The sequence below is a fragment of the Rufibacter glacialis genome, assembly GCF_008271745.1.
Taxonomy (GTDB): Bacteria; Bacteroidota; Bacteroidia; order Cytophagales; family Hymenobacteraceae; genus Nibribacter; species Nibribacter glacialis.
The window spans coordinates 747,705-805,375 of record NZ_VKKZ01000010.1 but is presented as its reverse complement, the minus strand read 5'-3'; the positions used below and the strand labels follow the sequence as shown (position 1 = coordinate 805,375).

Here is a 57,671-nt window from a genome sequence, read left to right as displayed (position 1 = left end):
TGGAAACCTCTATTGTTTTTTGGTGTTGCACCCCAAGCGGCTTTGATAGGTAGGAAGAGTCACCAAAAGCAATAGAATAGAAGTTTGAGGAAAACAAATTCAATAACGAAGGGTAGCCATAGCTATCATGGGCCATGAAGGAAAGAGCCCCTTTATCTGGCGTCAAAAGCCAATCTTCCCCAAAAGACCTAGAATTGGTGAACGTGTTACCAGCGTTGCAACCATTCATTAAGATCATTGGGTACTTTCCCTGGTTGTTGTAGCCATTCACCACATCTGACACCCTCCCAATATCTAAATCAGAAACGGTAGAAGAACTATGCCCAAAAAATGTAATGAGCGATAACCCGGAATTTAGTTCCCGAGCAATGTTCAAGGTATCCAAACCACCCGTTGAGCTCCGGATTTTAGTTAAGACATTCGCCCCTAACCAAGGTCCTTCTGCAATACGTTCATAACTTCGCATATAGGAAAGAAGCATGCGTTGTTCCTGTCCGCTACTGCCTACCAGATGGAGCATATTCTTGCGCCAATCTAAACTGTAGGGCAGGCTCTCATGGGTTTTGAGTTTAGAGAAATAATCAAGGATTTCTTTAGGTGTGCTAGCCGGCAGACGGCCTGTGGCCACCTTAGGCACATAATCTCCGGTTTCCCAGTCGGCTGTAAAAAAAATATCTGATCCAGGCGTTCCACCAGTAGGTATTAAATCTTTGTAGGTTAGTGCCGCAGGATTCTTCCTGACATTAATATTGTCTGCCTCCAATCCTTTCCCAATCAAAAACAAGTACTGGGGCTTGCCGTTGGCTATCTTGTATTTCATGAAGCGCCTGATGGCGGCTGGTGATTTATCACCATAGAAGAATTGGTCATAAAGTTGCCCTACTTCCATGGTAAGGGTATCATATTTTCCTCCCGCCGCAGATGCCCTATAAGCCGCATAATCCCGAACCGGGTTGGTAGAGGAGCCGCTAGGAACCATTAAGCTTTGGTGAGAAATAATAAAATAGTTGGCTTGACTCGCAGCCACAGACCTGAATCTAACCTCTCTTGCCGCGAGCGGTACCAAAGGAGTAGCAGCCCATAAAATGCCCTTGTTGAAAGAGGCCGGAAACACAAAGCCTTTTTGCGCCCCTGATACTACTCCGGCAATTCGTTTGATACCTGCCAGATTTGTTAGATCATACCCGGTGGCGTTCAAGGCAGTACTTCCCTCAAAAACAAAGTAATTTGATCTATTGGCAGCAGAAGATGGCTTGATGGGTAAGCTTGCAGTATTCAGTACATTCCTTTGGGGATAAATCGTTTTGAAATAGAAAGTTCGAAATCTAGATACAGGATTTTTGGCAGCTGTTCGCACAATTAATCTTCCATCTGAATAGAAATCATTAGCTTCTATTCCAAATTGCTGCTTTATGACTTCGTCATTCTTAAATTTCACTGTACCAACAAAACGCTCAGGTCCGCTTGGGGGGGTAACAAAAACATCCACCTCATGATTGTTACTATTAGCCCCAACAAAAGCGATTTCCAACTTAGGAGTTACATCAGCACTGTGCACATTAAATCCCATACTGGGAAGTGTATAAGTCCATCCAGCTACAACCCCCCCGATAAACCCCTCACCAGCATCCATCCAAGACATGTTATTTTCTCCATACCTCTTGCCTCGAGAGTACTGTCCATTATCTAACCAAATAGCTTCCTGCATATGCCAAGGTTCTGCGGTAAGCCCCGCCGGGTCCTGGGTATAGGAGGTCATTCGCTTGCCTGGGGTAGTAGACCAAGTCAAAAAATAAGCCGCGGTATCTGTGTAAAGGCTATAATGGGGGTTGATATGATTGGCGGCAGGGTCTTTATACAGCTCCCTGTCCATGGCCCCATCATTCTGCTCTCCATAGAACTCAATAAAGTCATTGGCATCAAAAGAACCGTCTGCCTCGCCTTCCACGTGGATAGAGACTTCCTGGCCCCGGCGGTAAAGCTGGAAATTACGGGGATCAACCCCGCTGATGCCGGCAGCCTGCAGATACGCCGAGTTTAAACGGTAAATACCCGTGGTGGGCACTTTGATCTTGTAATACTTCTGGCTGTAGTTGATCCATTCGTTTCCATAGGTAACCTGTTGCGCAGAAGAAGGCTGAGAAGCCCCCAGTAGCCCAAGAGCACCCAATAGGGTCAAGTATAAAATTCTTAAGTAAGAAGGTGTTTTCATATAAATAGCACGCAATCAAAAATCAATCAAAACTATAGGCCAGGGAAACAATCACGGAGGAGACCTGGGAATTATCTGCCACTTTAGACAAAGCCAGGTCTAACTGCAGGCCGTGCGTGGCCACTCCTACTCCGAAGTTGGGCTGTACTTTCCAGCTACTCTTCCCGTTGAAATCCTCTACCTGTTGCACGTTATTCAAGCCTCCGCGCAGGAAAACGGCGTTAGCGTATCCTATCTCCATACCCACCCTTGGGTCTACAGACACCACGCCCGAGGAAAGAAGGGTATTTCGTTTCCCATCGGTTGTCACTTCCAAGTCAGTGCTTACTAGAGCCGAAAAGCGATTGGCAAACTGAAAGGACCGGCCTACCCCAAGAATCAGGCGCGGCAGGGTTACCTCAATGCTATTCGCGTTAAAAGACTCAGCGTCTTTGAGGTAAGTACTCTCCAATTCCTCAGGGTTTAGTTTCCAGGCGGTAAACGTGGTGGTGATGTCTTTGGCAACCAGCCCGAAGTTCCAGTTACCCCGGCGCAACTGCGCTCCGGCATCAATACCAAACCCCCAGGCATTGGCAAATTTACCCACGTTCCGGTAGATGATTTTCACGTTGGCCCCCAAAGTGAGGCCGCGGACAAGGTTGCTTTGCCGCGCATACGAAGCAAGGAATGCGTAATCAGCCACCGAGAAAAACTCAATGCTGTCATACTGGATAGCCCCATATTCATTTTGAAGGCGACGGGTATCGGCTATGTCATCTACGCCGGTCCTGATAATGGAAAAAGCGAGGGCGCTGGTAGAATCAAGGTTAGTGGCGTAGGCGCCATAGTCATTCTTCACGATGCCGGCAAAGAGCTCTGAGTGCATGTACACCGCATTGTGGCGCTTGGGCAAGCCAACCAAACCTGCCGGGTTCCAGAAACCGGCGGTGGCGTCGCGCACAATGGCAGATTGCACGCCCCCCATTCCCAACGCTCTTGCCCCTACGCCTATGTTGAGGAACTCATTGCTGTACTTGGGCGCAGAGATATCCTGCGCCTGACCCAAGCCCGGAAGAAGGAGAATAGCAAGAAAAGAAAGGATGGGTACTAGTTTTTTGACCATATGGAATAGTTATATGTCATATACGTAAAGAACAGGTAAAGATAGCATCCTCCCCCTATATTACAGCACGTTACTTTCGGGCTTACTACATTCTACAGCGCCTATCTGTTCCGTAATTAGTCATATTTCTTTCCCTGCTTCTCCTCGCCTGCCTTCTTACTACCTGAAGAACTTGCGATTGCCCTTTCTTTTTTGAAAACGCAACCAAAAATAAATTTCAACAGTACCTTGCTTTACATAGTACCTTCTAATATATTTGTATCAACAATTCAGACTCACAGGCCATGAAAGTAGAAAACACACAAGTGCAGATGCGGAAAGGGATTCTGGAGTACTGCATTCTGGAGATCATCTCCCGCGGTGAAGTCTACGCCTCCGACATGCTGGAGGAGTTGACTTCAGCTAAGATGATTGTAGTGGAGGGGACGCTCTACCCACTACTCACCAGATTGAAGAACGCCGGACTCTTAGATTACTCCTGGGTAGAATCTACCTCGGGGCCACCCCGCAAATATTACACCCTTACCGCCACCGGCACGGAGTTCCTTGACCAACTCCGCCACACCTGGCAAGAATTAGTAGACTCCACCACCTTCATCACCAACCGCAAGAAATCCAACTAGCCATGAAAAAGAACATAAGTGTCAACTTACAGGGCATGATCTTCCACGTGGAGGAAGACGGCTATGAGATGTTGAGCCAATACCTTGCCGCCATCAAAGCGTACTTCTCCTCTTATGAGGGGCATGAAGAAATAGTGGCAGATATTGAGTCGCGCATTGCAGAGATCTTCTTCTCCCGCCTTAACCCGGGCAAACAGGTCATCACCCGTGATGATGTGCAGGGCCTGATTGCCCAAATGGGAACCATAGCAGACTTTGAGACCGTAGAGGCAGACGAAACAGAGCATACCTCCGCCAGTGGCCCGAGCCAGACGACCACCCCTCCTTTGGCTGCGCCCACAGAGCAGAAAAGACTCTACCGTGACATCAACCGCAAGGTGTTGGCCGGGGTGGCAGCCGGAATAGCGAACTACCTGCAGGTAGACCCGCTGTGGATCAGGTTGGCGTTTGTCTTGTTGGTGCTGGGTGTTCCGTTTACCGGCGGCTTTACCTTACTAGGTGCCATTCTGTATGCTGTCTGCTGGATAGCGCTGCCTAAGAACGCCGCGCTGCCAGACATCCCGGTCCGGAAACTCTTTAGAGACCCCGTAGACAAGAAACTGGGTGGGGTTGCCAGCGGTATTGCCATCTATTTTGGCGCCGATGTGGCCATCGTCCGGTTGTTGTTCCTGGTGTTCTTCCTGCTGGGCGGCGTATCATTGATCCCCTACATCATTCTATGGATTGCGGTACCAGAGGCCAAAACCATCACGGAGCGGGTGCAAATGCAGGGAAACCCCGTCACGCTCTCCAGTATAGAAGAATCTGTTAAAAACAGCCTGAACATGCAAGACGCTAACGGCCAGGAGAGCACCTTAGCCAAAGTCTTATTGTTCCCGGTACGGTTGGTGTCTCAGGTGATCCAGGCTTTGTCTCGGGTGCTTCACCCCCTTCTGGGTTTCCTGGTGACGGCGGCCCGGGTGCTCACTGGGCTTTTGCTGATGACGGTGGCTGGGGCCTTTATGATTGCCCTGTTGGTCACCCTTATGACAGGCCTGGGTATTTTTGACCAGCCAGACTTCGTCCAAATCGGCTCTATTCCGGCCACGGCCCTTTTCAATGTGGTACCTTACTGGTTGGTATGGGCCGGATTCTTCGCTGGCATGATCCCAGCACTGCTTCTCTTCCTGGTGGGCGTTGGCATTTTAGCCAGACGCTTCCTGCTTCGCCCTACGGTGGGCTGGACTATGCTGGGCCTGTGGTTGATCTCGGTAGCCGCTTTGATCAGCGGTATTGGCCTTACCTCCCGCCATTTCCAGGAAACCGGTGAGTTTGTGGCAGAACAATCTTTTCCGGCCGCCGCCTACAACACCATCGTCTTCAACATCAGAGACACCAATCACCAATACGGCCATCGCATGAGCGTGAAAGTAGAAGGCCATGCCGGTTCTGAGGTGAAGGTGATCCAGACGTACCAGGCCCAGGGACTGAATGAGGAAGACGCTATCAAAAACGCCCAGATGATCTCCTACAAGATGGTGCAGCAAGACTCAGTGCTTCGCTTTGATGACGCCTTCACCTTCAAACCTAATGCCACGTTCCGGGACCAGGACCTGGACCTCAGAATCCTCATCCCCGAAGGAAAGCAAGTGCGGTTCTCTGAAGGCTTCGCCGATCATTTCTCACATGAGATCACTGATGGCGAATACTACGCAGATGATCTGGCTGGCAACACCTGGCAAATGAAAGAAGGCCGTCTGGTTTGCCTTACCTGCAGCGTGGTAGACACCACCGCCAGAGCAGCCAACAGACCAGCAGTAAGCCTAGATGATGACCTGGCCATTCTAGATGATGAGTACAAGGGCATTTCCAAGATCTACAACGTGCGTAATTTCACAGAGATTGAAGCCGGTGGCGCCTACCACGTAAGGGTGCGCCAGTCGTTCCGCCACCATGTGCGGGTAACGGGCCCGGCCAAGGAACTGGACAAACTGCAGTTACGGGTACAGGACGGCGTTCTGAAGATCAAACGCACCAATGATTTCTTCAAACTCTGGGAAGTAAGCAAGAGCCCTGTGCTCATAGAAGTGGAGACCCCGGATTTGTCCCTCATAGACCTCAGCGGCGCTGCCAAGGCAGAGGTGATCGGGTTTGCCCCGGAGAACTTCACCATCAAGCAGTCGGGGGCAAGTGAACTGGCTATCAACGTGAGCACCGGGCGCCTGAGCCTGGATCTTAGCGGAGCCGCCAAGGCCAACCTGAAAGGCCACGCCGATGACCTCTCTATCAACGGCAGCGGAGCCAGTGAGGTAGAAGCCGCCAAACTGATAGCGCAACGCGCCGATGTAGACGTGAGTGGTGCCAGTGAGGCCGTAGTGAACGTAAAGGAGCACCTGCGGGCAGATGCCAGCGGCGCCAGCACCGTCAACTACCTGGGCGAAGTACAGCAGGTGGAAAGAAATCAATCTGGGGGCTCCCACGTAAGCCGCCGCAGATAAAATCCTGTTTAGGGGCGGTTTTCTGTAAAACTACCCCTAAACAGAAAAATTCCGAGGCCTCTCTTCTCTGGATTTCTTCGGGAGGCCGGCACAAGGAGGACGCGCTTCTGGCAAAGTCCTCCTTTTTTATTCCTCCACCCCTTGCTTCCCTTACCTCATGAAGACTCCCATTACATGGCGTGCCTGATGCCCAACTAAGAATCTTACAGGAAAGAGTAGTGCCCACTGCTAAGTAGAATGGCAGCATTGCTTGGATAGGTTTCCTGTTTGGTTTTCCCTTCTATGGATTCAGAGAGTATTGTCTTTGATGATGGTATCCCCAATAAAGGCGGCACCTCCTCCTATTTTTTAAAGAGTTTGTATTAGTTGTTTGTAGAAAGAATCGGGTGCTTCCTTGGTTTCCATTCTAAGTGAAGGCCCGGTTTTTCTTTCACCACGCCTATCATTAAAACTCCCGTTTTCTGGCTCATTTCTAAATAAGAGCCAGAAAACGGGAGTTCCAGTTTAAATAGTGGCAGCTGGTTAGTAGGAGGTCACCGGGGTCAGCCCCAGTTTCTTGCCTTTTTCCAAAAGGAGGGCAAAAGCCTCCTCATATTCATTTCTGATCTCCCCTTCCAGAATGGCCTCGGTGATGGCGTTCTTCAAGACCCCCACTTCCTTGGAGGGTGAAATACCGAAGGTCTGCATGATCAGGTCACCGGTGATGACCGGCTGGAAGTTGCGGAGGCTGTCTTTCTCCTCTACTTCCTTCAGTTTGGCCTCCACGCGTTCAAAGTTCTGCAGGTAGCGCTTTACCTTGTCATGGTTTTTGGAGGTGATATCAGCCTTGCAAAGTTGCATGAGCAAGTCAATATCATCGCCAGCCTCAAAAAGCAATCTTCTGATAGCAGAGTCCGTCACGGTTTCCTTCACCAGCGCGATGGGCCTCAGATGGAGCCGCACCAGCTTCTGCACCTGCTTCATATGCTCATTCAACGGCAATTTAAGATCCCCGAAAATTTTGGGCACTTGGCGGGCGCCCCGGTCTTCGTGGCCGTGGAACGTCCAGCCCACTTTCTCGTTGTAGCGCTTGGTCTCGGGCTTGGCAATATCGTGCAAGATGGCGGCCCAGCGTAGCCAGAGGTCATCAGAGACTTCGGCCACGTTGTCCAGCACCTGCAGGGTATGGTAGAAATTGTCTTTGTGCGAGTTCTTGTTGATGGTCTCCACCCCGTGCAGCTTCACCATCTTGGGAAAAATGAGGTGCAAAAGGCCCGTCTGGAACAGGAGCTTGAACCCGTAGGAAGGCGTTTTGGAAAGAATGATCTTGTTCAGTTCATCGGTGATGCGCTCCTGCGAGACAATCTTTATGCGCTCCTTGTTCTCGCCAATGGCATCAAAGGTGTCTGGGTCAATGTCGAAATTCAACTGCGAGGCAAACCGGATGGCGCGCATCATGCGCAGCGGATCATCTGAGAAGGTGATGCCCGGCTCCAGCGGCGTTTTGAGGTTCTTTCGGCGCAGGTCTTTCATGCCCTCAAACCGGTCAATCAGTTCCCCAAAGCTGCCTTCGTTCAGGCTGATGCCCATGGCATTGATGGTGAAGTCGCGGCGGTTCAGATCATCCTCCAGCGTGCCCTGCTCCACCTCCGGTTTCCTGGATTCTGACCGGTACGACTCTTTGCGGGCTCCCACAAACTCCACTTCCCAGCCGTCATTGGTCTTGAGCATGGCCGTGCCGAAGTTCTTGAACACCGTCACCTTAGGTTTATTGAGCAATTGTGCGGCTACCTTTTCGGCCAGGGCAATTCCGCTGCCAATACAGACCACGTCAATGTCTTTGGAAGGTCGCTTCAATACCAGATCGCGCACAAAACCGCCAATCACATAGGCTTCGGTGTTCAGTTCACGGGCCGCCTGGGCTACAACGGCAAAAACCGGATGATCGGGAAGCGAGATGTCTGGGGTCATGGGCGAGAAATATGATAAGTCTAGAACGCGGTCAATAGGTTGATTGGCTGCCGCGTCATTAGAAAACAAAGGTAACGTAACCAAGGGCCTTAGGCAAATAAAGCACCTCTTCGGCCCCAATGGCGGAGCGAGGTAAATGGTGGCAGCGCGTTATCTGGCTGTTTTTGAGAAAAAGAGGATGAAAACGGATGGAATATCAGACCTCACAGGTTTTAAAAACCTGTGAGGTCTTCGGCCTGGCAGAGGTTGTCGGCGAAGACACTCGTAGGAGCTGCGCGCACTACGAGGTCTGGGAAACCTTCGCCTTTCACCAGCCATACCTCGCCATTCACTTCTTCTACACTAGGTATCTTCCAGGATAGCACCAGACAAAGCTCTCAGAAAGCAGGGTTCCTGCAACAGATAAGCACCACACCTGGGCCTGCAGCAGACCTTCAAAACAACCTCATCACGGACCCAAAAGACCTCGTAGTGTGCGCAGCTCCTACGAGTGTCACGGCCAATACCGTTTCTCAACCAAAAACTAAAAAGCAGCCTTAGACGCCCAAAAACCGCTATTCCTTGATTTCTTGGCACAGTTCCACCAGCACGCCGTTTGCTGATTTAGGGTGCACGAAGCACACCAGTTTGTTGTCGGCACCGCGTTTGGGAGCCTCGTTCAGGAGCTGGAAACCTTCGGCTTTCAGCCGCTCCATCTCCGCGTAAATGTCCTTTACCTCAAAGGCGATGTGGTGGATTCCCTCGCCTCTCTTCTCTATGAACTTGGCAATGGCGCTGTGCTCGGCGGTGGCTTCCAGGAGCTCAATCTTGGTGTTTCCCACCTGAAAAAAGGAGGTGTTAACGGCCTCGCTTTCAACTTTTTCAGCCTTATAAGGCTCTGAACCTAATAATTTGGCAAACAACTGATTGGCGTCTTGGCAATTTTTCACCGCAATACCTATATGTTCTACATGCATACTGTTTATTTAAACCTATTCTAAGTGCCGATTTTTATGTATTTTTGCGTGCAAATCAAACTAACTGGAGCAAAAAAGTGTTTTTTTGATAAGCCAACACAGGAAAACTATTGACGAAGATGCTGAAATTTCCGATTTATCTAGATAATAATGCCACCACGCCTATGGACCCGCGCGTGTTGGAGGCCATGTTGCCATACTTTACGAACCATTTCGGGAACGCTGCGTCCCGGAACCACCCGTTCGGTTGGGCCGCCGAAGAAGCGGTAGATTACGCCCGTGAGCAGATCGCGGCCTTGATCAACTGTAACCCTAAAGAGCTTATTTTCACTTCAGGGGCTACTGAGTCAGACAACCTTGCTATCAAGGGTGTGTTTGAGATGTACGCTTCTAAAGGAAACCATATCATCACCGCCACCACAGAGCACAAAGCCGTGTTGGATACGTGTAAGCACATTGAGAAACTAGGCGGACAGGTGACCTATCTGCAAGTGAACTCAGAAGGCTTGATCAATTTAGAAGAACTGGAAGCCGCCATCACAGACAAGACCATCCTGATCTCCATCATGTTTGGAAACAATGAGGTGGGCGTGGTACAGCCCATCAGAGAGATTGGTCGGATTGCCAAGAAACACGGCGTGCTCTTCTTCTCAGATGCTACCCAGGCCGTGGGTAAAATTCCGGTAGACGTAGAAGCCGACGGTATTGACCTGATGGCCTTCTCTGGCCACAAGATGTACGGCCCTAAAGGCGTTGGTGCTTTGTATGTGCGCCGGAAGAACCCACGGGTAAAAGTTACTGCCCAGATGGACGGCGGCGGACATGAGCGTGGCATGCGTTCCGGTACCTTGAACGTGCCAGGTATTGTGGGTCTAGGCAAAGCTGCTGAAATCTGCCGTACTGATATGGCCTCTGATACTGCCCGCATTGTGGCCATGCGTGATCGCTTGGAGCGCGAGTTGCTACAAATGGAAGAGTCTTACTTGAACGGAAACAAAGAGAGCCGTCTGCCACACGTGAGCAACATCTCTTTCAAATATGTAGAAGGCGAAGGCTTGATGATGGGCGTGAAAGACATTGCCGTATCTTCTGGTTCGGCCTGTACTTCTGCTTCTTTGGAGCCTTCTTACGTGCTAAAGGCCATGGGCATGAGCGATGACCTGGCGCACTCTTCCCTGCGTTTCGGCTTAAGCCGGTTCACCACTGATGAAGAGGTGGACTTCGCTATCAGCCACGTGAAAGAGGCTGTTACTAAACTCCGTGAACTAAGCCCGCTGTGGGAAATGTTCAAAGAGGGTATTGACCTTGACTCTGTAGAGTGGGCAGAACACTAATATTCAATTAGGAATGGGGAATTAAGAATTAGGAATCGATCAGAACTTGTTCTAAAATCGTATAACCTAGACACTTAATCCAAATTCCTAATTTCAAATTCTTAATTCGTAATTAAAAAGAGCCATGGCTTATTCAGATAAAGTAATCGATCATTACAGCAACCCACGTAACGTAGGCACGCTGGACAAATCAAAATCAAACGTGGGTACTGGTTTAGTAGGTGCTCCTGAGTGCGGTGACGTAATGCGTCTGCAGATTGAAGTAGATGAGAACCAGGTCATCACGGATGCCAAGTTCAAAACCTTCGGTTGTGGTTCTGCTATTGCTTCTTCTTCTCTGGCCACAGAGTGGTTGAAAGGCAAAACCGTTGATGAGGCGTTGGCCATTGACAACATGGAGATTGTGGAAGAACTGGCTTTGCCGCCGGTGAAAATCCACTGCTCTGTTTTAGCGGAAGACGCTATTAAATCTGCTATCAATGACTACCGCGTGAAAAACGGTCTGGAGCCATTGGTAGAAGCTAAATCGCACCACTAATCTGTCTGCGAGCGCAATGGAGGTAAACACCAATGTGCACGTAGAGAGCGCCCGGATTCAGAAGCAGATTGAGGAGCATTTAGGCATGGAGGGAAGTCAGCTGCTGTTTGACTTCCGCTCTATGGAAGACCGGATGCGCCTGGATCTGATCACGGTGAACCCGCGGCACCACCAGTCGTTCCTGTTCCACACGGTGACAGGCTATGACAAAGTGGATGCGCTCCGGAAGATGCTCGATTATGTGCGGCAGTCGCGCGACCAGGAAAGCTCCTTTACTATCCAATGGGTGGCACGGGGCGAGCGCGAGCTGAACACGTCCTACTTCCGGGCGACCAACATGTATGATGCGTTGGATAAACTATATTATGGCCGCGACATCAACACCATCACGGTTTTCAGTGTGGTGCTGAACCCGGTCTCTTAAAATAAAGAAAGGACACGCGTATGATTACCGTTTCTGATAAAGCAAAAGAGAAAGTACTCAAGCTGAAGCAAGACTCTAACATAGACGACAGCTTCCGTTTAAGAGCCTCTGTGGCCGGTGGCGGTTGCTCTGGCTTGTCGTACAAGCTTGACTTTGATGACGAAGTGAAGCCCATGGACCAGGAGTTCGAGGATAAAGGCGTAAAGGTAGTGGTAGACATGAAAAGCTTCCTGTACCTGGCCGGCACGGAGCTGGACTTCTCAGACGGGTTGAACGGAAAAGGTTTCTACTTCAACAACCCCAACGCCAGCCGTACCTGCGGCTGCGGCGACAGCTTCTCTGTATAAGCAAGTACATTTTATTAGTAAAGCAAAAGGCACCGCATGCGGTGCCTTTTGCTTTACTAGCATTTTCAAGAAAACAGGTTATAAAGACCCTCTCCTTGGCTTTAGCTTGCCCTACCTCCCATTAAGTACACTTTGGTTATGCGTAGTCTTTGACTGCGTTACTTCCGGGCTGCCAATCTCCTGATTGGCGAGAACAACATTTTGAAGATTGAGGCTCGTTTGGTGCCTGCTTTTATGATAACATGCTCAAAACACTGGGCTTTCCTGTAATGCCAATCTGAAGATTTGCGGTCCAGAGGTGCCGTAGTCAAAGACTACGCACGACAAGAGAGCCAGCAGGGCTCCTTTGGTCCGTCATTGCTGTTCGCTCCCAATGTCGTCCCAGGACGCCTAAGAGATAAATAGAGTAAAAAGCTCAAAGTCAGACATACACCTCCATAAGAAAGGCTTGGAGAAATCATCCCCAAGCCTCCTTGAATTAACGCTAAATTATAAAATGCTTATCTGGCCACCTGCACCGGATGGTCTTCCAACTGGGCATAGTGTAGTTTCCAGGCTCCCTTTTCGTTCTTTTTCCAAACCAGCATAAAGTTACCTTCTCCTTCTCCTTTGGGCAGCTGGCGGTCAGACGGGATCACATCCACGGTAAAGGTACCGCCTTCAAAAGCGATGTTCTCATCGGCGCCTGAGCTTACCGAGAAAGTTCTGAGGTTTTCGATGGTACCCATGGTTTCCCGCACCCATTTCTGCGAGACCTCAGACTTACCGTTGTAGTGTACCTCGCCCTGCACAAAATGCACATCGTCGGCTAGAAGCGTATCTAATTGGGCTGAATTCTTGCTGTTCCAGGCTCCTATAAACTGCTGGTTCAATTGCTGTACGTTTACCGGCTCCTTTTTCTCGTCCATTTTAGAGCAGGAAGAAAGCAAGGCAGCAAATACAAACATTAACAGGTACGGTTTCATAGTAATAAGTTTGGTGAATGACTAAACCACATACTCCAATAGAATATTAGGAGTTTCAAATATTTTAATATTGTTGTTAAAAAAAGCCCAAGCACTGGGCTTGGGCTTTCCTATAGGTGGGCTACTGCCTCATTACCAGCTTTTTCTTCTGTATTCAGAATCAGCATACGGTTTTGAATAGTCACCGTAGTGCTCGTTAGGTAAGAAAGACAAGTTAGACATAGTCATGATCTGTGGCTGACCGGCAGTGTAGCCAGTATAAGCCATAGCAGCGGCGGCTGGGGCAGCAACGGCTGCGGTTTTAGCGGCAGAAGAAGTGGATCTCTTAGCAGAAGAACCGGCAGATCTGTTAGAAGAGCTGTATGCATACGCTCTGTTGGCCGCTACACTTCTGTTGAACTCTGCTTCTCTTTCAGCTTCTCTCTTCTTTTTCTTGTTGTCTACGATTTTACCAACTCCGTACCCGGCGGCTCCACCTACAACACCTCCTACAACACCACCCACTACACGGTTACGTTTGTTGATGATGGCACCAGCTGCTGCACCAGTACCAGCTCCAATGACGGCACCTTTGGCTTGTGGGCTCCATTTTTTTCTTTCTTGCGCCTGGGCACTATTGAAAGCAACAGACACTAAGAACATCAGGCTGAATATCAAACTTAGCTTTTTCATAATAGTACTTTTTAGTATTCGTTAATTTTTTCCGCTCATGTACAGAACGATTTTCAACATCCGTGCCAACTTTTAAAACACTTTCCAGAAAACGGTCCCGGAGAGAAAAATTAGAAGTGACACTGCTTAAATCGGCGTCTCCGATTACTGAGGTTGAAATCTGCTGCTTCAACGTATTCTATACTATTTGGATACAAACTCTTTGCCAACTTTTCCTAAACCACTATCTATTCTTGGCCTATATTCATTGTTTACCCAAGCGCTAAGCCCATTTTTTCCTTTATCTTATTGTCTATCAAACCTTACCAAGAATAAAACTTTTCCAATGATTTTTGGGCCGGCCGAGGCCCTTATTCAAAAAATTATTCTCCCGTTTTTTTAAAACATCTACTTTACCCTATATTGTTTGGTTACCCCCCCTCTCAACTTAAAAAGGTAAGGACCCATTCATGGATATTTCTACTGCCCTGCAAGACCTAAACTGGTTGGCCGTTTTAGCCGCCGCCTTCTCTACCTTTCTTATTGGCGGGCTCTGGTACTCGCCTCTGCTGTTTGCCAAAGCCTGGATGCGCGCTAACAAGTTTACCGAACAGGAAATGGGCAACCCTAACATGGCGTTTATCTTCGGTCTGGCCTTTGTGCTTTCCTTCTTCATGGCGCTCAACCTGGCCTTGTTTATAGGAGCCGGTGATACCGCTTTCGGCGCAACGGCTGGGTTTATGGCCGGTCTTGGTTGGGTAGCCTTGGCTATGGGGGTCATTTCCCTGTTTGAAAGACGCCCCCTGTCCTACGTGCTCACCAATGGCGGGTATATGACCGTGGCCTTCACGGTAATGGGCGCCATATTAGGTGGTTGGAATTAGAAAGAAAAAAGAGTTTGCGTTTATGGCTTCGTTTTCAGAAAACAAACCTTAATCATATCTCACTCCTGAAGCAGCTTCTACTAATCAATCAACACCTAATGGAAAAGACAGGACTTCTATCTAAACCTTGGTTTAACAGACCTGCCTTAGGACTGCAATGCTGCCTAGTTATCTTTTGGCAGATAGAAGCGCTGGGGAGTTCCTTTATTATGTAACTCATTCGTAGAGGAACTCTTCCAGATATGCCAGCTCCTCATTTAGGGGCTGGCGTCTTTGTTTTTAGCCTGTTTTTCCTGAAATAAGCCCGAAACTGAACTCCTCCCCTTCCCCAAAACCTGTTATCTTTACTATCTCGCATAGTTCCCACTCCCGTGAAGATAACCTCTGTCCGTTTCCTTAACCTGAACTCGCTGCAGGGCGAGCACCACATCCGGTTCCATGAGCCGCCATTGAGTGAGTCTGGGCTGTTTGCCATCACCGGACCCACAGGCGCGGGCAAAACCACTATTCTGGACGCCATCACGGTGGCCCTGTACGGCGAGGTGCCCCGCCACGGCAGCGGCAAACCCATCCGGGAAATCATGACGCGCCATACCGGCGAGTGCAAGTCTGAGGTAGAATTTGAGGCTCACGGGAAACAGTACCGGTCTACGTGGTCGTTGCGCCGGAGCCGCGGCAAAGCCACCGGCGAGTTCCAGTCGGTGCACATGGAGCTGTGCCTGACAAGTGACGATGTACCGTTTGACCTCAAACCCAGCGAAGTTCCTAAAAAAGTAGCCGAGATAGTAGGCCTGGACTTCCAGCAGTTCCTGCGGTCGGTCATGCTCTCACAGGGAGACTTCACCCGGTTCCTGAAAGCCAGCGAAAGCGAACGCAGCGAACTGCTGGAGAAACTCACTGATACCCGCATCTACTCCCAGATTTCCATGGCCGCCTATGAGAAGGCCAAGGCCGAAAAGCAGAAACTGCAGGAGATAGAGCAGCGCCTGCACCTGGACCAGCTCCTGTCAGAAGAGAACCGCACCGCTTTGGAGCAGGAGGCTACCCAACTCAAAGCGGCTGCCCATCTGGCCCACCACCAGATAAAACAGCACCAGGAGCAGCAGGCCTGGCTTCTGCACCTTCAGAAACTACAGCAGAAAGAAACCCAAACAGTAGAACAGTTAGCCGGAGCCCATGCCGAAGAACAGGCCTGGCTACCGCAGCGGGAGCGGCTGCAGCGCCATGAGCAAACCCTTCCCTACCAAAGTGACCTGGCGCGGCTGGAAGAGGTAATGCACCAAGGGCATGTACTGGGCCAAGGCATTGCTACGCTTCAGCAGCAGATTCCCGCCCAGGAACAGGTTGTAAACCAGCAAACGCAACTTACCCAATCCGCCCGCACCGCCCAAGCCGGCGCGCAGCAAACCCTTGCCCAGGCAGAACCCCGGCTAGACCAGGTGCTACAGCAAGACACGCAGATTGCGGCGTACCAGGCACACTATACCCGGGAAGAGGAAGCTACTGCCCACCTCGCGCAACAGACCCAGCAACTCTCTGCCCTGCTGGCGCAACAGCAAAACCTGCTCCAGGTACTTCTTGCAGAGGGCAAGCAACTCAACGACTGGCTCAAAACCCATGAATTGGACAAGGAACTAACCCATACCCTGCACGACGGCAAATCTGAACTGAGAAACTTGCAGGAGGTACAGAAACAGCAAACCAAATTCAGGAAAGAACAAGCAGATTACAGGCTGCTATTAGAAAACGAGGCAAAAAACAGCGCCACCTGGCAAACCCAACTACAGGCGATTGAACAAAGCCTGGAAGAGCAGCAAACCACCTTGGCGCAGTTGCAGAAACAGTCCGCAGGGGTGCTGCAGGGCCAGCAACCAGAGGCCTTGGAGCAACTCTGCCATCGGCTACCGCAGGTGTGCAGCCAATTAGAGAAACAGCTGGACGTCAGCAAAAGCTTCCTTAAGCTGGAAGTCCGCCGGCAAGACCTGCAAAGCCAATTCACCAAGACCACCCAACACCTGCACCAGCAGCGCACCCACCATATTGAAACGGGCGCCCAGCGCCAACAGGCCCAGGACAAACTCAAAGACCTGCAGCAGATCGTAGACCTGCAACGGCAGATTCAAAAATATGAGGAAGCCCGTGCCCACCTGCAACCCCACCAGCCTTGTCCGCTCTGCGGTTCTACCCACCACCCTTTTGTGGAGGAACACCAACCCCAGACCCTGACTGAAGCCGAGCAGAACCTGCAACGCCAACAACAACACCTGCAGCGGCTAGACCAACAGGAGCGGGAACTGGCCGCCGCCGTGCACAAGGCGGAGGTGGCCGCGCAGCACCTTCAGGCGCAAGTACAGGACGCAGAGACCCAGGCCGCCAGTATGCAGGCCCAGTTCGCGGAACTGAACTCTGCTTTGGAACTGGCCCACGAGATTGCATTATCTGATTCCATAGACCATTACTGGACGGCCCGTAAAACCGAGCTTCAGCAAGCCACCGCCACCTTGGAGACCCTACGGGCTTTGCGCACCCGCACTGAGGCCGCCCACCAGGAAGAACGGAAGCTGCAAGCGGAACAGCAACGTTTACGGCACGAATTAGAGAAAACCGCTGAAAAACGTGGCCAGGCTCAAACCCAGCTCCAACGCCTGCAAGAAGAACTAGACGACCTAGCCGAGCAGGAGCAAGTAGTCTCGGACACCTTGAAGGGCTTCTTCAGCACCTACGGCCTCGCCTATGATGGCACCAACGGCCCAGACCTGCTTACTCAACTGGAGAAACGAAGAGCAGAATACGAGCAGAAAAACGCCCAACTGCCTGAAATGAGGCTGAAATACGCTGAGGCAAAATCAGAGGCAGACAACAGCCTGAAATCCCTGACCGAGAAGCAGGCCGAGCTCGCCCTACGCCAGGGGCAGCTGGAGCACACCCGTCAGCAGTTACAGGACCTGCAGAACCAGCGCCACCAACTCCTGCCCCAGGGCGTACAGCCCCAGGCCGAGAAACAGCGCCTGCAACAAACCCTGCAACAGGCTACCCAAGCGTTGCAAACTTCAGAAGCAGCGCTGCAGCGCGAACAGGAACAACTGAACCGCCTTACCCACCAGCTCACTGATAAACAAAAGGAACAACAAGCCAACAAACAAAACCAGGAGCGCCAGGAAGAGGCCCTCCTGCAGAAAATACAGCCCCTGCATTCTCTTGCCGAGCTGAAGTCTCGCCTCCTGCCAGAAGCAGAAGCACAGCAACTTCGGCAGGAACAGGAGCGGGTACAGAAAACGCTGACGGAGCTGAAGCACAGCCTCCAACAAACCCGCGCAGAGTATCAATCAGAAAAGGAACGGCACCTCACCGAGCTCACGCTGCCTGAGTTAGCGCCGCTCATCCAAGCGCTGGAAGAAGAACGGGAACAATGCCAGACCCAATGGGGGCAACTGGAACTGAAACTGCAGCAGGACACCCAGCTCCGCGAAAAACACCAGCAGCTCACCCAGCAGCTGGACGTGCAGAAAGGCGAAGCCGAACGCTGGGACCGCCTGGCGCGCCTCATCGGCTCTGCCGATGGCAAGAAGTTCAGCAAGTATGCGCAAAGCCTCACGTTGGCCCGGCTGGTAGAACTGGGCAACCGCCACCTGCACCGCCTCAACGACCGCTACCGCATCTTGAAAAGCAAAACCGAAGAACTGGAACTGCAGATCCAGGACACGTACCAGGGTGATGCCATCCGCTCGGTCAATTCCCTCTCCGGCGGCGAAAGCTTTCTGGTAAGCCTGGCCCTGGCCCTGGGTCTGTCAGACTTGGCCAGCCACAAAGCCCAGATCCATTCCCTGTTCATTGACGAAGGCTTTGGTACCCTGGATGCGGAAACCCTGGACATTGCCATGGATGCGCTGGAAAACCTGCAGGCCAGCGGCAAAATGATCGGCATCATCTCCCACGTAGAAGCCCTCAAAGAGCGCATAGGTACCCAGATTGTGGTGCAGAAACAAGCCGGCGGCCGCAGCGAGATCAGAGTGGTAAGCCCCGTTGGCATGGTAGTGTAACATAACAAGTCCGAATTAAGTCAACCGTTACCTTCTAAAAACAGGAGAGGCTCCCCAAACCGGGGAGCCTCTCCTGTTTTACGCTGTTACAGGTTCGTACTACCGCCTTACATTTTCTCATCATGCTGCGAGAGATCCAGCCCTAATTGCTCTTCCTCCACAGAAACCCGCAGGGGCGTGATCAGGTTGGTGAGTTTCAGCAGCACCCAGGAACCACCAAAGGCGAAGATAGAAACCCCAATCAAGGCGGTAAGCTGCACCAGAAACAGTCTGGTCTCGCCAAAGATCAACCCTTGATCGGCAATGGCGGGGTTCACGCCTTTGCTGGCGAATACACCCGTGAGCAGCATGCCCACCATGCCCCCTACCCCATGGCAAGGGAACACGTCCAGGGTATCATCTACGTTCGTGCGCGAGCGTAGGTCCACCAGCAGGTTACTTACCACTGCTGAGATCACGCCAATGGCAATAGAGTGTGGTAAGGTGACAAAACCAGCCCCGGGAGTAATGGCCACCAACCCAACCACGGCGCCAATACAGGTTCCCAAGGCACTGGGTTTTCGGCCTTTCACGCCATCAAAGAAAATCCAGGCTAGGGCGGCCGCGGCCGAAGCAGTCATAGTGGTAGCCAGCGCCGTAGCCGCCAGAGGGTTGGCGCCCATGGCAGAACCCGCGTTGAAGCCGAACCAGCCAAACCACAACAGGCCCGTGCCCAACAGCACAAAGGTGATATAGGCAGGCGAATGGCTTACTTCATGGCGTCTTTTCAAACAGATTGCCGAGGCCAGGGCTGCCCACCCCGCCGACATATGCACCACCGTTCCGCCCGCGAAATCCAGTACCCCCATTTGAAACAGGAGCCCCTGGGGGTGCCAGGTGGCGTGGGCCAGCGGGGCATAGATAAACACGAAGAACAACAGCACGAAGACGGTATAGGAAGTGAACCGGATGCGCTCCGCGAAGGCCCCGGTGATCAAGGCAGGGGTGATAATGGCGAATTTGAGCTGAAACATGGCAAACAAAGCCAACGGTATGGTGGGCGCCAGTTCCCAGGGAGCGCCATCCAGCACATTGCGCATCATGAAGAAGGTAGTAGGGTTCCCCACAAAGCCTCCCATTGATTCGCCAAAGGCCAGGCTGAACCCAAACACCACCCAAATCACAGAGATCATGGCCATGCAGATAAAACTTTGCAGCATAGTAGAGATCACGTTCCGGCGGTTCACCATGCCTCCATAGAAGAAAGCCAGACCGGGAGTCATGATGAGGACGAGAGCCGTGGCGGTGAGCATCCAGGCGGTGTCAGCGGGGCTAAGCCCTGCAGGGGTAGCACCACCCGGAACAGACGGAAACACAAAGGTGAGCAGGACCGTGATGGCCAACAAAATAAACGGGACCTTGGAAAGTTTAGGGCGCATACGGGCTGGATAGAATTATCTGAATAGTGGATAGAACAAGGGTAAGCGGCTTTAATTTGTTAAAAATATTTCAACATTTAAAACAGATAATTACCAACTATTCATCAATTCACACAATACTATAACAGTGTCTCAATGATTGTATTTTTAAAATAGCAAGGAGCTATTCCTTTATCACCACCTGGCTACCATTTCTCTAATCACTGTCCCAACTGCTTTTCATTTTCTTAAGAAACGACCCCCCATAAATTTTAATAGAATAAGGCAAGTTTTATAGGCTTTCCCCTTAATTCAATACCAACTGTTAACTTGGCACGTACATTAGCTTATCCAAAAGCAGAGTTGCCCATGTATTTCAGAAAAAACAAATATCCCTTTCACCTTTGGCTGGTGTGGCTGCTTCTTTGCCTGGGCTGCCAGCAAAGCCGCGATTACTCACAAGACCAGAAGCAAGAAGAGGCCACCACGGGCGAAAACCAGTATAAGGTCATTGCCATCAAAGACGGCGACACCATTGAATTGCTGAAAGATGGCAAACCGCTCCGGATCAGGTTGCAAGGCGTAGACTGTCCGGAAAAGAACCAGGATTTTGGCACCCGCGCCCGGCAATTCACCTCTGACTTGGTGTTTGGGAAGTCTGTGGGGCTGGTGGTGCATGACGTTGACCGGTACGGCCGCACCGTGGGCGAGATCATCTTGCCAGACGGCCGCAACCTGAATCAGGAACTAGTAAAAAACGGATTCGCCTGGCATTACACCGCCTACTCCAAAGACCAGGAACTGGCCCGCCTGGAGGCGGAGGCCCGCGCCGAGAAACGCGGCTTATGGGCTGATCCTTCGCCCAGGGCCCCCTGGGACTTCCGGAAAAAGAGAACCACTCCCGCTGCCACCGCAGAAGCTACCTCTTCTGTTTCTAAGAAAACCGGGACATCGTTGCCTAAAACCGCTACTTCCCCGTCGGCTACTATCTCGTCTAAGACCGGAAAGGTGTACATCTGTGAAAGCAAAGGCGCCAAAACCTATCACCTGGACAAGGCCTGTCATTTATTGGAACAATGTAAAAGTAGTACTGGTACCCTTCCCCTGGCCCAAGCCAAAAGCCAGAGCCGGAAACCCTGCAAGGTTTGCGCCCAGTAAAAAATACTTATTTGCTAGAAAATACCCTAAAAACGGCTCCTCTTAAAAATTGCTGGAAGTACAAGGTCATGCAGTACAACGGTAGCCTAAGGGCAGGTCCTGGAGCCAGGTGTAGTAAAGGCCCAGCAATTATAAATTTTCAACATTCTTTCTTTTTTCATATTACCTTCCTGCCATAAATACATAACCTGAGCGATTCACCCCCGTTTAATACCATACATCAACCAGAAGAAGATCATGAAAAATATGAAGATATCTTTGGTCATGCTGTGTTCTGTATTTGTACTAGGCGGCAGCGTGACGCACGAGGCACAGGCCCAGGAAGTAAAAAAAGAGAAGAAAGGCTGGAGTAAGAAAGCCAAAGGCGCCGTGATAGGCGGTGCTGGTGGGGCCGCTACTGGAGCCATTATTGGCAGTGGTAAAGGAGCCGTGATTGGAGCCGCAGCCGGTACAGTAGCCGGGGGCGCCATAGGCAGAAAGAAAGACCGAAAGAAAGACCCTAAACGCTACGATCAATACGCCAATAAAAAGAACAACTAACCCTTTTAGTTGACTTTGAGTCTGAAAAGGCCGGTTTCTTCCCAGAAGCCGGCCTTTTCTAATTTCAGGCATTCCTAGGCCAGGTTTGGCCCGTGCTTGTACTGCAATTCTGGTTTCAGGCAGGTTTTACCCAAAACAGCCAAAAACTAGTACAACCTACCACCAGCAGCATATCAGTACTGGCCGCCTTCGCGCTCTGGGCCTGCCGGTGTCTCATTCTCCTCGCGCTCGCGCTCGCGTTTCTGGGCCGTATTCCCGAAACGGTAGCTGAACCCTACGTACACAATCTGGCTCTGCGGCTTATACCGGCTTCGTTCCTCCAGTTCCCCGGCAATGTAGGTGTAAGAGTCAAAGCGCATGGTGTTAAACAAATCCTGCACCCGCAGAATGATGTTGCCTTTGCCGCCCAACACCTCTTTACGGGCACTCAGGCTGGCCATGAAGAATTCTGAGCGTTCGCCTTGCAGCGTAACCGTGGGCGATCTGTAGTTGGCTGAAAGCTGCACCTCGGTTTTGAAAGGCAGCGTGAAATTGGAGTTCAGCCGACCGGTCCAGCTGATTCTGCTGCTGTTGGCCAGGCCCTGCTCTTCGGCGTTCAGCCGGTAATTGAACCCTGAGGCATTGGCGTTGACGCGCCACCAAGGCGTAAGCGTAGCGGAGCCGGTCAACTCAATTCCATAAGACTCCCCGGAACCAATGTTGGCGAAGGTGGAAATAGTGGCATTCTGGCCTTGCTCATTCACAAACGGATCGCGGAAAGACTGCACCACATCGGTCATCCTGCGGTAGAAAACGCCTACGGTAGCGGTGGCGTGCTCCCAGAATTTAAGGTAGTTGACCTCATAGGAATCTATGAACTCAGGGTTCAGGTAAGGGTTCCCCTGCCTAAGGTTCAGGGAATCTGAGATGTCCAGGAAGGGGTTCAGTTGCCGGGTACCGGGCCGGTCAATGCGGCGGCTGTACGAGGTCTGTATTTTCTGTTCCTCAGAGAAGTCATAGGTCAGGAACAAGCTGGGGAACAGGTTGAGGTAATCCTGCTTGTTCCGATCTTTTTGGGTTACCTGATTTATGACCAGGTTGGTTTGCTCCAACCGCGCGCCCAACTGATAGCTGAACTTGTTGATTTTGTTGCCAAAATTGCCGTACACCGCGTGCACCCATTCATCATAGATGAAATGGTTCGTGCGCCCCACGCTGTTCACGAACTGGCCGGTTTCCTGGTTCAGGTCGGTGGCCAGTACGTTGGCGTCATTGCGCTCAAAGGTACTCCGGTAACCGGCTTCCCATTTCCCTTTCTCAGAGAAAGGGTGCACGTAATCTGCTTGCAAAGAGAACTCGCGCTCTTTTTCCAGCATGTTGTTTTTCTGCCAGGAATCTCTGCCCCCCAAAGCAACGCCTTGTCGGTCCAAGTAAAACTGCCGGAAATCATCTGCCCCGGTTTCCTCTTCCTGGTTGAACACCGCATCAGCAGTCAGCTCCTGGCCGGGGCGGGAAAAGGTCTTGCGGTAGCCCAGGGTGTACTCCATAAGGTTGCTGGTTTCTGAGCCCAGGGAGTTTCTGGTGGAGGTGCTGTTCAGGTTCCTGTCTTCCTCCAGAAAGCGGTATTGCACCGAGCCGGTGTTGTCCCGGTAGCCGTAGCGGTACAGCAGGGAGCCCGTCAGGCTCTGGTTATCGGTGAGCTGGTAATCTGCCCCGAAGCGCACGTTGTGGTTGCCCCTTTCATTGGTGTTGCGCGATTCCTGCTCCTGAAAAGAAGTCGTGTCCTGCCCGCCTACTGGTTTCGTTTTGAAATAACTGGTGCGGGACTGGCTGCCCGTGCCTTTGCGCACATCCTGCCTAAAGTCATAGTTACCGAAGAGGTTCAGCTTACCGAAGCGGTAGTTCAGGTTCAGCGACGTATTATAGCGATTGCCCAACCCTGCGTTCGCGGAGATTTGTCCGTTCAACCCTCTTTGCTTCTCTTTTTTCAAAATGATGTTCAAAACACCGCCCGTGCCGCTGGGGTCGAACTTAGAAGATGGATTGGTGATGACCTCCACCCGCTCAATGGTACTGGCCGGAATCTGGTCCAGCCCCAACCCACTCAGCGCCGAGGGTTTGCCGTCAATGAGGATGGTGATGTTAGAAGTGCCGCGCATGCTCACGGTACCTTCCTGGTCTACTGTCACTGAGGGCACGTTCTGCATCACATCTACGGCCGTACCGCCCACCGTGGAAAGGTCTTGGCTCACGTTGTACACCCGGCGATCCAGCGCGTACTCTACCTGCTCCCGCTGCCCCACTACTTCCACCGCCCGCAACTGCGTACTCGCCGACCGGAACGGAATCACTCCCAGGTTCACATTGGGGGCCGCAGCGGTCACCTGCACATTGGGCACCACCTTGGTGGCATAGCCCACAAAGGAAATCCGGAGGTGGTACCGGCCCGCAGAAACGGGCGCCACCACAAACGAACCGTCCGCGTTGACCAGGGCACTGCCCACAATGGAAGAATCTGCGCCGGCCAGCAGGGCGGCCGTGGCATAGCCCACGGGTTGCTTGGTGGCGGCGTCTTGTAACTTACCCGCAACGCTGCCTTGGCCATACAGGTGCCCGGCGTGGAAAAGGAGAAAGAAGGAGAAAATAAGGAGAGAAAGATAGTTCATGCAATCACAATAAAGACTTATAAGGCCGACCGCCCTTCTTAAGAAACGGCAAAAAAGGGTACTAATGACATAAATACGGAAGGGTATTCTCTTCCGCCCAGCAGTAACCTATTGTGCGACAGAGGTAAAACTTCATCAGGAACAGCCCAATCCGCTTTCTGTTTTACGTTTCCTTTGAAAAAACAGGGCAAAAACAAAAGGCCCGGGCAATGCCCAGGCCTTTCTTTCTATTGCTAACGATTAGCTTATAAGTGGATCACCTCGCCGTAGGCGGCGGCGGCGGCTTCCATTACGGCTTCAGACATGGTAGGGTGCGGGTGAACCGCTTTGATCATCTCATGGCCGGTGGTCTCCAGTTTACGGGCTACCACAATCTCCGCGATCATCTCTGTTACGTTGGCGCCAATCATGTGCGCTCCCAGGAACTCGCCGTATTTGGCATCAAAGATCACTTTCACAAAACCGTCTTTGGCTCCGGCGGCAGAGGCTTTTCCTGAGGCCGAGAACGGGAATTTGCCTACTTTGATCTCGCGGCCCAGTTCCTTGCACTCTTTCTCGGTGTAACCCACTGAGGCAATCTCCGGCACGCAGTATGTACAGCCCGGGATGTTTTTGTAGTCAAGCGGCTCTGGGTTGTGTCCGGCAATGGCTTCCACACAGATGATGCCTTCCGCGGAGGCCACATGTGCCAGGGCTGGGCCTTTCACAATGTCACCGATGGCGTACACGCCTTCCACGTTGGTGCGGTAGAAATCATCCGTCAGCACGCGGCCGCGCTCAACGTTGATGCCTAGTTCTTCCAGACCCAGGTTCTCCAGGTTCGTTTGGATACCCACGGCAGACAGCACCACATCGGCTTCAAGGATTTCTTCGCCCTTGGCGGTTTTGATCTTCACCACACAGCCTTCACCGGTGGTGTCTACGCTCTGCACCTCAGAAGAGGTCATGATGTTGATGCCGTTTTTCTTGAAGGATTTCTCCAGTTGCTTAGAGATCTCTTCGTCTTCCACGGGCACAATGTTGGGCAGGAACTCCACAATGGTCACCTCAGTACCCATGGCGTTGTAGAAGTAGGCGAACTCCACGCCAATGGCGCCAGAACCTACTACTACCATTCTCTTAGGCTGGTTTTCCAGCACCATGGCCTGGCGGTAGCCAATGATTTTCTTGCCGTCAATGGGCAGGTTAGGAAGTTCGCGGGAACGGGCTCCGGTAGCCAGAATGATGTGGTTGGCCTCTACTATCTCGGCTTTGCCGTCTGCAGAGGTTACCTCAATCTGGCCTTTGCCTTTCAATTTGCCGTAACCGGCGATATGGTCAATCTTGTTTTTGCGGAACAGGAACTGGATGCCTTTGCTCATGCCCTGGGCTACGCCCCGGCTGCGGCCTACCACAGCGCCGAAATCGGCGGAGGCGCCTTCCACGTTGATGCCGTAATCTTGTGCGTGTTGGATATACTCAAATACCTGGGCGCTTTTCAGCAGGGCTTTGGTAGGGATACAGCCCCAGTTAAGGCAGATTCCGCCTAACTCAGCTTTCTCCACCACGCCCACTTTCATACCTAATTGTGATGCGCGGATGGCAGCTACGTAACCACCGGGGCCGCTTCCTACCACTATCAAATCATATTTTGATGCCATGTGTCTGGATGTAAGGTTATGTGTAGGCAAAGCTACATCATAATCATGCTTTTGCCAAGTTTATCCCGCACATGCCCTTTACCGGCTGTTTTTTAAAACGACCATGAAAACGGCGGGTGTCAATAGCAGAACTTTAGGGTTCTGATTGAGGTAAGAGGTTCTTGAGGCTAAGGGGTTTCCGGTTCACAAGCGGTCTTTTATTTTGGCAGATCGCCGGCCTTATCTCCTTACCCATTTTACGTGACTTAGCCGTACGCCCATGAAAATATTGTCCTTTGGCGAAATCCTGTTTGACCTCATAGAAGGCAAACCTTATCTAGGAGGCGCCCCGTTGAACTTCGCCGCCCATGCCGCCCAATGCGGCGCTGAAACGTATATTTTCTCGGCCGTGGGCCAGGATGAGCTGGGCACCCAAGCCCTGGAAAAAATAGAAGCGCTGGGCGTACAAACTACCTTGGTGCAAATAGACCACGACCACCCCACCGGCACGGTAGAAGTCACCTTGCAGGATGGCCAACCCGACTATACCATATTGCAGGAGGTGGCGTATGACTACATTCAGCCGCCCGAAAACCCCGAGGATGTATGGGCGGTGACCTATGATGTGCTCTACTTCGGGACGCTGGCGCAGCGTTGCCCATCATCCAGGGAAACTTTACACCACCTGGTGCAGCAGCAACCTTTCAAACATGTCTTCTATGACGTGAACCTGCGCAAAGATTCTTATACAGAAGAAATCATCAGGGAATCTCTGCCCCTCTGTACGCTCCTGAAGTTGAATGAGGAAGAGGTCACGGTGCTATCTACCTTGCTGTACGGCTTAGAAATGGAGCCGGAAGCGTTTGCCCAAAAGATCACCGAGCAATACCAGACGCAGGTGGTCCTGATCACGGCGGGCGCCCTAGGCTGCTACCTCTATGAACAAGGGCAATTCACCTTCTCCCCCGCTGATCCGGTCACGGCGGTTGACGCCATCGGCGCTGGTGATGCCTTCAGCGCGGCCTTCGTGTTCCATTACCTGAACGGGGAACCCGCCACTTCTGCCGCCGCCCTGGCCAACAAACTAGGCGGATATGTGGCTTCCCGGCGCGGTCCAATTCCTACTTATTCAGAGGAAATCAAGAGGGAACTAGGCATCATGAATCCATCGTGAGTTTGCTTGGCAAGTATTCCTTTTAAAAGTGAGTCACATTGACGTTTGATATATGCCTTTATGCCAAAGATATCCAACCAATCTATCTTTGTCATTGTACCACCCTTTGTCATCTTGGAAAGATCTTGTGGGCAAACTAGAAAGGCCTTGAAGAAAGCGTCTTTACCGTTCGCTACCAAGATCCTTTCAGGATGACAGATCAAAAAAGGAGTCTGTTTTGAAGGTATTTTTTTCACCAACCAGATAACTTCATTACTCGCAACAACCAATCAAAAAAGGAGTCCCGTTTTGGCCTCGTTATTAGAAAATCGACCCAAAAACAGCATAAAAACGCTCCTCCGGCCTGGGCCTGAAGGAGCGTTTTGCATTTATTTCTCGAATAACAGGCCCTAAATGGTAGGCATGCCACCCGTTACCTGCACAGTGGAGCCGGTCATGTAGCTGGAATCTTCGGAGGCCAGGAGCACGTAAACGGCCGCCAGTTCTGCGGGTTGGCCAGGGCGTTTGAGGGGCGTGTCTTTCCCGAAGGTTTTTACTTTCTCCAGCGGCATGGTGGCGGGAATAAGCGGGGTCCAGACGGGGCCCGGGGCCACGCAGTTCGCCCTGATTCCTTTGTCGGCCAGGATTTGGCCTAAATTGGCGGTAAAGTTCTGGATGGCGCCTTTGGTGGCCGCGTACGCCAGCAGCAGGGGCGACGGTTTGTAGGCGTTCACCGAGGTGGTGTTCACAATGGTGCTGCCCGGTTTCATGTGCGGCTCGGCCGCTTTGCACAGGTAGAACATGGCGTAGATGTTGGTCTTGAACGTCTTGTCAAACTCCTCGCTGGGGATGTCCTGCAATGATTCCCGGGCCATCTGGAAAGCGGCGTTGTTCACCAGAATGTCAATCTGCCCAAATTCGTCTACCGCCCGCTGCACAATGGCCTTACAATGCGCCTCCTCGCTGATGTCGCCGGGCACGAGCACCGCTTTGCGGCCCTCCTGCTCAATCCATTTGGCGGTGTCCTGCGCGTCTTCCTCCTCGTTGAGGTATGAGATAAGCACATCGGCGCCTTCCCGCGCGAATGCGATGGCCACGGCTTTGCCGATGCCGGAGTCGCCGCCGGTGATGATGGCTTTGCGGCCCGTGAGCTTGCCCGATCCTTTATAGGATTCCTCGCCGTGGTCGGGTTTGATGTTCATGTCTGATTCTTCGCCCGGCTCGCTGATCTTAGATTCCTTGAACGGGGGCTGATCGTATTTTTCCTGTGGATCTTGCTGGTCTTTGCTCATATTTCAAGTTTTAAGGTTCTGGTTAGGTTCTTTTCAAACGAGCGAAAAACCAAAGAGTTAAAAATCAGGCATATACCTGCGGCGTTATTTTACTGAGTTGAGGAACGGGGAAGAAAACTTTCCAGAATTTCTTTAACATTTCTCCATGCCCCGTCCTTTCCTGCCCATTATGTCACTTGATGGCCCCAGGCGCTGGCGGCATGGGGGACCAAGACCTACGGCTGGGCGCCTGTGCAGTGCATGCTCTTGGAAAAAGGCGTGATAGACATTTACCTGGCGCGGCTGTTCTACTTGGCCTAAAACCTCATGCTGCACCTGTCACAGAAGTTCCGGGAGAAAAGATAGCGGCGTTCCCCGGTTTTAGCAGGAGGCAAGAATAGGCCGTTCCCGCTTCTTTTTCATTTTGTGCAGCGCTATCCAGCATCTTACCACCTGTTGAAAGGCTGGTTTTTGGCCCTATTTCCTGAAAAAGAGCCCTAAAAAGGTAATGGCAAAGAAACGTTGCCTCAGGGCATAGCCTATCCCCCGGCAGGGCCGTATACTCGCACCTGAATTGGCCGTTTCCCGCCCGTCCCTTTTGAAGCGTGTATATTTGCGGTCTTTTATTTGATGATGACACCTGAACTTTCTTCCGCTTCCTCCCCCGCCCAACCTGAACTGACCAAACTCAACCTCTGGGTTATGACCATTGCCACAGGTTTGGTGGTGGCCAATTTATACTACAACCAACCGCTGCTGGGCAAGATAGCGGCCACCTTCCAGGTCTCTGAGGCGGCGGCGGGCAGCCTGTCCATGCTCACCCAGATTGGCTACGCGGTGGGCATGCTCTTCATTATCCCGCTGGGCGACATGCTGCGCCGGAAACGCCTGATCATGGTTGACTTTGCGGCCATCATTCTTTCGTTGCTTCTGGCGGCCTTTGCCCAAAACATTGAAATGCTGATGGTGGCTAGTTTCCTGATTGGGGCCACCTCGGTGGTACCGCAACTGCTGGTGCCCATGGCGGCCCATCTGGCCAAACCCGAGGCCCGGGGCCGCACGGTGGGTTTTGTGATGAGCGGCCTCTTGATTGGGATCCTGCTTTCCCGCACCATCAGTGGCTTTGTGGGCGCGCACCTGGGCTGGCGGGCCATGTTCTTTATTGCCACCGGCCTCATGGCGGTGCTGTGGGGTGCCTTGTATTTCCTGTTACCCGAGGTGCATCCTGAATTCAAGGGCAGTTACAAAAACCTGATGAAATCCCTGGGGCACCTCATCCGGGACCAACCCATGCTGCGGTTGGTCTCTTTACGCGGGGCTTTGTGCTATGCCACATTTGGCGCGTTCTGGACCACCCTGGTGTTCCTGCTGGAAGAGCCGCCCTTCAACGCCGGCAGCGACGTAGCCGGTCTCTTCGGGTTGGTGGGTGCGGGGGGTGCCTTGGCCGCCGCGTACATGGGCCGCCTCAGCGACAAAGGCAACGCTTTCTCTGTCACTACCATCAGCGTGGCCATGATTGTGGTTTCGTATTTGGTGTTCGGAATGTCCAGTCAGAGTATTCTGGGGCTGGTGATTGGGGTGATTCTCCTGGATCTGGGTTTGCAGGCCACCCACATCGCGAACCAATCCTTTATCTTCTCCATCTTGCCTGAGGCCCGCAACCGTCTTAACACCGTGTACATGGTCACTTATTTTATTGGCGGGGCGTCCGGCACCTTTATCGCGAGCCACGCCTGGCACCTCTGGAAATGGGATGGCGTGGTGGCGGTAGGGCTAGTCCTGTCCAGTCTGGCGCTGGCGGTGCACCTGCTGTTCATGCGGGAGAAACCCGTTGCCCAAGAAGTTGCTGAAGTGTAGGCTCCTTTTTAGATCCTTTTAATAAAAATCGCCCTGGAAACGGCTTCTTGTTTCCAGGGCGATTTCTTTTGGGAATTTAGGGTTGCCCCTCGGTACGTACTCTGGCTTTCCCGAACTCTATTTTGCGGGCGCGGTAGAAGGTTCCCCGTACTGCTGCACCTTCACCACCGGTTCTTGCCCTTCCCGCAGGGTGACCGTGAACAGGTAGTCATACTGGTGGTCGGCGATCTCAGCCAGGGGCTTTTTACCGCCCAGGGCTTCCATCAGGGGAAGCACCGTGTTGGAGTGCCCGGCCACCACCACCGTTTTACCCGCCTGCTCCGCTTTTATTTTCTGGGCGAAGGCCGCGTAGTCCTGCGCCTCATATAGCTGAACGGGCACGTTCTTGAGGGTTGCCAGAGGCTGCACCGTTTCCTGGGTGCGTTTGTATTTGGTAGCGAAGATGGCGCTCACCGGGGCGGCGGCCAACGTTTCCCGCAGCACCTGAGCCCGTTTCTTGCCCGCTTCTGACAAAGCAGGGTCATCGGTCATCGCCCCCGAGGAAGGTGCTTTCTCGGCGTGCCGTACCAGGTACACGGTGGTGTGAGTGGGCTGGTTTTGGGCGGCGGTCCCGGAACCACTGCCAGCGTTCTGGGAGGCCGTGCACCCCATGAGCACCAAAAGGCCGAAGACGCACGTGAAGAAGAACGGGAGTTTAAAGGTTATTTTCATAGAAAGCGATCTTTAGGAACGGAAGATAGGTTTTTCTGCTTAAAATCTGGCACTTCCCTTCCCTGGCCTATTCCGGCTTTTAGCCGGAACAAAGCTCTCTTCACCCCCTCTAACCTGCTCTTGGAGAGCCGCCTGAACCCTGGTCTAATATTTCTCTATAACTATATGAACTGAAATCAGTATGTAGCAGGAATTGGTATTCCTTATGCAACTACTATCCTCTAAACCTTCTTCGGTTTTCCCCTACCTGTGCGGCCTGTTCCTTCTGTTCTGGGCAATGGGGTGTAAAACAGCCAAAACGCACTACCGCGAGGGCCTTGAGCGGGCCAGCAAAAACGATTTCAGCGGGGCCGTGCGGGAATATGACGCCGCCATTGCCAAAAAGCCCGATGACGGCAGCCTGTACCGCCTGCGCGGCGTGGCCAAATACGAGATGGAGGACTATGACGGGGCGTATGCTGATTTCACCAAGGCCATTGCCCTGGTGCCCACAGATGCCGAATCCTATAAATTCAGGGGCGATATCAGGCAGAACCGGAAAGAGTACAGGCAAGCCATTGAAGACTATAACTACGCCATCAACAACCAACCCAACTACGCCAAAGCCTACAACAACCGCGGCCTCAACCGAGCCCGCCTGAAAGACATGAAAGGTGCCGCCCAGGATTTCAGCCAGGCCATTGCGCTGCAGGAAGACTACACCGTGGCTTACCTGAACCGGGCCAACCTGCGCATGCGCCAGAAGCAATACCCCCAAGCCATGGAAGATTATGACAAGGTCATCCAACTAGACCCCAACATGGTGCAGGCCTACTACAACCGCGGGGTTTTAAAGCACACCCAAAGAAACCGCAAAGGAGCCTGCGCTGATTGGCAGAAGGCGTTTGAACTGGGCAACGCCGAGGCCAATGCCTTGATCAAGCGGTTCTGCAAGTAGTCCAATTACCTGTAAGAATCTCCCGCGGTGCCTCCCCAACCAAGGAGAACGGCCTTAGATTCTGGTTTCAAAGAAGGTTTTTCACCAAACGCAGGACTTTACATTCAATTATGCCCTGTTTTCTTGAAATTGGACGGTAAAGGGATCCCTTGGTGAAAACCTTGCGGGCATTCTTTGGCTCCCGGGCGCATTTAGTATATTTGGACCCTTGAAACCGGGGCGTGCCTCTAGAAAGCGGTGGCCCTTTAAACATGCACTATGAAATTACTGGAAGGAAAGACTGCCTTAGTAACCGGCGCCTCAAAAGGCATTGGCCGGGCCATCGCCAAGAAATACGCTGAACTGGGTGCCAACGTGGCCTTTACCTATCTCTCCAGCGTGGAGAAGGGCCAGGCCTTGGAGCAGGAACTGGCTCAATATGGCATTCAGGCCAAAGGCTACCGCTCAGATGCCTCAGATTTCACTCAGGCCGAGCAATTGGTGGAAAACGTGGTGAAGGATTTCGGGAAACTGGATGTGCTGGTAAACAACGCCGGCATCACCAAAGACGGCCTGCTCATGCGCATGAGCGAGGAGCAGTGGGATGCCGTGATCAACACGAACCTGAAATCGGTGTTCAACCTCACCAAAGCGGCCACCAAGCACATGATGCGCGCCAAGAGCGGTTCTATCATTAACATGACCAGCGTGGTAGGCATCAAAGGCAACGCCGGACAGGCCAATTACGCCGCTTCTAAAGCGGGGATCATCGGGTTCACCAAGTCGGTGGCCTTGGAGCTGGGTTCCAGAAACATCCGCAGCAATGCCATCGCCCCGGGCTTCATTGAAACCGACATGACCGACGAACTGGATGCCGCCGTGGTAGCCGAATGGCGCAAGGCAATTCCGTTGAAACGGGGTGGCACGCCGGAAGACGTGGCCAATGCGGCCGTGTTCCTGGCCTCTGACCTGTCTGCCTACGTGACCGGCCAGACCCTACAGGTAGACGGCGGTATGCTCACCTAAATTGAATTAGGAATTAAGAATTAAGAATTAGCAGAAGCCGGTGTGTGGTACCCTACATCGGCTTCTGCTTTTTTGGTAGGAGCAGTCACTGGTGGTTGCCCTTTCTGATTATTGCATTTTCATTCCCCTTACTACTCTCCAGAGAATGTACGGACAGGTCGCGACCTGTCCAAACTGGTTGAAAACGTGATCAGCTAATGTGCAAGGCCATCTTCGGAGATTGCCCCTTCCCTTTCAGCCTATTTTCTGGAAAACTGGCTTGAAACAGAGGCAAGGCAATAAGGGAGGCAAGCGTTCAGTTTAAGAAATAAAGACGTAAACCAGAGACTATTCCACGTAAGTATGGCCTACTTCTTTTATCTTGCTACCTGATCCTGTGACCTAAATCACCCTTTGTGCAATCCTTCCAAATCCACACCGCCTATTCTCCCTGGTTTGCATTGCTTTGCCTGGCCGTAGGAGTGGGCGTTTCCTGGTTCATGTACCGCAGGGGTGGCCCCTGGCCTACCGGACTGCGGTGGCTCCTGGCTTCTCTGCGTGCCTTACTGGTGGCGCTGGTGTGCTTTCTGCTATTGGAACCCTACACCCGCCGTGTAAGGCAGGAAGAGATAAAACCCAAGGTGGTCTTAGCCTTTGACAATTCTCAATCCGTAGGCCTGTTCACCCAGAAAGCCGATCTTACCCGTACGCTACAGGGCCTGGATGCTCTGGCCGAGCGGCTGCGGAAAAGAGGGATGGAGGTAGTGACAGAGTCCTTTCAGGAGGGTGATTCTGCGGCCTCTTCTTTGGCCAGCATGCCGCTTCAGGCGCCGTTCACCAATCTGCATGCCTTGCTGGAGAAAGGGGAGAATGCCTTCAAAGACCAGAACCTGGCGGCTACGGTTCTCATTTCAGACGGTATCCATAACCAGGGCCCCACTCCCACTTTCCAGCTGTACAACGCCCCGGTGTACCCTTTGGCCCTGGGGGACACAATACCCAAACGTGATGTGGTGCTGGAGGAAGTGCAGTACAATAAAATCAACTACACCGGCACCTCCTTCCCTATTCAGGCCCGGCTGCGCCACAACGGGTTCAGTGGAACGGCAATGAATGTGCTGCTACAGGAGAATGGCAAGACGGTGCAGCGCAAAACGGTTTCTTTGCCCCGCGGAGGCACCAGCCAGACCACGTTTCAGGTTACGGCGGCCCAACCCGGCAAAAAGCACTTTGAGGTGGTGGTGCAACCGGTCACCGGTGAATTCACCCACCTGAACAATCGGCGGCACGCCTATCTGGAGGTCATCAAAGGAAAGCTCAAAATCCTGGTTGCCGCCGCCGCCCCGCACCCCGACATCAAAGCCCTGCGCAGCGCCTTGCGCACCAATCCGCTCCTGGACGTGGAAGTGGTGCTGGGACCATTCCAGAATCCGTCTTTCAAAACGCCCTATGATGCCGCCGTGCTGCACCAGATTCCCAACGCCAGCGGCGTAGGAACCGACTGGCTCCGCCGGTTGCGAAGCGACAAGGTTCCCACCTTCTACATCCTGGGGGCCCAGACAGATTTCAACTCCTTCAATGCCTTGCAAGCCGGTGTGCAGTTGAACCGGCCTTCGCCGCAGTTTGATGAGGTGCAGCCGCTGCTCAACCAGGCGTTCAAGCGGTTCTCCACGGAGCCCATCGCCCAAACCCGCGTCAGAAACTGGCCGCCCACGGCGGTTACCTTCGGGGAGTGGCAGCTGGCACCCGCGGCTGAGGTCATTCTGCACCAGCAGGTGGGTGCCGTGCGCACCACCAAACCGCTGCTGATTTACAAGCCCGCCGCCCCCACCCCTTCGGCCGTTCTGCTCACCGACGGTAGCTGGCAGTGGCGCCTTACCGAAGCCGTAGACCACGGCTCGGTCCAGATCTATGATGAACTCATGACGCACATGGTGCAGTTGCTGGCCAACCGCCGGAACCAGAAGCGCCTGCACGTGTACCCCGTGAAAGACGAGTTTGAGACCTCAGAACAAGTCACGCTCCAAGCCGATGTCTTCAATGCCGTACAGGAGGAAATCTTTGGGCAGACCATCAGCCTCACCCTTACCCATAACAACGGCAAGCAGACCCAGCATCGTTTTAAGCATGAGCAAGGCGGCGAGGGATTACCGCTGGGGAACTTACCAGTGGGCGTATACCGCTACACCGCCACTACCCGGGCAGAAAACCAGAACCACACCGACACCGGTGAATTTGTGGTGCAGGAACAGAACCTGGAATCGCTTCTGGCCGTGGCCGATCATAGTCTCCTGAGCCAGTTGGCCGAACGGTCAGAGACCCGCCTCTATTACCCCACGCAACTGGCCCAACTGGAACAGGATTTAATCAAAGCCGATTTCAAAGCCGTGCTGCGCAGCCATCAGGAAGAGAAAGACCTGCTGGAACAACCCTGGTTCTACTTCCTGCTGCTGGGCCTGGCCTGCACCGAATGGGCGCTGCGGCGTTTCTTTGGCACTTTATAAAAAGCAGCCAAAACACCCTTTTCCTGCAAGAGAGACCTTATGCCGTTATGGGTATACCCAACACTGCTTTGTATTCTTTGAGTAGGGTGAGCTTTTAAGGACCTTAAAAGGTTATCCGCCACTGGCGACCACCGCAACGCCTCACCCAACCGAAATAATCATTCGACTGAGACTAGCAGAAGTGGCATAGGCCCCTTCGCTCCTTTTGAGGTACCTCCACTTTGCAAGTCTAAGCACCCATGGGAAAGATGGAGCCTTAGATAAAAAGGACTCCTCCGGAATAAGTTGGTCGGCGGCTAGCAATTACAATAGTGCTTTTCCCACTAGTGCTCTCTGTCCGCTTTTTAGGCCTGTTTTCAGAAAGAAGGCCCAAAAACGAAACCAATCCCTTATTTTTAGGCTCACTTTCTATTCTACCCCTTGCAGTATTTTCTCCTGAACAAGCCCTTTGAGGTTCTTACCCAATTCACCGATGAAACAGGTCGGCGCACCTTGAAGGATTTCGTGCCGGTGCCCCACGTGTACCCGGTGGGCCGTCTGGACTACGACAGCGAAGGCCTGGTCCTGCTCACCGATGACAAGCAGTTGCAGCACCGGCTGTCTGACCCCAAGTTCAAGGTAGAGAAAACGTATTGGGCGCAGGTAGAAGGCGTACCTTCAGACGAGGCGCTGGACCAGTTGGAGCGCGGCGTTCTGTTGCAGGGCAAGAAAACAAGTCCGGCCAAAGCGCGTCTTTTAGAGGAGGTTACCCTTTGGGAACGCTCTAAGCCTATCCGGTTCCGGGCCAACATTCCTACCTCTTGGGTGGAGATCAAGATCAGCCAGGGCATGAACCGCCAAGTGCGCAAAATGACCGCCGCCGTGGGCTACCCTACCCTTCGGCTGGTACGCGTAGCCATTGGTCCGCTGACCCTTGGTTCGCTGGCACCCGGTGAATTCAGGGCACTTACCGCTGAGGAAGTAAAACAGTTGAATGGGCTGGCCAAACCCGTGAACACCTTCCAGCGGCCCTACAAGAAAAGATAAACCTTTTAGCCTGATGTAAGAAAAACAGGACTTAAACCGGCTTCTGTTCCTTTTTGGCTTGCAGCTGCATTCGGGCAACACCCTTGCTTAAGTCAGTTCAACGTTTCTGCCTACATCAAACCATAGGCTGTCGTGTTTAGGGTCCTTTCCCAGAAAAGAGGCGGAAAAACCTATTTCCTTGGTTGTCTTGAGCAGGCATGGTTTTTAGATTTCCTGCCAGACGACCTGCCTTTTCTAGGCTGGTTTTGTAAAAAACAGGCCAAAAGCGCATCCTCACCTGACATTGGCTGCCTATTGTGCGTATAGGCTATCTTATTACTTTCCGTAGAAATGACATTGTGTCACAAATTGGCTGAAATACGGCCTTGGCACATGTCTTGTTAATAAGATTGCATCAAGTGAAATCAGAAACTACTAAAATAAAACTATAGACAATGGGAAAAATCATAGGCATTGACTTAGGAACTACCAACTCATGCGTTGCGGTAATGGAGGGTAACGAACCAGTGGTGATTCCGAACAGCGAAGGCCGCCGGACTACACCGTCCATTGTGGCATTCCTGGATAACGGGAACGGTGAGCGTAAAGTAGGGGATCCTGCCAAACGTCAAGCTATCACCAACCCACAAAATACCATCGCGTCCATCAAGCGTTTCATGGGCCGCGGTTATTCAGAAGTAAAAGATGAGACCAGCCACGTGTCTTACAACGTGCAGTCTGGCAGCAACAATACTGTCCGGGTAAAGATCGGTGACCGTGAGTTCACGCCGCAGGAGATCTCAGCCATGGTACTGCAGAAAATGAAGCAGACCGCTGAAGACTACCTGGGTACTACCGTGACCGAGGCGGTGATCACCGTTCCTGCGTACTTCAATGACGCGCAACGTCAGGCTACCAAAGAAGCTGGACAGATTGCCGGTTTGGAAGTGAAACGGATCATCAACGAGCCTACTGCTGCTGCCCTCGCTTACGGCCTGGACAAAAAACACACCGACCAGAAAATCGCGGTATACGACTTAGGGGGTGGTACGTTTGATATCTCGGTCCTGGAATTAGGCGACGGCGTGTTTGAAGTACTGTCTACCAACGGTGACACGCACCTGGGTGGTGATGACTTTGACCAAGTGATCATTGCCTGGTTAGCCAATGAGTTCAAAGCCGAGGAAAACATGGATCTGCGCACAGACCCAATGGCGCTTCAGCGTTTGAAAGAAGCCGCTGAGAAAGCCAAGATTGAGCTTTCGTCTTCTTCTGAGACCGAGATTAACCTGCCTTACATCACCGCTACCCAGACGGGGCCTAAGCACTTAGTGCGCAAATTGACGCGGGCTAAGTTTGAGCAGTTAGCCGATGACCTGGTACGCCGTTCCATGGAGCCGGTTCGCAAGGCGTTACAAGACGCTGGCTTGCAGCCGTCAGACATTGACGAAGTGATCTTGGTGGGTGGTTCTACCCGTATCCCAAGAATCCAGGAGGAAGTAGAGAAATTTTTCGGCAAGAAGCCATCTAAAGGTGTGAACCCAGATGAGGTAGTAGCCATTGGGGCCGCTATCCAAGGTGGGGTATTGACCGGTGAAGTGAAAGACGTTCTTCTTTTGGACGTGACGCCGCTTTCCTTAGGTATTGAGACCATGGGTGGCGTGATGACCAAGCTGATTGAGTCTAACACCACTATCCCAACCAAGAAGTCTGAGACCTTCTCTACTGCTTCTGACAACCAGCCAAGTGTGGAGATCCACGTATTGCAGGGTGAGCGCCCCATGGCCCGCGACAACCGCACCATCGGTCGTTTCCACTTGTCAGACATTCCACCGGCGCCACGTGGTGTTCCGCAGATTGAGGTAACCTTTGACATTGACGCCAACGGTATCTTGCATGTGTCTGCCAAAGACAAAGGCACGAACAAAGAGCAGAAGATCCGCATTGAGGCTTCTTCCGGGCTATCTGAGCAAGAGATTGAGCGCATGCGCAAAGAGGCTGAGGCCAACGCTGAATCTGACCGCTTAGCCAAAGAGCAGGTAGAGAAAGTGAACCAGGCGGACTCTATGATCTTCCAGACCGAGAAGCAGTTGAAAGAGTACGGTGAGAAACTTTCTGCCGGAAACAAAACGGCCATTGAAGGTGCCCTGGCTGATCTGAAGAAAGCGCACGAGTCAAAAGACCTTGCCGCTATTGACAGTGCCATGGAAAGCATCAACAACGCCTGGCAGGCCGCCTCTCAGGAGATGTATGCTGCCACGGGCGGAGCCGGTCAACCAGGTGCTGACGGAGGTTTCGGCGGAGCACAACAACCAGGTTCTGACGGACAAGGCTCTGCTAAGTCTGCCAGCACTGACAACGTGACCGACGTGGACTACGAAGAAGTGAAGTAATAATAAAATTAGGTTTAGTTGAGAAAGCCTCACCGTTTTGCGGTGAGGCTTTTTTAATTGTTTGTGCTAAAGTACTCAGGAAGAGACGTTCCCCTAAGGTAAGCAGAGGAGCAAAGGCTTTAAGATATTGTTTAGCAAGAGGTGGTATGAACTTTGCCTTGAAATATCCTTAGAAACTTTTCACCCTTAAAACCCTGCCCTACGATAAAAGCAAAAATGACTGCGGTATTGTTTGCGGCCAGCCTTGCTCTGCTGGTTTGCCCGACCGCCTCTGCCCAGGAAAAGGATAAAAAACACAAAGAGGGCAAGGAGTATAAAGAGAATAAAGAAAAGAAAAATAAAAAAGACAAAGGCTACCAAGACCAGCAATGGCACGAAAACCAGAATGAACAAACCCGTCCGCGTGAGAATGGCGCCTTAGGCGGCATCTTAGGCCGGGTGATCCTGCCCCCAAGGGGCACAGCCGGTCCGCGGCAATTGCAAGGGGTACCCAAAGGCCATTACCCACCACCTGGTCAATGCCGGATCTGGTATCCTAACCGTCCGCCCGGGCATCAACCACCTCCCACTGATTGCCAGAATCTATATGGGGCAAGACTAGAACCGGGGGCATTCATCTTGTCTGGTGACCGGGCGTACGACGCCGAATATGATTGGCGAGAAGAAGAAAGACGTCGTCCTGGCTCCGTTACCCGTGATATCCTGGACATCCTGTTCCCCCGTCGTTAACTATACTTTACTCTAAAAGCAGAAGGGAGCGGCCATGGCCGCTCCCTTCTGCTTTTAGAGTAAATCAGTTCCTACTATCTGCCCTGTTTTTACAAAAGCAGTTCTTTTTCGTTCACTCAGGCACGAACCAGACGGCTATCTTTTTAATGCTTCGTACCTTTGCTTCTTTAGGAGCCAAAGGAGGACCAAAATGGATTTTATCACCTTAGATTTTGAGACAGCCACCTCTGACCGGGACAGCCCCTGTGAGATTGGGTTGACGTTTGTGCAGAATGGGAAGATTGTAGGCACTGAGGCTTGGCTCATCAAACCCAAATCCTATCCGTACTTCAACGGCTGGAACATCGCCATCCACGGCATTAAGCCCCAAGACGTGAAGAACAGCCCTGAGTTCAACGCCGTGTGGCAGGAATTGCAGCCGCTGTTGCAGAATCAGTTGGTGATTGCCCACAACGCCAGCTTTGACATGAGCGTGCTTCGGGCTACCCTGACCACCTACCGCCTACCCTTTCCAGAATTACAGTACGCCTGCAGCGTGCAGTTCTCCAAACAGGTGTGGCAAGGGCTTCCGCAGTATGATCTGAAATCGCTCTGCAACCGGCACGGCATCCAGTTCAAGCACCACCGCGCGGCGGCAGACTCTTACGCCTGCGCTGAATTAACCTTGCGGGCCCTGGAACAAACTAATTGTGGGTGTTTAGATGATTTCCCGGAGAAGCTGAAAATAAACTTCGGGCGGTTGTTTGACGGCGGGTATACGGCTTCTTCTGTAAAAAAAGCCCCTAAACCTAAAAAGACCTTTCCTTTTTAACAAAGCCTGATCTTAGGCTGTTTCTCTAAAATGAGGCAGATAACAAGCCATTAGGCCGAAGCTTTTTCCAGTTTAGTAACCCCCACAAACCCTCGGCCGCCTTCCACCACCACCTGCCAGCCTTCCCGGCGCAGGGCGCGCTTGATGAATTCGTTCAGGAAGCCGTGGGCTACCAACACGGCTATGCCATTGCTCTCCGCCTCCTGGGCCAGGTGTTGCGCGGCTTGGGCTGCCCGGACCTTGGCCTGCTTGAAACTCTCAATGTCTTTTTGGTTCAGACCCAATAGCCATAAAGCCCTTGATGTTACCTGCCACCAACGCAGCGGAAGCTTCCCTAAGGGTAATCCCCAGATTCGGTTCTCAAATTCCCGGAACGTGGCATCTTCTATAAGCTCCACCTCTGGCCCAAACAACATCACCGCGGTGGCTTTGGCCCGGGGCAAGGTGCTGCAGAAAACCTTTTGTATCTGGTCTAGCGGCAGGTGTTCACTGCGTTCTTTCACCTCCTCTACCGCGGCCTCATTATAATCTTGCAGGTATTGGGCCGCTTCTGCTTTGCTAAAGAAACCGTTCCGGTTGACCAAAGGCCGGGCGTGGCGGATGAGGAAGATGGCAGGTGCATTGTTTGGCATGGAAGAAGCGGGAAACAGGGTTCTTTGAAGGCTTTATACGTTCTCTTCGGGCTTAGGTCTTTTCTTTTGGACTTAATAAAAATAGTCCTATATTGCTGTATAAATATCCACATGAAGAGACTTCTACTGCCCCTGTTTGTATTATTCCTCTGTTTTTCAGCCGTTGCCCAACGGAATTTCCAGCCTGGCTACATTCTCCAGCAGAATGACACCATAAGGGGGTTGGTTGACCACCGGGGAGAAAAGAGAAGTGCCGTTAAAGTCAATTTCAAAAGGACAGAGGCCGGCCCCCTGGAAACATATGGACCAGCGGATATTCAAGGCTACGGCGTGGTGGATGGCCCCAAGTTTGAAGTACAGCGGCTGGCGAAAGAAAGCCCCGACCAAGACCGGTTTTTTACCCTCTTAGTCAAAGGCAAAGCCAGTCTCTATGCCTACCGTGATGCAGAAAGCCAAGACCGTCTGTACCTACACATGGGGGACTCTCTTCAGGAGCTGGTTTTCTATCATAACATTCAAGTGGTGGAAGGCAAAAGGGTAAAGGTCCCTTATCATGAGTACCGAGGCACCCTGAACCAAGCCTTCAAAGATTGTCCGGACCAAATGGCCGCAACAAAAAAACTGGCTTACAAACGAAACGCACTTACTGAAATCATAGCCCACTATAACCAGTGCAGCATGCCTGCCAGTTTAACGTATGTAGAAAAACCCCAAAAAGCGAAGATCACTTGGGGTGTTTCTGTGGGGGCCACTACTTCTACCCTAAAGGTGAAGGGAGGTCCCACCCCTCCAACCAGAGACCAAACCTTTTCCTCCTCTGCTGGTCCAGCGTTAGGTTTGTTCCTCAACACCACGCTGCCCTGGATCAACCCGAAGCTCTCTTTCCAGGGAGAGTTCCAATACACCCGCCAACGCTATACCTGGAGCTTCAGAGAAGAGGTCCATACGTTCGTTAAAGATTATCAGGTAGAACTAGATCTTCCTTATCTGAAACTTCCCCTTCAGGTAAGGTACACGTTCCCGGCAAAAAAGATTAAGCCTTATGTACAAGGAGGCATCATCAATTCCTACGCCATCAACTACAAACAAGAAACTACTTCCACCACCAGTTCTACCGTGGTACAGGAAAACTACTCGGTCAAGAAAGAACCTTATATGCAGGGGTTCAGGAAATACGCCCAGAGTTTGACGGTAGGCGGAGGCCTTTTAATCCCGGCTTGGTCTAAACACCAGTTCCTGTTAGAAGGACGGTTTGAGAAAGGAAACGGATTTTCCCCGTACAGTGGAATCTCTTCCGATACCAACCAGTTATACCTTTTGCTGGGATTCATCTTATAGCCCTTCTTTAAGGCAAGGCACCGTCAAAATGGTTTTGGGTTGGTTTTCATAAAATGGCTCAAAACCGCTTTTGCTTTTTATACACTATACACCACCTTATACAATTCCTCTTTCACCTGTTGAAAAGCAGGCAAAGAAAGCCTTTCCGGGTACGTCATCAACAGCAATGGTACCCAGGGCTTCTCAGGGCTGTACGGGGGCTGGGCGTAGGGATAAGGGTTCAGATGGAAGCCTGACCGTTCGTAGAAGTTGATCCGGCGCTGCGCCATCTCATTGAATGGTGGCTCCACCTCCAGGACAAGCGTTTGTTGCACTACTTCCCCTAATTTCTCCAAGGCGCGTTTGCCTATGCCTTTGCCTCTGGCGGTGGGCGTAACGGCAAAATGCTCTAAAAACACAAAACCTGTCAGTTGCCAATACCCCATGAACCCCACTAGTTCTCCCTCCGCGTGCAGGGTTATGAACCTGTAAATTGAATTCCGGAGCAACTGGGTTTGGGCCTCCAGGGTGCGCCGTTCTTCCGCTGGGAAAGCCTCTTCACACAACTGCCACGCCAAGGAAAACCCGGGCGTGGCAGTTGTAAGTATGGTCTGGAAAGAAAGCAAGGCCTAGTCTATTTCAAGGTCGCCGCGGCGGAGTTGCTCTACCGAGCGCATCACTTTGTCGCGCTGGGTGGTGCGGTGTTTCTCCAGGGCATCGGCTACTACAGCGTTCGTGCTGCCCAGGATCTGGGCGGCCAGAATACCCGCGTTGGTGGCGCCGTTGAGGGCTACTGTGGCCACGGGCACGCCCGACGGCATTTGCAAGATAGACAGAATGGAATCCCAACCGTCAATGGAGTTGCTTGATTTCACCGGCACGCCAATCACGGGCAGGGTGGTCAAGGCCGCTACCATTCCCGGCAAATGGGCTGCGCCGCCCGCCCCGGCAATGATGACCTTGAGGCCTTTCTTGCGGGCTCCCTCGGCGTATTCCAGCATGCGGTGCGGCGTGCGGTGCGCAGATACAATGGTCACTTCAAACGGGATGTTCAGTTGTTCCAGGATATCGGCGGCGCCTGCCATGACTTTCAGGTCTGACTGGCTGCCCATGATGATACCCACTAGGGCCGTGTGTTGCTCAGGAGATTGGCTCATGCAATGATTTTTAGACGGTTCTTTATGGTGTCTGCTTTTTGTTTTACTTCTTCAATAGTGGGGGCCAGTACCGTTAAGTGGCCCATTTTCCGGAAAGGCCGGGTAAACTTCTTGCCGTACAGGTGGATATGCACGCCGGGCTCCTGCAGGGTAGCTTCCAGTCCTTCATAGACCGCCTCGCCGGAAAATCCTGCCTCGCCCAGCAGGTTCACCAACACGGCCGGACAATGAGGTTCGGTATCACCCAGGGGCAAGCCCAGGATGGCGCGCAGATGCTGCTCAAACTGCGAGGTGGCGTTGGCTTTCATGGTATGGTGGCCGCTGTTGTGCGGACGAGGCGCCACTTCGTTCACCAGGATCTGGCCATCGCGGGTCACAAACATTTCTACCGCCAATAGCCCCACTATGTCAAGGGAAGTGGTCACGTGCGTGGCAATCTCAATGGCCATGCGCTGTAGCTTGTACGCGATCTGGGCTGGGGCCAGCAGGTAATCTACCAGGTTATGAGCCGGGTGCATGACCTGCTCCACCACCGGGAACGCCTTCACCTCGCCCTGCACATTACGGGCGCAGATCACGGAAATTTCCGTCTCAAATTCCACCAGCTTCTCCAGCACGGTTGGCCCTTGAAATGCCTTGGGGAAATCTTCTGCCGTAGAGAGGCGAGCTACGCCGTTTCCGTCATACCCGCCCCGGCGGAGTTTCTGGAAAGCAGGCAGGAAATCCACGTTATTTTTCAGTTCAGAGGCATCTTTCAACAGCCTGAACTCAGAGGTAGGAATGCTGTTCTGCAGGAAGAACTCTTTCTGTAAGCCTTTGTCCTGGATGGTTTGGAGTGAGGTGGGTTTGGGGTACACATGAACCCCCTCCTTCTCCAGCGCGAACAAGGCCTCTACGTTTACGTGCTCAATCTCAATGGTCACGTGCGTACACCGCTTCCCGAAGGCGTACACTGTGTCATAGTCTTTGAAATCCCCGTGCACGAATTCTTCGCAGAGATGGCGGCAGGGAGCGTATTCATCTGGGTCCAGCACCAGGGTGTAGAGGTTGAAGTCAAGGCCAGCCTGTAACAACATCCGGCCCAGTTGTCCGCCGCCCAGTATGCCTAATTTAATTGCATTCATGGTATGGAAAGTAAGCTGCTTTTGGTTCAAGGAGGATCAGGGCATTGCCTGCCTTGCCTGCTTAAACCTCAAATCTCAGCCTTGTGAAGGTAAGCTACAAGTTTTTGGAAAGGAATAGACGTATTTTTTATTCCCCTCTTTTCTTTTAAGAGGTAGTTGAAGCAAGCCTATTGGAACGGTTCTAAGTAAACAAGCCATCTACCCTTCCTTTAAATGATCCAAAACCCACATTAAATTTTTTTTATGTTTTATAAAAAGAGAGTATTCTAAGAATAAATATTCTTTTATATTTATAACCTATGACAACATCATATCGGCTGTTGCTGCTGGAAGATGATCTCACTCTGGCAAACGCACTTACACAAGCGCTTGATAAACAGAACCTTTATTCCCAGCGGGTAGAGGTTCATGCGGTGACGTATGACCAATTCGCGCGCCAGTTTGGTACCGGGCGTAATTCTACCCGTGAACTGATTCTTTTGGGTGGTAAGAGGGAGATAGGCTATAAACCAGACATCAGGTTACTCAAGGCCATGATCTCCCAGTTGGAACGGGCCCATATTTTCCTGCTCACGCCTTCCTCAGACGCCCAGGAAATCCTAAGCCTCTGGAAGCCTGGGGTAAGTGGCGTATTGGCCCGAGAGGAACAGGCCGCCGATTATCTGGTAAAGGCCATTCAACGCCTGCAAATGGTGCAGCAGAAACGGTCTTATTCCCGTAAATCTGCCCCGGCGCCCACCAGTTTCTGGAGCCGACTCCTGAAATAAGGATCTCTCCTACTTTCGGGCTTCTGGCCTTCGCTGTCTTCTCTTTATGGGTAATTTCCTGAATTTGCGTATTATTGGCCGCAATGGAAATCTTACTCGCAACGTTTTCGGCTCTATTCTCGGTGGTGAACCCCTTTGGGGCCATGCCTGTGTTTCTTACCCTCACGCATGATGATTCAGCCACCCGCCGTAACCAGCAGGCGCTCAGGGCTTGTATGTACATGGTTTTGATCTTGACGGTGTTCTTTCTGGCCGGACAGGCCGTGCTGGATTTCTTCGGACTCCGCATCCATGACCTGCGCATTGCCGGGGGCCTCATGATCATGCGGGCGGGTTTTGACCTGCTCAATTCTAAGTCTGAGGAAGGCAAGAAAATCTCAAAAGACGTGGTGGCTGAAGGCGTGGAGAAAGAAGACATTTCGTTTACCCCGCTGGCGATGCCGCTTCTCTCGGGGCCCGGTTCCATTGCGGTGGTCATCAGTTTGTTCACCAAATCACTCACCTACTCAGACATGGTGCTTACCGTGATTGGGATCATGCTGCTGGGCCTGGTGAGTTACATCATTCTGCTTTTCTCGCCCCGCCTGATGGTGTTCATGGGCAAAGCAGGCCTGGCGGCTCTGGCCAAGATCATGGGCTTTATTGTGCTTTCTTTAGGAGTGAGTTTCATTGTGACAGCCATGCTGGCCCTGTTCAAATAGACTAAACACCTTGGCAGAGGCGGCTTGTTTTAGGCCTTTTTTGGTAAAACAGCCCTGAAATAAGCCACTTTTTGGTTCCTTCCGTGTATTCTGACTCAGAACTCCCGACTCAGACCTCAGGACTCATTTTTATGCCTTATCTTTGCGCCATGCAATTAAAGAACGACTTGCTACTGCGGGCTGCCCTGGGGCAGCCAACTGAACGAACCCCTGTTTGGCTTATGCGCCAGGCAGGCCGTATTTTGCCTGAGTACCGCGCCGTGCGCGAACGCCTTTCAGGCTTCAAGGAACTGGTGGAAACGCCTGAACTGGCCGCTGAGGTCACCATTCAGCCGGTTGACTTGCTGGACGTGGATGCCGCCATTATCTTCTCAGATATTCTGGTGGTACCTGAGGCCATGGGCTGTACCTATGAGATGATAGAGAAACGCGGCCCTTTGTTCCCCAACACTATCAACTCTGCCGCTGACGTGGAGAAGATGCGGGTGGCAGACCCGTATGAGCACCTGAACTATGTGCTGGAGGCCATCAAAGTCACCAAGCGCGAACTGAACGGGCGGGTGCCCCTGATAGGGTTTGCCGGTGCCCCCTGGACTATTTTCGCCTATATGGTGGAAGGCAGCGGCTCCAAAACCTTCTCCAAGGCCCGCAAGATGCTGTATGAAGATCCTGCGCTCTCTCACCAATTGCTGCGCAAGATCACAGATACCACCATTGCGTATTTGAAAGCCCAGGTAGCTGCCGGCGCTGATTTGATCCAGGTGTTTGATTCCTGGGCTGGCATTTTGCCCCCTGCGCATTACAAAGAGTTCTCTTACCCTTACATAGCAGAAATTTGCCGGGCCATCACAGATGTTCCGGTGACGGTATTTGCCAAAGGTGCCTTCTTCTCGTTCGCCGATTTCGCCCAGCTGGACTGCCAGGTACTTGGACTGGATTGGAACATGAACGTGGCAGACGCCCGGGCCGCCGTAGGCGACGGGAAAACCCTTCAAGGCAACCTAGACCCTTGCGCGCTCTACAACAACTTTGAGGGCGTGAAGCGCGAAACCATCAAAATGCTGGAAGCCTTCGGCCCTCACCGCCACATCGCCAACTTGGGCCACGGCGTGTACCCAGACACCGACCCAGAGAAAGTGAAATGCTTTATCCAGACGGTGAAAGAGTACAGCCACCGGTAAGCGTTTTAAGTCTCTTTTTGAAAAACCCATACAAAAACGGCCTTCTGTTCAAATGAGCAGGAGGCCGTTTTCCTTTGTAGAAAGGTATTGATTGCTAGCTGCCCTAGCTAAGTAAAGATTCCCCCTTAGAAGGGGGCGAAGGGGGATGTTTACACCTGCCGGTCATGGCGTTCCTTGTTTTTTGTTCTTGTAGAGACCAGGCACCGCCTTGTCTCCAACGCATCCTCCACCAGAAACGGTGATTTCTTGGAAGACAACCTCCGTTATCATCAAACCAGACAGCGGCTTCTCCTGCCATTGGCACGGACACTCGTAGGAGCTGCGCACACTACGAGGTCTTTTGGGCAGACCGTATTACAAGATGTTGGTTATTTGCAATGCTTTCCGGGACTTTCCCAAAAAAGGCCTCAGAACACCTTTACTTCACATGGACACTTCCCTTCCGCAAGTTTAGCGACAGCGTACCTTGTGGTTCTCTCTATTAGCAAGTTTTCAACTTGCCTTCTGCCTCATTTCACCAACTGCTTTACTACAAAAGAAAGGAGGCTCAAAACGGTAATCCGTTTTGAGCCTCCTTTTCAGAAAACAGCCGCAAAAAGCGCCTTATACTTTTACCTCAAACACTGCCAATTCCCGCTGCAACACCAGAGAATTCTGGGCTTCCTGCTGCAACTGTTCCCGGTCAATAGGCACTACGCCCACATGCTCGCAAACCAAGCCTCCGCCCAAATTAGCCAGTTCAGCCAAGGCAGGCAAGGGCAAGCCAGCCGCCAAACTTAAAGCAGCAATGCTCACCACCGTGTCACCGGCGCCAGAGACATCAGAGATAGACCGGATGTGGGCATCTAAATAGGTTTTCTCCTGGGTAGCAGACTGGCAGAAAACTCCTCGCTCAGAGAGCGTTACCAATACATTCTCCAGGGCCATCTGCTCCTGCAAAGCGGTCACGGCGTGCTCGAAGGCTTCATGGTTCGCATCAGCGAAGTCAACTTTGAGGCCTTCCTTGAGTTCTTTCAGGTTGGGCTTGAACAGGGTGCTGCCTTTGTACGACAGGAAATTCTTCTTTTTGGGGTCTACCACGGTGGGCACGGCGGCCTCTTGGGCAAGAGAGAGAAGTTCCCGGATCACTTCGGCACTCAAGACACCTTTGTCATAATCTTCAAAGATCACCACATCTGCCTGAGGTAACAGGTGCCGGAAACGCTGCACCAGGGCTTTCCGCTCAAAGGGCGTCAGGTCGGTTTCCACCTCTGAGTCTATCCGGAGCAACTGCTGGCCGCCAGAGATGATGCGTTGCTTGACGGTGGTGGGGCGCTCAGGGCTCAGGACGATGCCTTCCTGGGTCTGGCCTTGCTCCTGCAACAGGCGCAGCAGGGCGGCTCCTTCTAAGTCATCGCCTACCACAGAGCACAGCAGCGGCGTGGCGCCCAGGCTCTGGATATTCAGGGCTACGTTGGCAGCCCCGCCCAGACGCTGCTCCATCTTGATACGGTTCACAATGGGCACCGGCGCTTCCGGCGACAGCCGCGAGGATTTTCCCCAGAGGTAAGCGTCAATCATCACATCGCCCACTACCAGGACCCGCAGCTGGCTGAAACGGTCAAATAGGGCGGCTACAGTATGCTGAATAGACATTCAGGAAGATAAATAGGGTGGAAACAAAACATTGGATAACCCACCTTATCTGTAGGCGCGTTATCCAATGTTTAGGCAAAGGTAGTAAGAAAATGTGAGACCCGTTTTTAGCTCAGTTTGGCTAAACTAGCCTTGATCCGCTCCAGGGCCTCAATCAATTTGGCGTCTGAGGCGGCAAAGGAGAACCGAATACACTGCGGCGCACCAAAAGCCCCGCCTTCCACCAACGACACGTGCGCGTCATTGAGCAGGTACATGGCCAGGTCATTTGAGTTCTCGATTTTGAGGTCACCGGCTGACTTCCCGAAATACGCACTCACGTCTGGGAAAATATAGAAGGCGCCCTGCGGCACATAGGTTTTGATACCCGGAATATCGTTCATCAGTCCCAACACCAGATCGCGGCGGCGCAGGTAAGAAGCGCTCATTTCCTCAGCCGAGGCTCTTCCGCCTTCCAGAGCGCCCTGAGCGGCTTTCTGGGCAATGGAACAGGTACCGCTGGTGATCTGGCTTTGCATTTTGTCGCAGGCGTCGGCAATGTCTTTATGGGCGGCAATGTAGCCTACGCGCCAACCCGTCATGGCATAGCCTTTGGAGAAACCGTTTACCGTGACCACACGGTCTTTGATAGACGCAAAACGTGCCAGGCTGTAATGCTCACCGGTGAAGTTGATGTATTCGTAGATCTCATCGGCGATGACGTGGATTTGGGGGTGTTTTTCCAGAATGGCGGCAAAAGCGGCCAGCTCGTCTTTGGTGAACACAGAACCCGTTGGGTTGCAGGGCGAGGAATACATGACCAGCTTGGTGTTGGACGTGATGGCGTCTTCCAGTTGCTGCGCCGTGATCTTGAAGTCATTTTCCAAAGTCCCGCGCACCATCACCGGAACGCCTTCGGCCAATTTCACCACCTCTTCGTAGCTTACCCAATATGGGGAGATGATGATCACCTCGTCGCCGGGGTTCACCAGGCACATCACCGCGTTGGCAATGGACTGTTTGGCACCGGTAGAGACCACAATGTTCTCAGGGCCGTACTCCAGGCCGTTGTCGCGTTTCAGCTTCTCCACGATGGCCTTTCGCAGCTCGGGGTAACCCGCTACCGGGGTATAAAAGGTGTAGCCATCATCAATGGCTTTCTTTGCGGCATCTTTGATGTACTGAGGCGTCTGGAAATCAGGTTCCCCAAAGCTCAGGTTGATCACATCCACTCCCTTCGCCGCTAACTCACGGGCCTTCTTCGCCATGGCAATGGTCTGTGATTCAGCAAGGGAGGTGATGCGGTCTGAAAGTGTTTTTTGTTCGGTAGTAATCATCTGGTAAGAAGACTTAAAGGTGTGGCCCAAAAATAGAAGCTTTTGCTGTTTTTATAGCGTACTTGACCATAATTAATTAATCCTGTATCAAATCGCGCTGTATTCCTATAAAATAGTGAAGAACAAGGCGTCTCCCTTCCTTTAAACGAGGTTTACCGGGACGAAGTATAAAAGCCTTCCTCCCCCCTAATACCCGATGCCGGGGAAAGGGTTTTAACTCACGCCACCCGCCGGCCCAGGTTAGGCAGATTGCGGGCCAGGATCAGGAGGTCAGCATAGGCCGTGTATTCCTTCGCGTACACCACCTCTATCTGCCGCGCCGCCGCCGGGCTGATCCTGGCGCTGGAGATCTTGTCTACCGGCGAGAGGATGGCGGGCCGGGCGTCTGGCGTGGCCGTGGCCTTGAGTCCCACCCACTGGTATAGGCCCACCAGGTTTCCGAGGCAATTTTTCAAAAACTGCCCCTTTCCTTTGATGCGCCAGATGAGCACCGGAGCCAGGAGCAGCAGCAGCACACTCACCAGCGAATTGAGCACCACTTTGTTGCGCTGGTGGTACGGGTTGAGCAGGTTTACCTCAATGTGCAGGGCGTAATAATCGCCGCGGGTGTTTTTAGACGATGACCCGATAATGTAGGCGCTGTTCTCCGGCAGTATCTTGAACTCCACCGCCCGGTTGTGGATCTGCACCATCCACTCAATGATCTGCGACACGGCCAGGTCTTTGCCGCAGAAAATAAGCTCGTTGATCTTGTAGATCTCAATCACCTCTTTGATCTGCTGAAGATCTGCGGGGGTGTGCTGCGGTTCAAACTGGGTCAAAGGCTCCTGGGCCCCGGCCTGCCGAAGCAGCGAGGAAGCCCGTTTCACCTCTTTACCGCTGCCCACCACGGCAATGCGCTTGGTTTTAGGTTCCCCAAACCGCCAATGCCCGTACTCCTGGAAGTGCCAGACCAGGCGCCAGAACGTCATGCCCACCAGCCCCAGCAGCACGGCTACCAGTACATGCTTTTTATTTATTTCGCCCACAATGCTCACTATGCTGGAAAAAGCCACGAGCAGGATGCTGCCCCACAACATGCCCTGCACCAACCGGTTCAGCCGCGGGGGTTTGTCATAGGCGCCGCTGAAGAAGGCCGTACCTAGCCACACCCCAAAATAGGCCGCCCACATGGGCGAAGGATCCAAAGACATGGGGTTGGGCACCACCTTCTCCCCCACCATGGCCCCCAATGCCAGGCACAGGCCGTCCAAGGCCAGGGGGAACACGCCCTGCACCCCCCGGTAGACGAGCGCCAGGGCCGCCCGAAGGTAGATGGCCAACCTGATCAGGAAAGAGTACACCCGCGCCTGCCTACCGCTGAAGTGCTTCTCAGCGAAGATGCGCATGGCCCGGTAGAACATGAACACGTAGTTCACGCTGGTTTTGCGGGTGCTCTCGCCCTTATAATGGATGATGCGGGTCTCCGGGAAATAATAGACCTCAAAGCCGCCCTGCTTAATGCGGTACGAGAGGTCAATGTCTTCGCCGTACATGAAGAAGTCCTCGTCAAGCAGACCTACTTTCTCCAGCACCTCATCGCGCATGAACATGAAAGCCCCGGCCAGGATATCTACGGGGTGCACCTGATCCTGGGGCAGATGGCCCAGATGGTAACGGTTGAAGAAAGCCGAGGTGGGAAAAAGGGCCGCCAGCCCGAATACCTTGGAAAAGGCCACCCAGGGCGTGGGCAACCCGCGTTTGGATTCTGGCAGGAACTTACCGGCCCCGTCCATCATCTTCACACCCAGCGCCCCGGCGTTGGGGTGCTCCTCCATGAACCGGAAGCATTTGCAGAAAGTGTCTTCCTCTACCACCGTGTCTGGGTTCAGCAGCAGGATGTATTTCCCCTGGGCTTGCCGGATGGCTTGGTTGTTGGCCTTGGAGAAACCTAAGTTCTCCTGGTTGGCCAGCAGTTTCACCTCGGGGAACCGCCGCCGCACCATCTCCACCGATCCGTCTACCGAGTTATTGTCTACCACGAACACCTCTACCTGCAGCCCCCGCACCGCCTTCCGGACGGAAAGCAGGCATTGCTCCAGAAAATAGCTCACGTTGTAATTGACAATGATGACGGAAAGGTCTTTCAAACAGGGTAACGTTGGGTCAGATAAACGGGGGTATAGTATTGGATGGTAAGTTCAGAAAAGAAAAGCGAACGTAAAAAAAGCAGGAACGATTGTTCCTGCTTCTGTATGCTTTTAGGCTTATTTTTATAAAAACAACCAGAAACTACCCTTGGCTGTAAGCAGTCCGGTCCAGAATGCTGCGGCCCAGGGTGATCTCATCGGTATACTCCAATTCGCCGCCCACCGGTACGCCTCTGGCGATGCTGGAGATGCGGGCTGGGTACTCTTTCAGTTTGCGGGTAAGGTAAAAGGCCGTAGTGTCGCCTTCCATGGTCGGGCTCAAAGCCAGAATGATTTCTTTCACCCCGGAAGTGGGCAACCGCTCCACCAGAGACTGAATGTGCAGGTCTGAGGGCCCCACGCCTTCCAGGGGAGAGATAACGCCGCCCAGCACATGGTACACGCCTTTGTACTGTGAGGTGTTCTCAATCGCGATCACGTCGCGCATGTCGCTCACCACGCACAGCAGCGACCGGTCACGGAGCGGGTTGGAACAGATGCTGCACACCTCCAGGTCAGAGATATTGTGGCAGGTTTTGCAGTACCTGATGCCGGTACGCATGCGCAGCAGGGCCTCAGAAAGTTGTTTTGTATCTTCGGTTTCGGCTTTGAGCAGGTGCAACACCAGGCGCAGGGCGGTTTTCTTGCCTACTCCGGGTAACTTGGCCAACTCTTCTACCGCATTCTCAATCAGCTTAGAAGGGAAATTCATCCGTTAGTTCAGGGTTAAACGATATCTGCTGAGATACCCCGGTCATGGATGGCGGTGCACATGATCTCCAACTCAGAGAAGGTGCCCAGTTTCACGGTGCACTTCCCTTTGTAATGGATCAGCATGGTACATTGCTCAGCCTGTTCCTGTGTGTGGCGGCAGACCTGCACCAACGCGTTGATCACGTGCTCAAACGTGTTCACGTCGTCGTTGTACACCACCAGCTCGCGCACGTCAGTGGTTTCCTCCATCAACAGCACGTCTTCCTGCTCCAGAATTTCTGTTAGAATGTCCATAACACAAAATTAAGCAATAAACATGAGTTTAGGAAGCCTGCGCGGCTTGGGTCTCAGCAAAAGTAAAACAGTTAAAAAGTGCCGCTTGTTCCTGAAAAAAAAGGTAGTTTAGCCTTATTTTTGAGAGAAGAATCAGTCCGGAAAACCTTTGTCTACCCTCTGTTTCCGGCTTGTTTTTTGTATTCCAACCCAAAAACCCATGCTTAAAAAATCACCTACCCTGGCCGTCTTCCTGTGGCTGTCGCTTTTGTCTTCTTTTACGGTTTTCAGCCAGGGAAAGCGGCTCACCATGGAAGATGCCTTCCTGAACCCCAGCCTCTCCCCCGCCAACCTGCGGCAACTCACCTGGGTGCCCGGCACCAATGACTACAGCCACACTAATGACAAAAATGACCAGTTGCTGCGCGGCTCGGTGCGGGAAAACGCCAAGGTAATAGTGACGGCCACTGACCTAAGCGCGGCGCTGGAAAAAGCCGGCGGCGCCAAAGTCCCTACCGTGAGCGGCCTGGAATGGCTCAACGCCACTGATCTGCTGGTAAAGCAGAAAGGCCAGTTTTACCGCTACAACACGCAAGCCAAAACCGCGCAGGCTTTTTACAAGGTAGATGCCGCCGCAGAGAACCTGGACTTTGCGCCTAACAAGCAGCGCGCGGCCTACACCAAAGCCCAGAACCTGTTTGTCTCGCAACCCGGCGCCGAGGACAAGCAGATCACCCAGGAAAGCAACCCGGCCATCGTGAACGGGCAAGCAGCGCATCGCTCTGAGTTCGGGATCACCAAGGGCACCTTCTGGAGCCCCAGCGGCAACAGCCTGGCCTATTACCGCATGGACCAGACCATGGTCACCGATTACCCGCTGGTAGACATCAGCACCGTGCCGGCGAAGTTGAACAACATCAAGTACCCCATGGCCGGCGGCAAAAGCCACCACGTGACGGTGGGCGTGTATCATGTGGCTTCGGGCAAAACGATCTTCCTGAAAACCGGCGAGCCCGCTGAACAGTACCTCACCAACCTGACCTGGAGCCCCGACGAGAAATCCATTTACCTGGCCGTGGTGAACCGTGCCCAGAACCACATGTGGCTGAACCAGTATGACGCTAACACCGGCGCCTTCGTGAAGACCTTGTTTGAGGAGAAAAACGACAAGTGGATTGAACCAGAGCGCGGCCTGTACTTCGTGCCTGGCAAACCAGATCAGTTTGTCTGGTTCAGTGAGCGCGACGGCTATGACCACCTGTACCTCTACAACACCAACGGCCAGCTGATCAGACAACTTACCAAAGGCGAGTGGATTGTGAAGAATCTGGTGGGTTTTGACAAAAACGGCCGCGAAGCGTACTACACCGCCACCGCCGAAAGCCCCCTGGAGCGCCATTTCTACGCCGTGGAACTCAGCAGCGGCCGTACCGGTCGGCTGACCCAGGGCAGCGGCGTGCACAACGTCACGTTCAGCCCTACCGGCCAGTACTTCCTGGACAATTACAGCAGCCCAGTGACGCCCCGCACCATCAGGATCTTAGACACCGATGCCGGAAAAGTAGCCAAAACCCTGCTGGTAGCTCCCAATCCGCTGCAAGACTACCAACTGGGAGAGACCACCATCTTCCCCATTAAGGCCGAAGACGGCACAGATCTCTATTGCCGCATGATCACACCGCCTAACTTTGACGAGAAGAAAAAGTACCCGGTGGTGGTGTACGTGTACGGCGGGCCGCACCTGCAGATGATCACCAGCAGCTGGCTGGGCGGTTCTAACCTCTGGATGCAGCACATGGCCCAGAAAGGCTACATCGTGTTTTCCCTGGACAACCGCGGCTCCGCCGATAGAGGACGTGCCTTTGAGCAGGCCATCTTCCGGCAGGCGGGCGTGGCCGAGGTGAGCGACCAGATGAAAGGCGTAGAATACCTGAAAGGCCTGCCCTACGTTGATACCAACCGTCTTGGCGTGCATGGCTGGAGCTACGGCGGCTTCATGACCACCTCTTTGATGCTCAAGCAGCCCGGCGTGTTCAAGGTAGGCGTGGCCGGTGGCCCGGTGATTGACTGGAGTTTCTATGAGGTCATGTACACCGAACGCTATATGGACACTCCCCAGGAAAACCCTGAGGGCTACAAAAACGCCAACTTGCTCAACCACGTCAAAAACCTGAAGGGCAAGCTGCTCATGATCCACGGCACCGTGGATGACGTGGTGGTATGGCAACACAGCCAGGCGTTCCTGAAAAAAGCCGTGGATGAGGGCGTGCTGCTGGACTACTTCGTGTACCCGGGCCACCCGCATAACGTGGGCGGCAAGGACCGCGTGCACCTCTACAAGAAGGTGACCGAGTACTTTGACGAACATTTGTAGTAAAGCTCATTTTGGCTCCTTCCGGCCAAAACAGGTTAAAAACAGAAAGGGCGCTTCTATCACAGAGGCGCCCTTTCTGTTTAAATTTCAATTTCTATCTTTGGTCAACCCTTCCTTACTGACTTCTATGAAAAAACTTTTATCCGCCCTCCTGCTCTTTGCCTCTTCATTTGCATCAGCCCAAACCATTGCTCCCGAAAACAGAATTGTAGTTATGGGACAGGCTACAGTAGAAGCTCCGGCGGACCAAGTAAGCTTCAATATATATCTTTCCTCCACAGACACTTTGAGCCTTGACAAGATGTATGCTGAGCACAAGGCTCTGGAGTCTAAGATTGTTAGGATTCTGAAAGACCTGGACATTCCTTCAAACAAAATTTCTTATTCGTTATTCTCTGTGGGTAAACGCCCTTCTGATGCAGAAAAAGACGAAGACCGCGTTTGGTATTTTGAAGGAGCACAGGAAATTTCTTTCACCATTGATTCCTTGAGAGCATATGCAGGCATCAGAGACCGCCTAATCAGAGAGGGAATTATTACGTTTGGTAGCGCCTTTTTATCTTCTAAAGAGGAGGAAATGAAAAAAGAGGTATTAGCGAAAGCAGTCCAAGTGGCTGCTGAAAAAGCTCAGGTTTTAGCCAAAGCAGGCAACAGGAAAATTAAGCGCGTAGTTAAAATTGCGGACACTGATGACAATGATCCTATGTTTATTAATTATTCTAACGACACCATGTACGCCGCTGCCGCTGGTGCATCTGGCCGTGAAGAAGGTACTTTGATTGAAATCCCACAGAGCATTTCCTTATCCGCAACCGTGAAAGTAACCTTCCAACTTAAATAACCACCTCTCACCAAACACCATACCCATGTTCAAACGCATTCATTTCTGGGCTATTCCTTTGAGCGTAGGCCTCTTGGCCGGTTGCCAATCTGGCGGCTCCAAGGAAACCACTTCTACCAGTGCCCCTTCTGAAACCTCTCCTTCAGAAGTCACCTTAGATAGCTACCGCACTTATGTAACGGCGCTGGCCGCTGATGACATGGAAGGCCGCAAGCCCTTCACTAACGGCGAGAAGAAAACCCTGGCTTACCTGGAGCAAGAAGCCAAAGCGCTGGGACTGGAACCGGGCAACGGCGACAGCTTCCTGCAAGAGGTGCCCCTGGTGGAAATCACCTCTACCGCCGCACCTACCATGACCGTGAAAGGCAAACAGACCATGACCTTGAAAGGCCTGGAAGATTACGTGGTGTGGGCCAGACGCCCCGAGGAGAACGTGACCATCAAAGATACGGAACTGGTATTTGCGGGCTTCGGGATTGTGGCACCGGAGTATAAGTGGAATGACTACGCGGGGCTGGACGTGAAAGACAAGATTGCCGTGGTTGTGGTGAGTGAACCGGGCTTCAATTCTGAGGATACTACCTTCTTCAAGGGTAGGGACATGACTTATTACGGCCGCTGGACGTACAAACTGGAGGAAGCCGCCCGCCAGGGAGCCAAAGGCTGCCTCATTGTGCATGACCCCGAGACCGCCGGCTATGGTTTCAAAATTGTGCAGAACAACTGGAACACCTCTAAATTCTACCTCGTGCCCAAAGGCAAAGATGTGCACCACAACGCCATGGAAGGCTGGATCACCACGCCCGTGGCCGAGAAACTATTTGCCGCCGCCGGCAAGAACTACAAAGCCGAACTGGCGCGCGCCGCCAAGCCAGGTTTTAAAGGCAGCCCCTTGGGTTTGACCATGAGCACTTCACTGCAAGCCAAGGCCAAGTATGACAAGTCCTATAACTTTATTGCCAAGATTTCCGGGGAGAAACGACCAGAGGAAGCCATTGTCTATTCGGCGCATTGGGATCACTTGGGTATTGGCAAGAAAAACGACCAGAATGACAGCATCTACAACGGTGCCGCTGACAATGCCAGCGGTACGGCCGGTCTGTTGGCAGTGGCCAAAGCGTTCAAAGCCCAGCAACAGAAGCCAGACAGAACAGTCGTTTTCCTGTCAGTGACCGCTGAGGAGCAGGGCTTGCTGGGATCTGCCTACTACGTTGAGAACCCGACGTTCGCCAAAGAGAAAACCGTGGCCAATCT

Annotated in this window: 47 protein-coding genes (2 of these 47 cut by a window edge); 26 read left to right on the top strand and 21 right to left on the bottom strand. The window is 52.5% G+C overall.

Translation table 11 applies throughout. The annotated features are described in order from the left end of the window. Together porU2 and FOE74_RS04200 are read right to left on the bottom strand one after the other, a co-directional pair. Positions 1–2,212 carry the beginning of a putative type IX secretion system sortase PorU2 gene (porU2, locus tag FOE74_RS04205; RefSeq protein WP_149097334.1) on the bottom strand. Its footprint begins 2,765 nt before the window's first position, so only the first 2,212 of its 4,977 coding nucleotides appear in the window; its start codon is at positions 2,210–2,212; its stop codon lies off the left edge, out of view. Positions 2,213–2,234: 22 nt separating this feature from the next. Then, on the bottom strand, positions 2,235–3,314 hold the full coding sequence (locus tag FOE74_RS04200; RefSeq protein WP_149097333.1) for a putative type IX sorting system protein PorV2: 1,080 nt from the start codon (positions 3,312–3,314) through the stop codon (positions 2,235–2,237). Positions 3,315–3,598: 284 nt separating this feature from the next. Here FOE74_RS04200 and FOE74_RS04195 point away from each other — a divergent pair, with 284 nt between their 5' ends. Both FOE74_RS04195 and FOE74_RS04190 read left to right on the top strand, forming a co-directional pair. Next, positions 3,599–3,937 carry a PadR family transcriptional regulator gene (locus tag FOE74_RS04195; protein ID WP_149097332.1) on the top strand — a complete coding sequence of 113 codons (339 nt, stop codon included), beginning with the start codon at positions 3,599–3,601 and terminating at the stop codon, positions 3,935–3,937. 2 nt (positions 3,938–3,939) lie between these two features. Further along, complete coding sequence (locus tag FOE74_RS04190; RefSeq protein ID WP_149097331.1) at positions 3,940–6,414, top strand: GIN domain-containing protein; 2,475 nt, start codon at positions 3,940–3,942, stop codon at positions 6,412–6,414. A 522-nt stretch (positions 6,415–6,936) separates the two neighbouring features. On the opposite strand, the gene FOE74_RS04185 is transcribed toward FOE74_RS04190, so the two are convergent. The 3 genes from FOE74_RS04185 to mce form a co-directional block, all read right to left on the bottom strand. Next, on the bottom strand, positions 6,937–8,364 hold the full coding sequence (locus tag FOE74_RS04185; RefSeq protein WP_149097330.1) for a CCA tRNA nucleotidyltransferase: 1,428 nt from the start codon (positions 8,362–8,364) through the stop codon (positions 6,937–6,939). A gap of 212 nt (positions 8,365–8,576) precedes the next feature. Further along, a complete protein-coding gene (locus FOE74_RS21150; protein WP_192576587.1) occupies positions 8,577–8,729 on the bottom strand; it encodes a hypothetical protein in 153 nt (50 codons plus the stop codon). A gap of 189 nt (positions 8,730–8,918) precedes the next feature. Further along, positions 8,919–9,320: a methylmalonyl-CoA epimerase gene (gene mce, locus FOE74_RS04180; protein ID WP_149097329.1), complete on the bottom strand. Its 402-nt coding sequence runs from the start codon at positions 9,318–9,320 to the stop codon at positions 8,919–8,921. A 119-nt stretch (positions 9,321–9,439) separates the two neighbouring features. Between mce and FOE74_RS04175 the strand changes: the two genes are divergently transcribed. From FOE74_RS04175 to FOE74_RS04160, 4 genes are all read left to right on the top strand, one after another. Continuing rightward, positions 9,440–10,654: an IscS subfamily cysteine desulfurase gene (locus FOE74_RS04175; RefSeq protein WP_308422672.1), complete on the top strand. Its 1,215-nt coding sequence runs from the start codon at positions 9,440–9,442 to the stop codon at positions 10,652–10,654. A 124-nt stretch (positions 10,655–10,778) separates the two neighbouring features. After that, complete coding sequence (iscU, locus tag FOE74_RS04170; RefSeq protein ID WP_062544368.1) at positions 10,779–11,192, top strand: Fe-S cluster assembly scaffold IscU; 414 nt, start codon at positions 10,779–10,781, stop codon at positions 11,190–11,192. A 16-nt stretch (positions 11,193–11,208) separates the two neighbouring features. Further along, positions 11,209–11,616 carry a hypothetical protein gene (locus FOE74_RS04165; protein ID WP_149097328.1) on the top strand — a complete coding sequence of 136 codons (408 nt, stop codon included), beginning with the start codon at positions 11,209–11,211 and terminating at the stop codon, positions 11,614–11,616. A gap of 20 nt (positions 11,617–11,636) precedes the next feature. Then, positions 11,637–11,963: a HesB/IscA family protein gene (locus FOE74_RS04160; RefSeq protein WP_149097327.1), complete on the top strand. Its 327-nt coding sequence runs from the start codon at positions 11,637–11,639 to the stop codon at positions 11,961–11,963. A 500-nt stretch (positions 11,964–12,463) separates the two neighbouring features. Here FOE74_RS04160 and FOE74_RS04155 read toward each other — a convergent pair whose 3' ends face one another. After that, the gene (locus FOE74_RS04155; RefSeq protein ID WP_225840629.1) at positions 12,464–12,910 is read right to left on the bottom strand and encodes a YybH family protein; all 447 of its coding nucleotides are present in this window, start codon (positions 12,908–12,910) and stop codon (positions 12,464–12,466) included. Between the two features lie 150 nt (positions 12,911–13,060). Beyond that, entirely contained in the window at positions 13,061–13,600 is a 540-nt protein-coding gene (locus FOE74_RS04150; RefSeq protein WP_149097325.1) for a YMGG-like glycine zipper-containing protein, read from the bottom strand. A gap of 449 nt (positions 13,601–14,049) precedes the next feature. On the opposite strand from FOE74_RS04150, the gene FOE74_RS04145 reads away from it, so the two are divergent. Beyond that, positions 14,050–14,463: a DUF1761 domain-containing protein gene (locus FOE74_RS04145; RefSeq protein ID WP_149097324.1), complete on the top strand. Its 414-nt coding sequence runs from the start codon at positions 14,050–14,052 to the stop codon at positions 14,461–14,463. Positions 14,464–14,834: 371 nt separating this feature from the next. Then, positions 14,835–18,503, top strand: coding sequence for an AAA family ATPase (locus FOE74_RS04140; RefSeq protein ID WP_149097323.1), 3,669 nt, complete (start codon positions 14,835–14,837; stop codon positions 18,501–18,503). Positions 18,504–18,610: 107 nt separating this feature from the next. On the opposite strand, the gene FOE74_RS04135 is transcribed toward FOE74_RS04140, so the two are convergent. Next, positions 18,611–19,921, bottom strand: coding sequence for an ammonium transporter (locus FOE74_RS04135; RefSeq protein ID WP_149097322.1), 1,311 nt, complete (start codon positions 19,919–19,921; stop codon positions 18,611–18,613). A gap of 348 nt (positions 19,922–20,269) precedes the next feature. On the opposite strand from FOE74_RS04135, the gene FOE74_RS04130 reads away from it, so the two are divergent. Continuing rightward, positions 20,270–21,058, top strand: a complete 789-nt coding sequence (locus tag FOE74_RS04130; RefSeq protein WP_149097321.1) for a thermonuclease family protein — start codon at positions 20,270–20,272, stop codon at positions 21,056–21,058. Between the two features lie 246 nt (positions 21,059–21,304). Beyond that, positions 21,305–21,598 carry a YMGG-like glycine zipper-containing protein gene (locus FOE74_RS04125; RefSeq protein ID WP_225840628.1) on the top strand — a complete coding sequence of 98 codons (294 nt, stop codon included), beginning with the start codon at positions 21,305–21,307 and terminating at the stop codon, positions 21,596–21,598. Between the two features lie 173 nt (positions 21,599–21,771). On the opposite strand, the gene FOE74_RS04120 is transcribed toward FOE74_RS04125, so the two are convergent. Together FOE74_RS04120 and lpdA are read right to left on the bottom strand one after the other, a co-directional pair. Beyond that, the gene (locus FOE74_RS04120) at positions 21,772–24,243 is read right to left on the bottom strand and encodes a TonB-dependent receptor domain-containing protein (protein ID WP_149097319.1); all 2,472 of its coding nucleotides are present in this window, start codon (positions 24,241–24,243) and stop codon (positions 21,772–21,774) included. Positions 24,244–24,488: 245 nt separating this feature from the next. Continuing rightward, a complete protein-coding gene (gene lpdA, locus FOE74_RS04115) occupies positions 24,489–25,883 on the bottom strand; it encodes a dihydrolipoyl dehydrogenase (protein WP_149097318.1) in 1,395 nt (464 codons plus the stop codon). A 259-nt stretch (positions 25,884–26,142) separates the two neighbouring features. Between lpdA and FOE74_RS04110 the strand changes: the two genes are divergently transcribed. Continuing rightward, on the top strand, positions 26,143–27,036 hold the full coding sequence (locus tag FOE74_RS04110; protein WP_149097317.1) for a carbohydrate kinase family protein: 894 nt from the start codon (positions 26,143–26,145) through the stop codon (positions 27,034–27,036). A 389-nt stretch (positions 27,037–27,425) separates the two neighbouring features. On the opposite strand, the gene FOE74_RS04105 is transcribed toward FOE74_RS04110, so the two are convergent. Further along, on the bottom strand, positions 27,426–28,307 hold the full coding sequence (locus FOE74_RS04105) for an SDR family oxidoreductase (protein WP_149097316.1): 882 nt from the start codon (positions 28,305–28,307) through the stop codon (positions 27,426–27,428). 609 nt (positions 28,308–28,916) lie between these two features. Here FOE74_RS04105 and FOE74_RS04100 point away from each other — a divergent pair. Beyond that, on the top strand, positions 28,917–30,143 hold the full coding sequence (locus tag FOE74_RS04100) for an MFS transporter (protein WP_225840626.1): 1,227 nt from the start codon (positions 28,917–28,919) through the stop codon (positions 30,141–30,143). A 117-nt stretch (positions 30,144–30,260) separates the two neighbouring features. Here FOE74_RS04100 and FOE74_RS04095 read toward each other — a convergent pair whose 3' ends face one another. After that, positions 30,261–30,854 carry a SixA phosphatase family protein gene (locus tag FOE74_RS04095; protein WP_149097314.1) on the bottom strand — a complete coding sequence of 198 codons (594 nt, stop codon included), beginning with the start codon at positions 30,852–30,854 and terminating at the stop codon, positions 30,261–30,263. A gap of 205 nt (positions 30,855–31,059) precedes the next feature. Between FOE74_RS04095 and FOE74_RS04090 the strand changes: the two genes are divergently transcribed. From FOE74_RS04090 to FOE74_RS04060, 7 genes are all read left to right on the top strand, one after another. Next, the gene (locus FOE74_RS04090; RefSeq protein ID WP_149097313.1) at positions 31,060–31,791 is read left to right on the top strand and encodes a tetratricopeptide repeat protein; all 732 of its coding nucleotides are present in this window, start codon (positions 31,060–31,062) and stop codon (positions 31,789–31,791) included. Between the two features lie 258 nt (positions 31,792–32,049). Next, a complete protein-coding gene (gene fabG / locus FOE74_RS04085; RefSeq protein WP_149097312.1) occupies positions 32,050–32,796 on the top strand; it encodes a 3-oxoacyl-[acyl-carrier-protein] reductase in 747 nt (248 codons plus the stop codon). 395 nt (positions 32,797–33,191) lie between these two features. Next, on the top strand, positions 33,192–35,279 hold the full coding sequence (locus tag FOE74_RS04080; RefSeq protein WP_149097311.1) for a vWA domain-containing protein: 2,088 nt from the start codon (positions 33,192–33,194) through the stop codon (positions 35,277–35,279). A gap of 420 nt (positions 35,280–35,699) precedes the next feature. Next, entirely contained in the window at positions 35,700–36,305 is a 606-nt protein-coding gene (locus FOE74_RS04075) for a pseudouridine synthase (RefSeq protein ID WP_149097310.1), read from the top strand. 434 nt (positions 36,306–36,739) lie between these two features. Next, positions 36,740–38,677: a molecular chaperone DnaK gene (dnaK, locus tag FOE74_RS04070; RefSeq protein WP_149097309.1), complete on the top strand. Its 1,938-nt coding sequence runs from the start codon at positions 36,740–36,742 to the stop codon at positions 38,675–38,677. A 216-nt stretch (positions 38,678–38,893) separates the two neighbouring features. Next, a complete protein-coding gene (locus FOE74_RS04065; protein ID WP_149097308.1) occupies positions 38,894–39,406 on the top strand; it encodes a hypothetical protein in 513 nt (170 codons plus the stop codon). A 190-nt stretch (positions 39,407–39,596) separates the two neighbouring features. Beyond that, a complete protein-coding gene (locus FOE74_RS04060; protein WP_149097307.1) occupies positions 39,597–40,217 on the top strand; it encodes a 3'-5' exonuclease in 621 nt (206 codons plus the stop codon). Positions 40,218–40,267: 50 nt separating this feature from the next. On the opposite strand, the gene FOE74_RS04055 is transcribed toward FOE74_RS04060, so the two are convergent. After that, positions 40,268–40,849, bottom strand: a complete 582-nt coding sequence (locus FOE74_RS04055; RefSeq protein ID WP_149097306.1) for a histidine phosphatase family protein — start codon at positions 40,847–40,849, stop codon at positions 40,268–40,270. Between the two features lie 111 nt (positions 40,850–40,960). Here FOE74_RS04055 and FOE74_RS04050 point away from each other — a divergent pair, with 111 nt between their 5' ends. Beyond that, a complete protein-coding gene (locus FOE74_RS04050) occupies positions 40,961–42,187 on the top strand; it encodes an outer membrane beta-barrel protein (protein ID WP_149097305.1) in 1,227 nt (408 codons plus the stop codon). Positions 42,188–42,264: 77 nt separating this feature from the next. Here FOE74_RS04050 and FOE74_RS04045 read toward each other — a convergent pair whose 3' ends face one another. Genes FOE74_RS04045 through FOE74_RS04035 form a run of 3 tightly spaced genes read right to left on the bottom strand, consistent with a single transcriptional unit; the run spans position 42,265 to position 44,447 of the window. Beyond that, complete coding sequence (locus FOE74_RS04045) at positions 42,265–42,792, bottom strand: GNAT family N-acetyltransferase (protein ID WP_149097304.1); 528 nt, start codon at positions 42,790–42,792, stop codon at positions 42,265–42,267. A gap of 3 nt (positions 42,793–42,795) precedes the next feature. After that, the gene (gene purE, locus FOE74_RS04040; RefSeq protein ID WP_149097303.1) at positions 42,796–43,323 is read right to left on the bottom strand and encodes a 5-(carboxyamino)imidazole ribonucleotide mutase; all 528 of its coding nucleotides are present in this window, start codon (positions 43,321–43,323) and stop codon (positions 42,796–42,798) included. Further along, a complete protein-coding gene (locus tag FOE74_RS04035) occupies positions 43,320–44,447 on the bottom strand; it encodes a 5-(carboxyamino)imidazole ribonucleotide synthase (protein WP_149097302.1) in 1,128 nt (375 codons plus the stop codon). The genes purE and FOE74_RS04035 overlap by 4 nt, the downstream gene beginning before the upstream one ends. Positions 44,448–44,746: 299 nt before the next feature. Here FOE74_RS04035 and FOE74_RS04030 point away from each other — a divergent pair, with 299 nt between their 5' ends. From FOE74_RS04030 to hemE, 3 genes are all read left to right on the top strand, one after another. After that, complete coding sequence (locus tag FOE74_RS04030) at positions 44,747–45,214, top strand: hypothetical protein (protein WP_149097301.1); 468 nt, start codon at positions 44,747–44,749, stop codon at positions 45,212–45,214. 83 nt (positions 45,215–45,297) lie between these two features. Further along, positions 45,298–45,915: a MarC family protein gene (locus FOE74_RS04025; RefSeq protein WP_149097300.1), complete on the top strand. Its 618-nt coding sequence runs from the start codon at positions 45,298–45,300 to the stop codon at positions 45,913–45,915. A gap of 149 nt (positions 45,916–46,064) precedes the next feature. After that, positions 46,065–47,096, top strand: coding sequence for a uroporphyrinogen decarboxylase (gene hemE / locus FOE74_RS04020; RefSeq protein ID WP_149097299.1), 1,032 nt, complete (start codon positions 46,065–46,067; stop codon positions 47,094–47,096). 603 nt (positions 47,097–47,699) lie between these two features. Here hemE and FOE74_RS04015 read toward each other — a convergent pair. The 5 genes from FOE74_RS04015 to FOE74_RS03995 form a co-directional block, all read right to left on the bottom strand. Beyond that, positions 47,700–48,731, bottom strand: a complete 1,032-nt coding sequence (locus FOE74_RS04015) for a bifunctional heptose 7-phosphate kinase/heptose 1-phosphate adenyltransferase (RefSeq protein WP_149097298.1) — start codon at positions 48,729–48,731, stop codon at positions 47,700–47,702. A gap of 107 nt (positions 48,732–48,838) precedes the next feature. After that, positions 48,839–50,047 carry a pyridoxal phosphate-dependent aminotransferase gene (locus tag FOE74_RS04010; RefSeq protein WP_149097297.1) on the bottom strand — a complete coding sequence of 403 codons (1,209 nt, stop codon included), beginning with the start codon at positions 50,045–50,047 and terminating at the stop codon, positions 48,839–48,841. Between the two features lie 218 nt (positions 50,048–50,265). Continuing rightward, a complete protein-coding gene (locus FOE74_RS04005) occupies positions 50,266–52,176 on the bottom strand; it encodes a glycosyltransferase family 2 protein (RefSeq protein ID WP_149097296.1) in 1,911 nt (636 codons plus the stop codon). 142 nt (positions 52,177–52,318) lie between these two features. Beyond that, positions 52,319–52,927, bottom strand: coding sequence for a recombination mediator RecR (gene recR, locus FOE74_RS04000; protein ID WP_149097295.1), 609 nt, complete (start codon positions 52,925–52,927; stop codon positions 52,319–52,321). Between the two features lie 14 nt (positions 52,928–52,941). Continuing rightward, complete coding sequence (locus tag FOE74_RS03995) at positions 52,942–53,223, bottom strand: ATP-dependent Clp protease adaptor ClpS (RefSeq protein ID WP_149097294.1); 282 nt, start codon at positions 53,221–53,223, stop codon at positions 52,942–52,944. Positions 53,224–53,422: 199 nt separating this feature from the next. On the opposite strand from FOE74_RS03995, the gene FOE74_RS03990 reads away from it, so the two are divergent. From FOE74_RS03990 to FOE74_RS03980, 3 genes are all read left to right on the top strand, one after another. Beyond that, on the top strand, positions 53,423–55,576 hold the full coding sequence (locus FOE74_RS03990; RefSeq protein ID WP_149097293.1) for a S9 family peptidase: 2,154 nt from the start codon (positions 53,423–53,425) through the stop codon (positions 55,574–55,576). Positions 55,577–55,703: 127 nt separating this feature from the next. After that, positions 55,704–56,417 carry an SIMPL domain-containing protein gene (locus FOE74_RS03985; protein WP_149097292.1) on the top strand — a complete coding sequence of 238 codons (714 nt, stop codon included), beginning with the start codon at positions 55,704–55,706 and terminating at the stop codon, positions 56,415–56,417. Between the two features lie 25 nt (positions 56,418–56,442). Then, on the top strand, positions 56,443–57,671 hold the 5' portion of the coding sequence (locus FOE74_RS03980; protein WP_149097291.1) for a M28 family metallopeptidase. 454 nt of this gene lie beyond the right edge of the window; the window shows 1,229 of its 1,683 coding nt (coding positions 1–1,229); its start codon is at positions 56,443–56,445; its stop codon lies off the right edge, out of view.

Coding starts and splice junctions, on each gene's coding strand:
- FOE74_RS04200 (WP_149097333.1), bottom strand. CDS start 3,314: ATGGTCAAAAAACTAGTACCCATCCTTTCTTTTCTTGCTATTCTCCTT.
- FOE74_RS04195 (WP_149097332.1), top strand. CDS start 3,599: ATGAAAGTAGAAAACACACAAGTGCAGATGCGGAAAGGGATTCTGGAG.
- FOE74_RS04190 (WP_149097331.1), top strand. CDS start 3,940: ATGAAAAAGAACATAAGTGTCAACTTACAGGGCATGATCTTCCACGTG.
- FOE74_RS04185 (WP_149097330.1), bottom strand. CDS start 8,364: ATGACCCCAGACATCTCGCTTCCCGATCATCCGGTTTTTGCCGTTGTA.
- mce (WP_149097329.1), bottom strand. CDS start 9,320: ATGCATGTAGAACATATAGGTATTGCGGTGAAAAATTGCCAAGACGCC.
- FOE74_RS04175 (WP_308422672.1), top strand. CDS start 9,440: ATGCTGAAATTTCCGATTTATCTAGATAATAATGCCACCACGCCTATG.
- iscU (WP_062544368.1), top strand. CDS start 10,779: ATGGCTTATTCAGATAAAGTAATCGATCATTACAGCAACCCACGTAAC.
- FOE74_RS04165 (WP_149097328.1), top strand. CDS start 11,209: ATGGAGGTAAACACCAATGTGCACGTAGAGAGCGCCCGGATTCAGAAG.
- FOE74_RS04160 (WP_149097327.1), top strand. CDS start 11,637: ATGATTACCGTTTCTGATAAAGCAAAAGAGAAAGTACTCAAGCTGAAG.
- FOE74_RS04155 (WP_225840629.1), bottom strand. CDS start 12,910: ATGTTTGTATTTGCTGCCTTGCTTTCTTCCTGCTCTAAAATGGACGAG.
- FOE74_RS04150 (WP_149097325.1), bottom strand. CDS start 13,600: ATGAAAAAGCTAAGTTTGATATTCAGCCTGATGTTCTTAGTGTCTGTT.
- FOE74_RS04145 (WP_149097324.1), top strand. CDS start 14,050: ATGGATATTTCTACTGCCCTGCAAGACCTAAACTGGTTGGCCGTTTTA.
- FOE74_RS04135 (WP_149097322.1), bottom strand. CDS start 19,921: ATGCGCCCTAAACTTTCCAAGGTCCCGTTTATTTTGTTGGCCATCACG.
- FOE74_RS04130 (WP_149097321.1), top strand. CDS start 20,270: ATGTATTTCAGAAAAAACAAATATCCCTTTCACCTTTGGCTGGTGTGG.
- FOE74_RS04125 (WP_225840628.1), top strand. CDS start 21,305: ATGAAGATATCTTTGGTCATGCTGTGTTCTGTATTTGTACTAGGCGGC.
- FOE74_RS04120 (WP_149097319.1), bottom strand. CDS start 24,243: ATGAACTATCTTTCTCTCCTTATTTTCTCCTTCTTTCTCCTTTTCCAC.
- lpdA (WP_149097318.1), bottom strand. CDS start 25,883: ATGGCATCAAAATATGATTTGATAGTGGTAGGAAGCGGCCCCGGTGGT.
- FOE74_RS04110 (WP_149097317.1), top strand. CDS start 26,143: ATGAAAATATTGTCCTTTGGCGAAATCCTGTTTGACCTCATAGAAGGC.
- FOE74_RS04105 (WP_149097316.1), bottom strand. CDS start 28,307: ATGAGCAAAGACCAGCAAGATCCACAGGAAAAATACGATCAGCCCCCG.
- FOE74_RS04100 (WP_225840626.1), top strand. CDS start 28,917: ATGATGACACCTGAACTTTCTTCCGCTTCCTCCCCCGCCCAACCTGAA.
- FOE74_RS04095 (WP_149097314.1), bottom strand. CDS start 30,854: ATGAAAATAACCTTTAAACTCCCGTTCTTCTTCACGTGCGTCTTCGGC.
- FOE74_RS04090 (WP_149097313.1), top strand. CDS start 31,060: ATGCAACTACTATCCTCTAAACCTTCTTCGGTTTTCCCCTACCTGTGC.
- fabG (WP_149097312.1), top strand. CDS start 32,050: ATGAAATTACTGGAAGGAAAGACTGCCTTAGTAACCGGCGCCTCAAAA.
- dnaK (WP_149097309.1), top strand. CDS start 36,740: ATGGGAAAAATCATAGGCATTGACTTAGGAACTACCAACTCATGCGTT.
- FOE74_RS04065 (WP_149097308.1), top strand. CDS start 38,894: ATGACTGCGGTATTGTTTGCGGCCAGCCTTGCTCTGCTGGTTTGCCCG.
- FOE74_RS04060 (WP_149097307.1), top strand. CDS start 39,597: ATGGATTTTATCACCTTAGATTTTGAGACAGCCACCTCTGACCGGGAC.
- FOE74_RS04055 (WP_149097306.1), bottom strand. CDS start 40,849: ATGCCAAACAATGCACCTGCCATCTTCCTCATCCGCCACGCCCGGCCT.
- FOE74_RS04050 (WP_149097305.1), top strand. CDS start 40,961: ATGAAGAGACTTCTACTGCCCCTGTTTGTATTATTCCTCTGTTTTTCA.
- purE (WP_149097303.1), bottom strand. CDS start 43,323: ATGAGCCAATCTCCTGAGCAACACACGGCCCTAGTGGGTATCATCATG.
- FOE74_RS04035 (WP_149097302.1), bottom strand. CDS start 44,447: ATGAATGCAATTAAATTAGGCATACTGGGCGGCGGACAACTGGGCCGG.
- FOE74_RS04030 (WP_149097301.1), top strand. CDS start 44,747: ATGACAACATCATATCGGCTGTTGCTGCTGGAAGATGATCTCACTCTG.
- FOE74_RS04025 (WP_149097300.1), top strand. CDS start 45,298: ATGGAAATCTTACTCGCAACGTTTTCGGCTCTATTCTCGGTGGTGAAC.
- hemE (WP_149097299.1), top strand. CDS start 46,065: ATGCAATTAAAGAACGACTTGCTACTGCGGGCTGCCCTGGGGCAGCCA.
- FOE74_RS04015 (WP_149097298.1), bottom strand. CDS start 48,731: ATGTCTATTCAGCATACTGTAGCCGCCCTATTTGACCGTTTCAGCCAG.
- FOE74_RS04010 (WP_149097297.1), bottom strand. CDS start 50,047: ATGATTACTACCGAACAAAAAACACTTTCAGACCGCATCACCTCCCTT.
- recR (WP_149097295.1), bottom strand. CDS start 52,927: ATGAATTTCCCTTCTAAGCTGATTGAGAATGCGGTAGAAGAGTTGGCC.
- FOE74_RS03995 (WP_149097294.1), bottom strand. CDS start 53,223: ATGGACATTCTAACAGAAATTCTGGAGCAGGAAGACGTGCTGTTGATG.
- FOE74_RS03990 (WP_149097293.1), top strand. CDS start 53,423: ATGCTTAAAAAATCACCTACCCTGGCCGTCTTCCTGTGGCTGTCGCTT.
- FOE74_RS03985 (WP_149097292.1), top strand. CDS start 55,704: ATGAAAAAACTTTTATCCGCCCTCCTGCTCTTTGCCTCTTCATTTGCA.